The organism is Anoxybacillus ayderensis (genome assembly GCF_013761015.1).
GTDB classification, from domain to species: domain Bacteria; phylum Bacillota; class Bacilli; order Bacillales; family Anoxybacillaceae; genus Anoxybacillus; species Anoxybacillus ayderensis.
The window spans coordinates 171,618-226,734 of the sequence record NZ_JACDUV010000002.1 but is presented as its reverse complement, the minus strand read 5'-3'; the positions used below and the strand labels follow the sequence as shown (position 1 = coordinate 226,734).

The window sequence follows — 55,117 nt, the reverse complement described above, 5'->3', positions numbered from 1 at the left end:
AGAGCCATCCGTCACGCGTCTTTCAAACGTCAATTCGTTTTTCTTTTTGCCTATCCGCACAATCCCTTCTCCTTGTTCAATACGTAAAAATTGATCCACGCCCGGATGCATTTCTAAACCGATATCCTCCCCGACACGAAGGCTCATCAATGTCACTTGCAAATGAGGTCCCGTCCATAACGTCGTACGGAACATGTTGTTTCGTTTCGTCGCTTCTTCGATTTGTACGACAAACGGGTTCGGTCCGTAATCTTTCCTATGTTCTCGTGGAAACGGATAAGGCATCATTGGATATGGATACATCGGCATATACACAACATTCGGATAGTAATACATGGTCTCACCTCTTTTTTTCATATTCATCGCCATGTTATGCACAACTGCCCGGCCATGCGCCTCACATGCAAAAATCGACAAATAGAAACGATGTATGGTAAAGTGGGGACAAAAGGAGGAATGCCGATGTGGAACGAGTTTAAGAAATTTGCTGTGCGGGGCAACGTCATCGACTTAGCTGTCGGGGTCATCATCGGTGGAGCATTTGGAAAAATTGTTTCTTCCCTCGTCAACGACATCATTATGCCGCTTGTCGGTCTCGTTTTAGGAGGGATTGATTTTAGCAGTTTATCTTGGAAAGTCGGTGAAGCAGAAGTAAAATACGGGGCTTTTATTCAAACCGTCGTTGACTTTTTAGTCATTGCCTTTTCTATCTTTCTATTCGTCAAACTGCTGAACAACTTATCCGAACGAATCAAAAAACAAGAAGAGAAGAAAGAAACGGCACCAACGATCACAAAAGAACAACAGCTGCTCACAGAAATTCGCGATTTATTAAAACAACAAAAAGAAACGACATAGCCCCCAAAGCTTTTTGGGGGCTTCCCACTCATTCTTTCTCTACGAACTGCTTTACTTCTTCTTCCGAAAGATCCGTGACGTTCGCAATGTCTTTTACGCTCATCCCTTTTTTCGCCATCGTTCGTACAAGACGTTTCATTCCTTGTTTTATTCCTTGTTGTTCATATGAAATAATTAACTCCATCACTTTGTCTTTTTCTTTCGTCTCCATTTCATTCACCTCGCTTCGTAGTCTTCGTTCTTCTTCGTCTGATAGTTTTACATATGTTTCAAAAAAGCCAAACAATAATCGTTGTTTCGCTTCATCTAATTCCAATCGGACAAGCATGCGTAAAAATTGTTTTTTCAGTTCTACTCGTTCACTTTCAGTATATCCCATTTTGCTTAGCAGTGCAGCAGCGATTGGATTGTCTTGACGAATGTAGTTTCGCCAGTTTTGTTTGCGCAATTCGACAGTGAAAAAACGAAAATCAAGCACGTGGCCAAAAGGAAATTGGAGGGTAAATGTCGATGGTTCGTCGCGGATCGTATCGTAGCTAAATACATCAATAGGTACAATGTTTTTACGGTATTTTTCAAACAATCGGCTAAAATAAATAAACATGCGTTCAGGAAATGATGGTTGCACATAGCTTTGATTTTCGATATGCACAATCACAAGCCCGTCTTCGCCTTTTAACTTCGTTTCGACAAGCAAATCGACGCGGTACTTCTCCCCTGCCGTCACATCGGTGAACAGTTCCTCGGATAAAAACGAGACGTGGCGAAAATCAATATGCTCGTGCATGGCTGGGAAAAAGAGAACAATAAACTCCTCAAAAAACGTTTGGATCAACTCTTTAAACAGACGATCGTGGTCAATGGACATATAGTCACCTCGCATACAATCGTTTCGATGTTTTTATTCGACAACATCGACTATTTTCCTGCATGTGATGTTCACATCTCTTCAAAAAAGCCGTAAACCCATACGGATTTACGGCTTTTTTTACGCATTTAATGCGGCTTCTTCTTCATCGCGCAAGTTGTGTGCAAGGCGACCGGAGGCGCTTGCGGCAACGCTTGCGACTAAGTCGTCTAAAAACGTATGCACACCTTTGCCCCGTTTTGTATCAAGCTGTTTAATGATTCCTACTTTATTTTTGTCCAAATGTCCAAACGTTGTCACTGCGATGCTTCCGTATCCGAGCACCGCCCCTAACGCCAACGTTTCATCGACGCCAAACAGCCCTTCATCCGTTTCGACAATCGTTTGCAGCGGCTCTGACAACATGCCGTTTTCTGCAAGTTTATCAAGCTCAATCCCAACTAAAATCGCATGTTGTACTTCGCGTTTTTGCAACACTTTTTCTACGCTTTCAATACATTCTGCCATCGTTAAATTTTTATTGTACGGGCTTTGCATTTCATATACAATCTCAGCAATCGCTGGAATCGTCACACCACGTTCCGTTAATAGTTGCAACGTTCTTTCATACACTTCTTGACTAGATACGCGCTTCATTCCTCATCCTCCTCTCGTTCTCTCATTATATCACGCAACGACAAAAAATGCAGAAATGTGGTACGATAAGAACGAACAACGTCGAAAAAGGATGGGAGAACATGCAAGAGTTAAAACTTCACAGCCAACATTTAGACGAGGAGCTATCGTTACCTGTATATTGCTCCAAACCTATCACACCGCTTTATAAACATCTCGTCATTATCGCACAAGATGGACAAGATTATTTTATGTTTGGAAAAATTGGACGCGTTATCGACGAGCTTGGCATACGCGCTGTCGTCATCGGCGTGCCGTATCGCAACGTGTCAGATCGCTATGAGAAATATCATCCGAACGGAAAAAAACGCGAAGCGTACATGCGCTTTCTTGCGAACGAACTGGCGCCGCTCGTTGATGAACATTTTTCAACATATCAAATGGGGACAACGCGCATTCTCGTTGGCGATTCGCTCGCAGGCACCGTTTCGCTTCTTACTGCGATGACATATCCGCATACGTTCGGCAAAGTCGTCATGCAGTCGCCATACGTGAACGACGATGTGATGGCGCACGTGCAATCATTTACGGACTGGCATTTGCTTGCGCTCTATCATTCCGTCGGCAAACAAGAAACGGACGTAAAAACGACAGACGGAATGGTGCGCAACTTCATTGAGCCGAATCGCGCCCTTTCGCACGTTCTCCAAACGAAACAAAGTCGCTATCATTATGACGAGTTTGACGGCGACCATTCTTGGACATACTGGCAACCAAATTTGCCGATCGGATTAAAAAAAGTGATTGAAATGTAACAGTATTTTCCGAAAATTTGTTATAATATATAAGTATAATGACGAAAGGAGGAAGGTCGCATGAAATGTGGTATCGCGATTTTTCCATCAAAAAAAATTCAAGATTTTGCGAATTCGTATCGCAAACGGTACGACTCTCATTACGCCCTCATTCCGCCACATATTACGCTAAAATATGCGTTTGACGTGGAGGAAGACAAGCTTGATGAGCTCGTTCAACAGCTTCGCGACGTCGCCCGCGAAACAGAGCCGTTTCCGTTGCGCGTCACAAAATTTAGTTCGTTTTATCCGGTCAATAACGTCATTTATTTAAAAGTGGAAAAAACAGAGCCACTCGCTCAGCTGCATGAAAAATTGCATCGTCCACCGTTCGTTGAACAGACAGACTATGCGTTCGTGCCGCACATTACGATCGCACGCGACTTGTCAAACGACGAATATTCGGACGTATTCGGCCGCTTCAACATGCAGTCCGTCTACTTTGAAGAACAAGTCGACCGCTTCCATCTTTTATATCAACTTGAAAACGGATCGTGGTCAGCGTACGAAACATTTCATCTTGGAAAGGAATAACAACATGTACGTCAAACGAGGACAAGACGAAGCGCTTTGGCGCGATGCCCTTTTTGTTCGCCGCGCCGTCTTTATTGACGAACAAGGGGTATCGGAAGAAGAAGAAATTGACGCATTCGAGCGTGAATCTGTTCATTTCGTCATATACGATGACGATCAACCGATTGCCGCAGGACGTTTTCGCACAATTGATGGCGTTGGCAAAGTGGAACGCATTTGCGTCCTTCCGGCATATCGCGGACGCGGCATCGGCAAACGGATCATGGAAGCGATCGAACAATATGCTTCACAACACGTCACAAAGGTGAAACTAAACGCCCAAACGCATGCCGAACCGTTTTACAAACAGCTCGGCTACGAAACGGTATCCGACGTCTTTTTGGACGCAGGCATTCCACATGTAACGATGATAAAAACGATCAACATGCGATCATAACGGTCGCATGTTTTCTTTTTCACTCGGCATACTAAACAAAAAAAGCTACATACGGAAGGATATCGTTATGAGCGAATTTGGACAAATCGCAATTGAATTAGTTGTCGGTTATATCGCCTTATTTATAATGGCAAAAATACTTGGACGGACACAAATTACGCAAATTACACCGTTTGACTTTATTTCCGCCCTCGTTCTCGGGGAACTTGTCGGCAACGGTTTATACGATCCGAAAGTCGGACTCTCGAAAGTATTGTTTGCGATTGCGCTATGGGGACTGCTTATTTACGCAACAGAAATGATTACACAAAAGAAAAAAGAACTTCGCGAATTGTTAGAAGGAAAACCGGTCATCGTCATTTCGAAAGGAAAAATTTTGTATGAAGCGTTAAAACAAACGAAGCTCGACTTAAACCAACTGCAACATTTGCTGCGCGCGCGCAACGTCTTTTCCGTTCGCGAAGTGGAATACGCCATTTTAGAAACAGACGGCACAGTAAGCGTCATGAAAAAAGCCCCGTTCGAACAGCCGACGCGGCAAGACCAAAACATTTCTGCATCTGAAGCGACATTGCCTGTGACGGTCATTATCGACGGGGAAGTCATTTGGGACAATTTACAAGAGAACGGTTGGGACGAACAATGGCTAAAAAAACATATTCGCCACGCTGGTTTTGAAAACTATAAAGATATTTTATACGCCGAATGGCAAGACGGAAAAGGCATGCACGTGCAGGCATATTAACGTTTTTTCATTGAACGATCTTGAGGTCGTTTTTTCTTTTGTGCCGTTTGTTCTTTTTTCTCATTTGTCGTTCGCTGTATGTTTGTCACGCGGGAAACATGAAGCGGGTTTGGACGAATCGGTGGGATGTTCATATAAGTCGCCTCCTTTTTTTATTTATTCGCCAACCATAAAAAAACTCCTTTTCTCTTATTGTATGATTTGTTAACATAGACGTTGACGTTAGACGAAGGAGTTTGACCGATGAATAAAGCACGATATAACGGCAAGCTATTTGATATTCATACGTTAGCGCGCGAAAAATATGAGCTCGTGTATGAACAAAGTTTACGAAACAAATGGACGTGTCCGATGTGCGGTGGAATCGTTCGCTTTCATTTAGCGATTGAACATGCCCCGCACTTTTATCATGTTTCCGACCCTTGTATCCGAGAAGAACGAAAACGAGCGAATATCATCGCCATTCAGCCAAAACAACCGTTTCAAGCGAAAGAAAAAAAACAAATGACCGTATGCGGCGTGTCGCTCGATGCCGAGCAATATGAAGCCGTTCGCCGCATTGAAGGTCCGCTTCTTGTGCTTGCGGGAGCTGGCAGCGGAAAGACGCGCACGTTAACGACGCGCGCGGCTGCAATGATCACTAACCATCACATCAAAGCGGCAAACATGATGATCGTCACCTTTACGACAAAAGCCGCGAAAGAACTCGCTGAAAGACTTCATGCATACAACCTTGATGCACTGCCTACAATCGGAACGTTTCACAGCTTATTTTATCGCATGTTACAACATGCCGATCCGTTTCGTTGGCGGCATGAGCGGCTCATTCGCGACTGGCAAAAAGAACGGATGATGAAAGAAATCGGTCGCGACACCGGCATTGATGAACGCGATTTTCCGTATGATGAAGCGATGCAGCGCATCTCGTATTGGAAAAATACGCTCACCTCGCTCGATGACATCGCCATTGAAAACGAATGGGACGAGCGCGTCGTACAGTTGTACGTGCAATATGAGGAAAAAAAGCGGCAACACGATTTATTTGATTTTGATGATATGTTATATGCGTGCTATGACATGTTGCGAACAGATGAAAAGCGACTGAAACAATATCACGAACGGTTTCATTATTTTCTTATCGATGAATTTCAAGACATTAACAACGTGCAATATGAAACGATGAAACTGCTCGCCTCTCATACGTATCACATTTGCGCAGTTGGCGATGACGACCAAGCCATTTATGCGTTTCGCGGCTCGGATTCATCGTTTATTCATCAATTTCAACGAGATTTTCCAAACACAACGATTGTGAAGCTAACGGAAAACTATCGTTCGCCACATCCGATCGTCTCGCTTGCCAACGATATCATCTCGAAAAGTCGCACGCGCATTCCGAAACAAATGAACGCCCAAACAGATAGCAGCCATATGCCGATCTGTTTTTTTCCGTACGATGAAGAAGAAGAAGCGACGATGATCGCATGCGACATTGTCGAGCGAATACAAAAAGGCGCCAAACCGAGCGATATCGCGATTTTATGTCGCACGAACGCTTCAGGGCGCGCCGTCTTTGAACGGCTTTCGCAACTTCGTTTGCCTGTCACAACAGATGGCGACTCGTTTTACAATCGTCGCATCGTGCGCTACTTATTAAGCTTTTTTCGCTTAAGCATCGATCCGAACGACGAACAGGCGCTTGCTGATGTTGTCACCGTATTGTTTTTAAAACAGACCGTCCTAAACGATTTAAAAGCGATCTCGATTTTACAAGACTGTTCGCTCGTTGAAGCGCTCACCAAACTCGACGGCATTCAGCCATTTCAGCAACAAAAATTGCGCACGATCGCCCCGCTCTTTGCGAAAGTAAAAGAAATGAAGCCGCTGGAAGCGATCGACTTCATCGAAAAAGACATGGGCTTTGGCGACTTTTTAAAAAAGCGCGGCAACGAAGGAAATGCGATCGAAAAAGGATCAGATGATGTGCGCGACATCAAAGTCGTCGCGCGGAAATTTAAAACGATTCAAGCGTTTCTTTCTCACGTCGAGCGGGCAAAATCATATACAACGTGCGACGACGGCATTCAACTCATGACGATTCATCGCTCGAAAGGGTTAGAGTTTCCGATCGTATATATCATCGGAGCCGTGGACGGACTGTTGCCGCACGATTATGCGCTTGAGGCGTATCGAAACGGAGATGTCGCTCCGCTTGAAGAAGAGCGCCGCCTTCTGTACGTTGCGGTGACACGCGCAAAAGAGCGTCTCTTTATTTCCGTTCCGTCCATGCGCCGCTTAAAAAAAGCAAACGCCTCCCGCTTGCTTTCTTTTAAGAAAAGCGAAAAGCGCCCCCATTTCGCCTAAAGGCAGCCCGCGTCCTGCGGGCAACGGCGAAATGTCGCCATCCTCGGCTCCGCGAAGGGCGCACAAGCCCCACCGAGGAGGCTGTCGCCGCCGCAGTGTGGGGCGGAGCGACTCGAGCCGATGGCGCTTGGAGCTAGACAGCTCTTAGGACCCAAATGTGCATGCTTTCTTCTCTCGAAACAAAAGCGAAAAGCCTCGTATAAGACTTTTCGCTTTTTCGTTATTTTTTATTTAACATGTTCGCAATCGTATTAAAATCGATTTGTTTTCCGTTGTTGACGATCGATTGCACAATTTTATCTTCCAATTCTTTTGGCACGTTGCGATTCGCAATTTGTGCGACGCGTTTGACGATGCCGCGCACCGTTTTTTCGTCTTTAAAGTTTGCGTTTTGTAATGAATTGGCGAGCGCAAAAATATCTTGCATATTGACGCCCGTTTTCTTTTCGATATTTTTAAAAAAATGTTGATCCATCTTTCTCCGCCTCCTTCATTTTTCTTTTTCAGCATATGAAAAACAAAAAAAAAACGTTCCAAAGGTGTGACCCTTTGGAACGCCTCTTCTTAGTGAACGAACGCTGCACCAACGATAATCAATAAGATGAACAACACAACGATTAACACGAATGTTGAACCGTATCCGCCGCCGTAGCCGTAGCCACCGTAACCATATCCGCAATATCCGAAGCCCATGAGACTCCACCTCCTTCAACGTTGTCGCTTACATCATATGCATCGAAATGAATTTGGTATGGGCGCTTTAGCGAAAATGATGAAACATGCGTGCAAACTGCTTTTCTTTTTTCGCAAAAAACGCCTCAGCATCGCTCATGTTCGCTTGAAACTGTTGAAGTAGGGCATCGTTTATTTTTTCTAGTTTGTTTAACGTCGCTTCCATTTCTTTTCCCCACGTTTCAAACGCCTTCATAAACGCATCGTGCTTTTCATGTTTTGCCCGTGCATATGATTGCAGTTCTTTTTCCAATTTGTTCATCGCCTCTCCCCCCTTACTTTTTCATACGTAAAAAACAGAAACGTGTGCTAAAATAAAAGCGAAAGAAAAAGAAAGGACGTGTCATATGGAACGATTACAAAACGCACAACAATTTGAACAGGCGATCGCCTCCAGCACGCCGGTTGTCGTTAAATTTTTTACAACATGGTGCCCAGATTGCGTACGCATGGATCAATTTATCGATGAAGTCGTTGCGGCGTACCCGCAATTTATGTGGTATGACATCGATCGCGACGATGTGCCAGACATTGCGGAAACGTACAACGTCATGGGCATTCCAAGCTTACTCGTATTCCAAAACGGGGAAAAAATCGCCCACTTACATAGCGCCAATGCAAAAACACGCGAACAAGTCGAGGAGTTTCTTCAAACAATCAGCTAATTTGGCTGATTGTTTGAATATATTCCCCCACATGAAAAAGCCACGTGCATGCCGTGGCTTATGTTAAAAACGGTTGCAAGTTTTGAATAAGCTGCTGCATTTGTTTCGCTTGTTGTTCATACATTTGTTTTGCCTCGGTGTCATTTGTTTGCAAGGCGAATAGTTCAAAGTCGGCTTCTGCTTTTTTCATCGATGCAAGCAATAGTTGTTTTTGTTGCGGCTCTGGCACTTGAATGCGGTCGTCATATAAATCGACGGTCAGTTGACCGTACGAATCGACTTGCGCTAAAAAGACGTTTTCGACAGCAACGCCCATTTGATCGAGCTGCTCTTTTAACCATCCACGGTTTAGGCGGGCTGTCGCAAGCGGTTCGTCTAAAATTTCGCCGTCCATAATGACCGTTTGCGGCTCTTTTTCCTCTGGAACGTACTTTTGCACATCCCCAATCGTGAGCGGCTGTTTGTCGCGCTTTAGTAAAATGCTTAAATCTCCGTTTGCCTCAAGCGTCGCAAATTCGACATCCGCAACGCGAAACACATCTTTTTTCCGCAGTTGCTCAAGCAATTCATCTGCTGTATATTTTTCTTTTTTCAAATTGTCTTCTAAAATTTTTCCGTCTTTAATAAACACAGTCGAGTTGCCTTCGACGAAGTCGCGAAATTTTTTACTTCGCAACGAAATGATCGAAATGGCAACAGGGAAAAGCGACCAAATTAAAATGCTTGTGATTCCTTCCGTTAACCGAATATCTAAATCCATCGACATCGATCCGGCAATATCTCCGATCGTAATGCCGACGATATATTCAAAAAACGACAACTTCGATAATTGCTTTTTTCCTAATAATTTTGTAATGACAAATAAACCGATTAAAATGCAAATCGAACGAATCGCCACTTCTAACCATGCTGGCATGTTTACATCCCCTTATATTGCGGCTCCTCGCGCTCAAGCGTCGAAATGCGCCCTTTGAGCGCCGCAATCATTTGTTCCGTCTGTAACATCGCTTCATGAAACGCACGCTGCGCCTCGTCGTTCGTTGAAGTAAGCGCAAGCTGTTGCAACGTCGCATGAATCGCTTTCATATTCGCCAAACTTTGTTTCACTTGTGAACCGATCGTCATCTCCATCTATCCTTTCGGTTTAAATAATAATGCTCCGATAAAACCGAATACAATCGCTGCGGAAATGCCGGCGCTCGTCACTTCAAACATGCCCGTCAACACCCCGATGATGCCGTGCTTTTCCGCCTCTTGCATCGCCCCGTGTACGAGCGCATTGCCGAAACTTGTAATCGGAATCGTTGCCCCAGCGCCTGCAAAATCGATAAGCGGCTCGTACAACCCGAACCCGTCTAAAATCGCTCCAGCAACAACGAGCGCGCTTAACGTATGGGCAGGCGTCAACTTAAACACATCAAACATCACTTGTCCGATCACGCAAATAAGCCCGCCAACGACAAACGCCCAAAAAAACATCGCCATCATCGCTCATCACCTCCATACTCAATCGCTACCGCATGCGCGATGCACGGAATCGTTTCGCCTTGTTGAAACGTCAGCGGTGATAAAAGTGCTCCTGTCGCAACGACAAGCATGCGTTTTATTTCTCCGCGCTTCATGCGATTTAACAAATGACCGTACACGACCGTTGCAGAACACCCTGCTCCGCTTCCTCCCGACAACACCGGTTGCCCTTCGCGATAAATGAGTAATCCGCAATCTTGATACCGCTCGTCTTCAAGTTCCATCCCGTTTTTTCGCAACAAATCAAGCGAGACGGTGCGCCCGATTTTTCCTAAATCGCCTGTAACGATGAGATCGTAATGCGACGCATCGATCTCCATATCGCGTAAATGCGCCTCAATTGTATCGACCGCCGCTGGCGCCATCGCCCCGCCCATATTAAACGGGTCGGTTAATCCCATGTCGACGACTCTCCCAATTGTTGCCGACGTAACACGCGGTCCATCTCCTTCTTTTCCAACGAGCGCCACCCCTGCCCCTGTCACCGTCCATTGCGCGGTCGGCGGCTTTTGTCCACCGTATTCGGTCGGATAGCGAAACTGTTTTTCAACCGCAGCGTTATGGCTAGCGGCGCCCGTTAATATGTACTTCGCCCCGCCGTAATTGACGATAAACGCGCTTAAAGCGAGCGCTTCCATCGACGTTGAGCAGGCGCCAAATACGCCTAAGTATGGAGTGCTAAGCGTGCGCGCGGCAAAGCTTGAAGGGGTCATTTGATTAATTAAATCGCCAGAAATAACAAACTGCACTTGTTCTTTTTCAATGCGCGCTTTTTTCATCGCTTGAAAAAACGCTTCTTCAAACAGCACTTTATGCGCTTTTTCATACGAATCTTCTCCAAGCCAAAGATCTTCATGCAATAAGTCAAAATCATCAGCGATCTTTCCGTTCGCTTCAAACGGTCCGCCGACCGTTGCGGTGGCGACGATGACGGGACGGTTTTCAAACACCCATGTACGATGCCCTTTCATCATCCGAGCCCACCCCATTTCACCGCAATCGTTTTAATAAGCGCCACGACAAACGCCGAAAACGTGCCGAACAAGATGACAGAACCAGCTAGTTTAAACATATTGCCTCCAACGCCAAGCACGAACCCTTCCGTCCGATGTTCAATGGCCGCTGAAATGACGGCGTTGCCAAATCCGGTGACAGGCACAGCGCTTCCTGCCCCTGCAAATTGCGCCAATCGGTCGTACACACCAAACCCTGTCAATAGCATCGCAATAAATACCATTGTCGCCACCGTCGGATTGCCGGCCGTTTTTTCCGTAAAGTCGAAAAAGTACATGTAAAAATAAGAAATCGCTTGTCCGATGGCACAAATCAAACCTCCCACAAAAAAGGCGCGCACGCAATTTTTCAACACCGGACGCTTCGTTTCACGGTCTTGTTCAAATTGATGATACTCTTGTTGAACGGGCGTTAAATTTTTCCGTTTTTCGTTCGCCATCCTCTCACCTCGCTACGTTTGTTCTTCACTTAATTTTTGAATGACTGTCATTTCTTTTTCGATTTCTTTTTCACTTATGTTTTTCGTATCAATTTTTTCTTTCAACGCTTTCGTTTTCCAAAAAATTTTTAAATCGTGCGACGCGATTACTTTTTTGCCAAATGCCTCGTTCAGCGCTTTTCCCACCTCTTTTTCAATTTGTTTCATGCGAAAGCGATGCAAATGTTTCACTTGATACGCAACAAGCAACCGTCCGTTCGCTTCGACTGCGACCGCATCTTTTACATCTTTTCTCCCCTTTAACATATTAACCACTCGTTTTGCCTGTTGTTGGTCGCTTCGTTTCGCGCTTCCGTCATGGCTCACGTTTGTGATGTTTTCTTGTTGAAGCGATTGTTGTTGTTCTTTTTGTTCATGCGCACAACTCATAAGAAAAAACATACTTATAAGTACAAACCATTTTTTCATGGCGTTCACCTTTCTGTTCATGTAACGAAAGGGCGTCCCGATTGGACACCCAAATGACTTATTGTTTATATTGTGGCTCTTCTTGTTCAATTTCTTGCACGCGCGGAGCAATTAAATCGACGATCGCTTGCGTTTGTTGCGCGGCTTGTTGATACAATTGTTTCGCTTTTTCATTTTCTGTTTGCAAGGCAAACGTTTCAAAACTTGCCTGCGCTGATTTCAATCCCGCTAATGTTTGCTTTACAGAACTTGCGACAGTCATATGAAAACCTCCTTCGTTTTTTCATCACATAGCTTGCGCGGATACGACAAAGTTATACAAAAAAAATAGCCCCCGAAGGAGCTAACGTTTATCACGAAATCCGTTTCCAAGCGACGGATTATTTAAAATGCCTGCCATGACTAAAATGCTTAAAAACGCATTCCATAATTGCTCGTATTTCCCTAAATCTAAATCGATGCCAAACGTCTGTAATAAAAGCGGAATAAATGAACCGATCGCTAACCATAGCCCGTAATTTTTAAAGCGCTCCATCTTTTTCCCCTCCCCGCTATTGTTTCAATTTCTTCCCGCATCCGCAACCGCCTGTTTTTTTCACAGGAGCAGGTGATGATGTGTATACTTTCGTTGTTTGTGTTCCACCAAGAACAACCGGTTTTTTCTTTTCCATAGCAAACCCTCCACACATGTAAGATACAATAGCATATGAAAAAGATGGAGCGAACGACTATGCGTTTTCCCTATTTCTTTTTTCTGCAAATGAAAACGGCGTCGAAAGCGGCGGTTGCATCCCTTGCTTTAACGCTTGTTGGCGTTTGACCGTATGCATAAACCATGAATCCGTCTCTTGTCCAAATAGCTGTTTCGTTAATTGCTCCAGCTGCTTTTTTAGTTCCTCGTTTTCTTTTCTTAATCGTTTAATTTCTTCATAACGTTGTTCGCTTAACGCCGCCAATTCTTTTAACAACACGTTTTCCGCCCGCAATACGTCTATTTCTTGCATATCCCTCCTCCTTTCTACTACATAACAATTCGAAAACGCGCCGATTTATGACAAAAAAATTCCGCACATATCCCTGCACACTTACCTACCTTTCTCATACTATACAGTAGTCCCGATACATGCGACGGGAAAAAATTGAAATAGGAGGAACGAGGCATGACGCATCATAAAGAGCGTAAAGAAAAAGTGTGTATTAAAACACGCAAAGTGTATGACTGGGTTACTCGTCAAGTCGATGTGCCGTTGCGTAGTTTTTCAAATGGGGATTTGGAAACGATCTTTCCTGAAAGCAAATGTCCGCGCCACGGGCAAACGGTTTGTGACTTTTTCGCGTCTAACGGCTTAAGCGCTGGCGACTTCTCGATTCGCTGCTTTTTAACAGACGATGAAGGAAACCGTATTGACCAAACGGTTGACAACAACGCGCTCATTTGCCAAGAAATTTTACAACCAAACGGCCGTCAACCGGTGCACGTCACACTTCCTTCCGGAGATACAGTCACATTGCAAAAAGTAAAAGCGCTTGTGAAAGGTCACGTCGTCGTGCAAGTCGTCAATGCGAACGGCCACGTCGTTTGCGAGTCAAACCCAATTCCATTTGCGACGGCACAAACATTTATTTTATGCGCACCAGAAGGAACGACGCTCGATTGCCACATTTCGTTTTTCGAATGTGACGCAAGCTTAATTTGCACTGACAACTTCTCGCAGCTTGATGTATCGATTACATTATGCTTAGAAGTGCAAATGGAAGCAGACGTAAAAATCGAAGTCGAAGCACGCTTCTGCCAACCGCGCGAAGAAATTTTAGAAGCAACACTTTGCCCAACAGACAAATTCCCACCGCAATGCCCAGAAGTATTCCCAGCACATTAATGAATGAAAGGCTGTTGTCGTTCAGCAGCCTTTTTTTATTGATGTTTCCTTTCATGGCTACATATATATGAAATAAAGAAAGGAGGCACAAAATGAACAGCCAACATATTCAACTCCAACAAAAAATTATTCATTACCGGTCGGAAGTGGCAAAATATAAACAGCTATTGCAGCTTGTCGAAACGGAGTTAAAGCGCGAGCAATTGCGCAATCAATATGTGCAAAAAAAACTTGAGCAACTAGACGAATATGAACAAACGATTGAACAGTTAAAACAACAACTTCTTTTTTACGAAGTGGCGCTGGAGGAAGAAAAACGGCGGAAAAAAGAAATCAAACAAGATGTTGTGCGCGCCTATGCTTATTTCACGTACGCTGTCATGATGCCAGAACAAAAAGAGGAAGAGGCGACAATTATCGGTGATTTCGTTATCGAAAATAGCGGCAATACACCGCTTAACGATCCGATCATTTGCCTTCGCCTTCGCCCTCCCGATCACGCGCAACTAAGCGGAAAATTTTCATTTCGCCAAATGCAAGAAGAAGGCGGCTGGACATTTGCGGTCGAAGATTGGCGCAAAAAAATGAAAGAAGGGGAATATTGGCTAAAGCCAATCGATGAAACAACGCTTTTGCCGAACGAACAACTGCGCTTTCCGTCATTTGAATTGCGCATCGTCCAAACCGTTGTCGTTGAAGCATTCGTCTATTTTCGCCAACTGAAACAAGGGGTATCATCTTCTAATTATATTGTTGTAAATAAATAAGCAGGCGTTCGCCCGCTTTTTTATTCGCTCCATTTTTGGACAACCATTTCCATCAAAGCAGCAATCCCTGCAATTGCTAACACCGACACAAGCGGCATAAAGATGCTTGGCGCATAAACCATTCCGACATACAGCCCAGCTGCGCACCATATCCCTGTACACCAATGGCAACTGAGCAACTCCCCGATCCATCTTCTTATTCCTGTCCCTTTTATGACAATATACGTTTCCCCATCTTGTTCAAACTCGTCATGAAACGGGGCACGCAAAAACGACGTAATGCGGTCATATACGATTAAGCGCGTGAAACGAAACGATGCCGCACATAAAAGAAAAAAGTGAAAAACGTCCATCTTCTCTCCTCCTTGCTTTACTTTATGCTTCACCCCTCTTTGTTGTTTCACATATAATGCAATGAGTCAGTTAACGAAAAAGGATGTGAAAACGTGTATAACATTTTTTTCAGCAAACATTTTTTAGCTAAACATCGTCATATGCAACAGTTGTGTGACGCGCTAGCAAATATAAGCGAAGGAACAGAACTACATGTGCACACAAACAAAGAGACGTACTACAACGCCCAATTCGTCCAACTAGACACCGCCGCAAAAACATTGACCGTCGTCGTCGATCCATTTTATGAAAATGGCGGAAAATTCATGACAATCCGCTGCCGTGACGTCGTTGCAGTTGAGTTTCCAGCAGATGCGCTCGTTGCCGCAACACAACAACAAAAGACGACAATCGGAATGACGAAAACAGACGACGAAGACGAATAAAGGAAGTGAAAAGATGAACGTTTGTATCATTGGTGCCGGCTATGTCGGATTAACGACGGCAGCTGTTCTCGCAAAACTTGGGCATACCGTTCATTGCGTAGATGAAAATGAACAAAAAATGGCCGCCTTAAAGCGCGGAGACGTTCCCATTTACGAGCCAGGCTTAGCTGAGCTGTTAACCGACTATGCGAGTCGGCTTTTTTTTCATCACGATAAGCAAACATATGTACAAGAGGCAGAAGTTATTTTTATTTGTGTAGGTACCCCTTCTGATTCGAAAGGGAAACCAGACGTTTCATACGTCAACCGTGCCATTGCCGACCTCACCCCACACGTAAACGATAAGCAAACACTTGTCATAAAAAGCACCGTCCCGATCGGAACGAACGAACGCATATACAACCATTTAAAAAACGAAGGAAAACATATACGTGTCGTATCAAATCCTGAGTTTTTACGCGAAGGCTCCGCCATTTACGACTCTTTGCATCCCGATCGTATCGTCATCGGTTTACGTCACGATGATGATCGCTCACTTTCCGTTATGCAAACGTTATATGCGGGCATTCACGCGCCATATGTCGTGACGAGTTTAAGCGGTGCCGAAATGATTAAATATGCTGCCAACGCCTTTTTAGCAACAAAAATTTCATTTATTAACGAAATCGCCCGCCTTTGTGACGCGTACGGCGTCGACGTTGTCGATGTCGCAAAAGGCATCGGACTTGACGGAAGAATCGGTCCACACTTTTTGCAAGCGGGAATCGGGTACGGTGGTTCTTGTTTCCCGAAAGACGTCGCCGCCCTACAACAAATGGCGTATGAACAAAACGTGCGCCCGTATATGTTAGAAGCGACAAAAACAATTAACGATACCCAGCTCAACTGGTACGTACAAAAAATAAAACGTACGTTAGGACATATGTCTACAAAACGGATTGCGGTGCTCGGCATTGCCTTTAAGCCAAATACAGACGATATTCGCGAATCGCCCGCCATTTCACTCATTAAAAAATTGCACGCGCATGGGGCAAATGTCATCGCTCATGATCCGAAAGCTGTGCTACCAAATGTCGATGTAAAGCAAGCAAAAACGATAGAAGAAGCGATCGCACAAGCAGATGCGCTCGTCGTGGCGACCGATTGGGATGAGTATAAACAGTTAAACTGGGCATATGTGAAACAAATGATGAACGGAAACGTCGTCATCGATGGACGAAATAGCTTGCCTCGTGAGGCGATCATGAACGCAGGACTAAACTATATAGGGGTGGGACGCGGATGAACATACTCGTCACAGGAGCAGCTGGATTTATCGGTTCGCACGTATGTGAAGCATTGTTACCACATCATCACGTCATTGGCATAGATTCTTTGATCGGTCCGACGCCAAAAGCAATGAAACAAAAAACGATTGAAACGTTAAACACGTATGACCGTTTCACATGGATCGAAGGGGATTTGTTGTCGTTGCCTCTTGACGATATCGTCCAACAAGTGGATGTCATTTATCATTTTGCCGGCATGCCGGGCGTGCGCACAAGCTGGGGAACATCGTTTGATTTATATACGACAAACAACATACTAGCGACGCAACGGTTGCTTGAAGCATGTAAACAACATCGGCCAAAACAGTTCATTTATACGTCAACGTCATCTGTATACGGTGAAACGAACGGGCGCGTGCATGAAAACACGCCTCCAGCCCCTCTGTCACCATACGGCATGACGAAGCTTGCTGGGGAACATTTATGCCGCATATATGAATCAGCATTTCATGTACCGATCACCATTTTGCGCTATTTCACCGTGTACGGTCCACGCCAACGGCCCGATATGGCGTTTCACCGCTTCATTCGGCAAATGTTGTTTGACGAGCCGATCACGATTTTCGGTGACGGCACACAAACGCGCGACTTTACGTACATTTCCGATTGCGTCAACGGCACGCTCGCCGTTCTTGGCAATGAAAAAGCGATTGGCGAAACGTTCAATATCGGCGGAAAAGAGCGCGCATCCGTCAACGACGTCATCGCGATGCTTGAAACGTTTATTGGAAAACAAGCAAAAAAACAATATGTTAATCAAGCGATCGGCGAGCCGAAACATACGTGGGCGGACATTTCGAAAGCAGAAAACATGCTTGCCTACGCCCCGAACGTGCCGTTACGGGAAGGATTGCGTCGTGAAGTCGAATATATTCGTTCGCTTTACGGGAGGTCATGATGCGCATCGCATTTATTTGTACTGAAAAATTGCCGTCTCCAGCAATAAAAGGGGGCGCCATTCAACTGATGATTGATGGCATCACCCCGTTTTTTGCCGAAACTCATTCGCTCACCATTTTTTCGATTGCCGATCCATCGCTTCCGATGTACGAAATACGTGATGGCATCGAATACGTACGTGTACCAAAAGAACGATACGAACAACATATTGCAAATGAATTAAAAAAACGAACATTTCATGTCATTCACGTCTTTAACCGTCCCGCAAACGTACTGTTTTACAAACAAGCCGCACCAAACAGCCGCTTCGTCACCAGTTTGCATAACGATATGTTTTCACCGATGAAAATGCCGCCAGACGTTGCAAAACAAGTCATTGAGGAAGTGGACGCAATCACAACGGTCAGTGAATATATGAAACGCACCGTCACAAAACGATACGATGTGCCTGACGATCGTATTCAAGTCGTCTACTCTGGCGTCGATGCAACGCGCTACATGCCGCCATGGACAGACGAAGGAAAACAACTGCGCACCAATATGCGCCAACGGTTTTTTGTTGAAGAAGATGACGTTATTTTATTTATCGGGCGGTTAAGTAAAACAAAAGGGGTACACGTGTTAATCGAAAGCATGAATCACGTATTAGCTAAACATCGAAACGCAAAGCTCGTCATCGTCGGCGGGAAATGGTTTAGCGACAACCGTTTAAACGATTACGTGCGCTTTCTTCATCAACTAGCCAAACCTTACAAAGATCGCATTCAATTTACAAACTACATCCCGTCTGAACATATTCCACACATATTCACGATGGGCGATGTGTTCGTTTGCAGTTCGCAATGGCACGAGCCGCTCGCTCGCGTGCATTACGAAGCGATGGCGGCAGGCGTGCCAATCATTACGACAAACCGCGGCGGAAATCGCGAAGTGATCGAACATAACAAAAACGGGCTCGTCATTGACGACTATTCGTCACCAAAAGCATTCGCCCAGGCGATATGCGAATTGCTGAGGAATAAAGAAAAAGCGCTCGCACTTGCTTACGAAGGACGAAAACGGGCGGAAACGATGTTTTCCTTCGCTAACACAGCCGAGCAACTAGAACGTGTGTATATTAAGATTTGCCAATAAGCGATACCGATACGATATGTTCGAGCGGGATCGTGATCGTTTTTTCTTCATCGCTTACGATAAAGACGACTTTTTTCTTATCGCACGTTTGAACAATGCCTTCATACGTGCGATTTTTCGTTTTCAATTCACACGTCACCGGCCGAAGTTCATTCGGAAGCGTCGCTAAAAATTCAAGGCGCTCAGCCGTATTCATGTCACGAAAATTCGCAAATGACGGCGGCGGATACGACGGCTTTTCTTTTTTCGTTCGAAACGTCTGTTGCATATAACACGTTTTCGGTCCTAAATTCGGCTGAACAATATACAACAACGGTGCATTTTCCACACGCTTTTTCATTCCCACACCCCTCCTTTTTTACGAATATATGCGCAAAAAGAGAGGGGCATGCCATAATAAAAGCTGTTCGGCAAATGCCAAACAGCTTTTTGATTAGCGCGCTAAAATATGGTAGCCAGAGTCAACGTGGATAATTTCGCCTGTCACGCCGCGCGATAAGTCGCTAAATAAAAACAGTGCCGTATCGCCCACTTCTTCTTGTGTCGTCGTGCGGCGCAGTGGTGCGCGCTCTTCAATTTCTTTTAAAATCGAGTTGAAGTCGCCGACACCTTTGGCAGATAACGTGCGAATTGGCCCTGCCGAAATGGCGTTGACGCGAATGCCGTATTTTCCTAAGTCGTTCGCTAAATATTTCACGCTCGCTTCTAACGACGCTTTTGCGACACCCATGACGTTATAGTTTTGCACGACGCGCTCGCCGCCTAAATATGTTAACGTGACGATGCTGCCACCTTCTGTCATTAGCTCTTTCGCCGCTTTTGCCACAGCTGTTAACGAATAAGCGCTAATGTTGTGCGCAAGTAAAAATCCTTCGCGATCGACGTTCATATACTCGCCTTCTAAATGCTCTTTATTCGCAAATGCGATACAATGTGCCACACCGTGAATGACGCCCACTTGCTCTTTGATTTGCGCAAAGCATGAGGCAATTTCTTCATCTTTCGTCACATCGCAAGGCAACACAAGCGCCGTGTCATCTTCTAACGTCGCGACTAATTTTTTTACTTCATTTTCAAATCGCTCGCCAGCATATGTAAAAATTAATCGCGCCCCTGCCGCATGAAGCGAACGGGCAATGCCCCAAGCGATGCTTCGTTTATTTGCCACACCCATAATGACGTACGTTTTCCCTTGTAACGATAATTGCATATTCGTTCATCCCCTTAAATTATGATTTGTTATTAGAACCTAGTATTAATATGATTATAACAAAAAATTCCCTACTTTCAAATAGGGAATTTATAATAAATAGTCCATAAACATTGTCGCTAAGCCAAAATAAATAAGAATGCTAATTAAATCGTTAATTGTCGTAATAAACGGACCAGAAGCAACAGCCGGGTCGATGCGCAGCTTATGCATCGCAAGCGGAATGAGCGCACCAGCGACTGTCGCCACGGTTAATGTCGCAAACAACGCCAATCCGACGAGCACACCTAAGAAAAACTGCTGCTTCCATACGTACACAACAATTGTAATGACGACGCCGCAAGACAAGCCAATTAAAAGCCCCGTTAGCGCCTCGCGCGCAAGCATACGCCATTTCCCTTCTTTTTCTAAATCCCCCATCGCTAAGCGACGCACCGCTACCGCCAATGATTGCGTTCCTGTATTTCCAGACATTCCTGCAATAAGCGGAATAAACACAGCTAAAATGGCCACTTTTTGCAATGTGTCTTCAAAACGGCTAATTAAATTAGCGGTCATCATCCCTAAAAACAACAAAATAATCAGCCATGGCAACCGCTTTTTCGCCGCTTCGAACGGAGTGTATTGAATATCGACATCAGGAACCCCTGCCAATTTCGAATAGTCGTCTGTCGCTTCTTCAGAAATGACGTCGACAATGTCGTCAACGGTAATAATCCCAAGCAAATGATTGTTCGCATCGACGACAGGAAGCGCTAAAAAATCGTAGTTTTGCATTTTACGCGCCACATCTTCTTGGTCTTCATCAACGAGCACAGAAACGACTTGATCGTTCATGACATCATGAATCATCGCATCGTCATCCGATGTTAACAATTCCCGCAGCGACAATACCCCAACGAGCTGCCGTTGTTCGTTGACGACGTACAAATAATAAATCGTCTCCGCATTCGCTGCTTCTCTTTTTAAAATTTGCATTGCCGAACGCACCGTTTGATTCGCATGAATGGCGATATATTCCGTTGTCATAATGCTTCCGGCCGTATATTCTTTATAATGAAGCAACCCTTGAATATCTTTTGCCGCTTCATCATCCATAATCGTTAAATAATTCGCTACTTCGTTTTTATCTAATTCATTCAATACGTCCGCCGCATTGTCAGCATACATGTGCGCAAGCATTTGCGCGACAAACATCGGATCCATTTCCGATAAATAAATTTTATACTCATCTTCTTCAATGTCGAGATGGTCAAAAATTTCCGCCATTTCTGCTGGCGACAAATATTCGTACATGCGGTTTCTAACTTCGGGACTTTGTTCGACGTAAAACTTCGCCCGATCGTACGGATGAAGTTTTAAAAACTGTTTTCGAAACTCTTCCATTTTTTCATCTCGTAATGCTTGTACTAACATAACTTCCCTCCTCTCGACAAAAATCGCTTTTTTTATTATGCGCGAATCTTTGCCAACTTGCAAGCGACGATGTAAAATGATAATGCACGAAAAAAGCAGGGGGAACTGTGATGGAAAACGAAAAAACCGTTCAATCAAAAATAGATTATCATTTACTGTTTATTTTATTTTTAATTGCGATCGTGAGCGCCATCGCCATTGAAAGTGCGCGCGAGACGCTCCCTGCCAAGCTGCAACATATTAACTTTGCGCAAAAACAGCTCATGTGGTACGGCGTCGGTGCCGTCGTCATTGCGGTGACGATGCTTGTCGATTATGACCGTCTATTTAAAATCGCTTGGTATTTATATGGTTTCGGGATGATTCTTTTGCTTGGATTAGAATTAAACGTCCCGGGTACATTAACGATTAAAGGGGCAACGAGCTGGTACAACCTACCCGGTGGAAACTTTCAGCCATCTGAACTAATGAAAATTTTTATGATTATCGTCATGAGCCGCATCATCGTCAACCATCGGGAAAAATATCATGACCCGACGTTGCAAGACGACTTGAAATTGCTCGGAAAAATCGCGCTGTCGCTATTGCCACCGCTTTTTTTACTTGCTCGTCAGCCTGATATGGGCATGTCGATGGTGTTTATGGCGATTGCAGGGTCGCTCATTCTCGTCTCCGGCATTCGCTTGCGCATTATCGCAGCTATTGCTGGTCTCGCCGTCCTCGGAGCGACATCGTTTATCGTGGCGTTTTTATATTTCCCGGATGTGTTAAAAATTCAACAATACCAATTAAACCGTTTTTACGGCTGGCTGAATCCGTACGAATATTCAAGCGACCAAGGATTCCAGCTCATTAAATCGTTGCTCGCGATCGGCTCAGGGGAATTATACGGAAAAGGATATAAAAATTTGGACGTCTATTTACCAGAGTCGCATACCGACTTTATTTTTAGCATTATCGGAGAGCAATTTGGCTTTATCGGGGCAAGCATCGTCGTTTCGCTCTTTTTCTTATTAATTTACCGCATGATTCAAATTGCGTTAGAGTGCCACGATCCGTTTGGCAGCTACTTATGCGCGGGCGTCATCGGCATGATTACGTTCCAAGTATTTCAAAACGTCGGCATGACGATCGGCTTACTACCGATTACCGGTCTTCCGCTTCCGTTCGTCAGCTACGGAGGAAGCTCGCTTGCGACGTACATGCTCGCCATTGGACTTGTCTTAAACGTCCGTTCGCGCACACAAAAATTTATGTTTTCTGCAGAACAATCATAGCCGCTTGCATGCGGCTATTTTTGTAGAAAGGAGAAACAATGTACGACATTATTGGCGATATTCACGGTTGTTTTCATGAATTGACGTTACTAACAAAAAAGCTTGGCTACGTTTGGGAACAAGATATACCGATTCATCCGAACGGGCGAAAGCTTGCATTTGTCGGCGATTTAGCCGATCGCGGTCCCGAGTCATTGCAAGTCATTCATACGGTCGTTGCGCTCGTTCAACAAAACAAAGCGGTGTACGTGCCGGGCAATCATTGCGACAAACTGTATCGCTTTTTTCTCGGTCGAAACGTGCAAATTACACATGGGCTTGAAACGACAGTTGCCGAATGGGAACAAGCCGATGAACAAACGAAAACGCGCATTCGTACACAATTTATGAAACTGTACGAAAACGCCCCGCTTTATGCCGTCTTAGACGATGGAAAACTGATCATCGCCCATGCCGGCATTCGCGCCGACTACATTGGGCAATTCCATCAAAAAGTAAAAACGTTCGTCTTATACGGCGACATTACAGGCGAAAAACATCCAGACGGTTCCCCCGTTCGTCGAGATTGGGCAAAACATTATCGAGGAGATGCGCTCATCGTATATGGACATACGCCAGTAAAAGAGCCGCGCTGGTTAAATAACACAGTCAACATCGACACCGGCTGCGTATTCGGTGGACAATTAACGGCGCTTCGCTATCCGGAAATGGAAACCGTCTCCGTCCCATCAACGATGCCATATGTCGCAGAAAAATTTCGCCCGTTTGACTAAAGCAAACGGGCGATGTCGTCAGGAAGCGGCGAATGAAACGTCATCATGCGTTCAACAAACGGATGAAAAAACGTCAGCTCACAGCTATGCAACGCTTGGCGATCGATTCGGGCGCGCGAACCGCCATATAAATCATCGCCAACGAGCGGATGACCGATATGAGAAAAATGGACGCGGATTTGATGCGTTCGCCCCGTTTCTAATTGAATCGACACGTGCGTCATCTCATTTTTCTGTTGCAATACTTCATAATGCGTCACCGCCCGCTGACCGTCTGGCCGCACTTGCCGCTCGATGATGCTATCGCCTTTTCGTCCAATCGGCGCATCAATCGTTCCAACGAGCGGGGTGACATAGCCGTGACAAACGGCTTCGTAGCGCCGTTTCACTTTTCCTTGTTTTTGTTGTTCACTTAGTAAATGATGCACATGGCGATGCTTCGCCACAAGCACAAGCCCTGATGTGTCGCGGTCAAGCCTTGTGACGATATGAACGGTCGTTTGTAACTGTTGCTTTTCGTAATGAAACAATAGCGCATTCGCGATCGTTCCATGCGGATGTTCACGCGACGGAATCGTCGACATATGCGGCGGCTTGTCAATGACGATGACGTAATCGTCTTCATACACAATTGAAAGCGGAATCGACTGTGCCATCATTTCCGCACTTTTTTGTTCTGGGGGAAACGACACGCACACTTCATCGCCTTCTTTTAATACGTAGCGAACGGTGACCGGGGCACCGTTCACTTCGATGTTCCCACCTTTAAATTTAATATCCGTTAACGCTGTTTTTGAAATATGCTTTTCTTTTAAAAATTCACGAACGAGCATCCCATCTTGTTGTGGGGTGACGATCCAACGAAGTTGAAACATACAAATCCCTTTCTACTGAATAAATGATTCGCGCACGCGCTTCCAAAACGGAAACGGACGGAAGCGGGCGAAACGAATTTTTTCATCGGCGACGCGGCATTGAATCGATTTCACATCTTTATGCAATAGCGATAAATGATCGATCGTAATTTGAAAATCGACGTCATTGACCGGCTTTAACATACACGTATGATGCGCGGGCAAAATAAGCGGCGAGCCGATCGTGCGAAACACGCGGTTGTTAATGGACGCCATTTCCGCCACTTGAATCGCCTCTAACGACGGATGTAAAATCGCGCCCCCAAGCGCTTTATTGTATGCCGTGCTTCCCGATGGCGTCGAAATACATAACCCATCCCCTCGAAACGTTTCAAATAAATCGCCACGAATTTCGACGTCCATGACAAGCGTGCCGCTCACGCTTTTGACGGTACATTCATTGAGCGCTAAATATTTTGCCTCGCGCCCGCCACCGACATATCGAATCGTCACTTCTAAAAGCGGATATTCAACGACTTGATATGGCGTTTTCGCAATCGCAATGACGAGCTTTTCAATTTCATCTGGCACCCAATCGGCATAAAATCCTAAATGTCCTGTATGCACGCCGACAAACGCTGTCTGTTCCAGTCGGCTTCGATAGCGATGAAACGCATACAATAACGTCCCATCTCCCCCGACAGAAATGACGATATCTGGCTCATCTTCATCATACGTGAAACGAAAATCCGTTAAATATGTACGAATTTTATACATACATTCGTTTGATATCGCATCCCCTTTTGATATGACCGCAAATTTCACGCGCCCTCACTCCTCGTTATCTTTTACCTCTTGCTTGCGCGAAAACACAGCTTGCGCCTCTTGAATTTCAAAACGAATTTTCGACATTTCTTCGTCTAACAAATACGCGGCTTCCGCTGCCCGCTGCAATCGTTGTTTAATATCTTCCGGAAATTTGCCACTATACTTATAGTTTAACGAATGTTCAATCGTCGCCCAAAAGTTCATCGCAAGCGTGCGAATTTGAATTTCGACTAAAATGTTTTTCTCGCCATAAATCATTTGCACCGGATAACGAATGACGACATGATACGAACGATAGCCGCTCTCTTTTTTTTGCGTAATATAATCCCGTTCTTCGACAATTGTAAAATCGTTCCGTTGCCGAAGCAGGTGAACGACCGTTTTAATGTCATCAACGAACTGACACATCATGCGCAAGCCTGCAATGTCTTGCATTTGTTGTTCTAGTTGATCGAGCGGAATATTTTTCTTTTGCGCTTTATCTAAAATGCTCGCAATCGGCTTTACTCTTCCTGTCACAAATTCAATCGGAGAGTGTACGCCTTGCATTTCAAATTGAGCGCGCATCCCTTTTAGCTTGACTTTTAACTCTTCGACCGCTTGTTTGTACGGAGCTAAAAAAAATTCCCAATGTTTCTCCACAAAACCACCTACTTATGCGAAAAATGCCGTTACCGCCTGTTCCATTTTTTCACCGTAGTTTGCATTCTCTTTAATATTGTCAATTAAGTATGCCACTTCTTCGTGAATGCCTTCTAATTCGATCGTCGCATCACGCCCAACGAGAAAGATCGGCTCATTTGTCGCGAGCGCTTCTTTTAACGCTCCCCACACCGCTTTTGGCATGACGACATAAACGAACGCATCGCTTGCCTCTAATATGTATACGAACGCACACGCATCGGAATCGACAAGCATATGCCGTTTTGGGTTCAAACCTTGAAGCGATTCGTCACACGACATAACCCAGCCGTTTTCTTTTTTCTCTGCTGAATGTACATATATTTTCATGTTCTTTCCTCCATCATCCATGATGTCCGCCTTTATTTTACCACATTTCGCCTACCGATGTTCACTAGTTGCACTTTTTCACGTATATGTCGATAATAAAAGTAGAATGACGTAAGGAGAAGAAAAAATGAGGCACGAATTAGAAATTGAATTTAAAAATATGTTGACCGCTGAAGAGTTTGCTCGTTTAACGACGGCGTTTGCGGTGCGCGATGATGAATGGAGCGTGCAACAAAATTATTATTTTGACACCCCAGACTTTCAATTAAAACGACAAAAAAGCGCATTGCGCATTCGCATGAAAAACGACACATATACATTAACATTAAAACAACCATATGAAGACGGGCTGTTAGAAACGCACGAACGATTAACAAAACAAACAGCCAACGCGCTCATTTCAGGCACGCAACGACTTGGAGGCGAGATGGCAAACACGTTGCAGTCGCTTCATATTGACCCGACAGCTGTCGTTTGCTTCGGGGCGCTGACGACACGCCGCGTCGAACGCCCGTATAAAAACGGCACGCTCGTTTTCGACTTTAGCGAATATATGAACGTGTCGGACTATGAAGTCGAATACGAAGCAACAGATCGAACAGAAGGCGAAAAAACGTTTACGGAGCTATTGCAGTCGTTTCATATTCCAAAACGAAAAACGAAAAATAAAATTGAACGATTTTACGAAGCAAAATACGAAACGGAGCGATCGTCATGAACGTGCAACAGTTAAAATTGCTTTTTGAACTGAAAGCGTTACAAAATTTACAAGGGAAAAAAGAAGCGCCGACAACATCGTTTCACGACTTATTTCATGAGCTGCTAACAACGGAAACGAACGAAGAAACAGAAACGATACGCCCATCACTTCCGCTCATGACGACGGAAGAAACGCATGTGCCAACATATGAGAAAGGAAATGCACCGCTTTCTTCAAACAGCATGCAGCAATGGATTGACGAAGCCGCTACAAAATATGATGTCGATCCGAAGCTCATTTATGCGGTCATTCGTCACGAATCAAACTTTAACCCGCAAGCAAAAAGCCGCGCAGGCGCGATGGGGCTTATGCAGTTAATGCCGAGCACGGCGCGCATGCTAGGGGTACAAGACGCATTCGATCCGAAACAAAACATTGAAGGCGGGACAAAATATTTACGCCAACTTCTCGATCGGTATGACGGGAACATGGCGCTTGCGCTCGCCGCATACAATGCTGGACCGGGAAATGTCGATAAGCACGGAGGCATTCCACCTTTTCGCGAAACGATGAACTATGTGAAAAAAGTAATGCAAACGTACTATGCTACAAGTCGCATCGTTTGAGATTCAACAAAGTCGTTGTTACAATATTGATATATTTCGGCAAAGGAGTTTTCTGTATGTTTCAATCCCCTTACGAAGCGCTTGGAGGCGAACAAGTTGTCGCAAAGCTCGTCGATGCCTTTTATGAACGAGTCGCAAAACATCCTGACTTGGCGCCTATTTTTCCGAAAGACTTAACAGAAACAGCGCGAAAACAAAAACAATTTTTAACGCAATATTTAGGCGGTCCTTCGCTATATACAGCGGAACATGGACATCCGATGTTGCGCGCTCGCCATTTGCCGTTTCCGATTACGCCTACGCGCGCGAAAGCATGGCTTGCGTGTATGCATGAAGCGATGGATGCGATCGGACTAAAAGGACCGGTGCGTGATGAATTGTATCAACGGCTTATTTTAACTGCCCAACATATGATTAACACCCCAGAGGATGAGCGAAAGGAGCATGAAGGTGAATGAAAAACGAATCGATAAGCAAGAAGGAACGACAAAACAATTAGAAATTTACTTATTTGTCGATCCTCTTTGTCCGGACTGTTGGGCGCTCGAACCTGTTTTAAAAAAGCTTTGGATGGAATATGGGCAATATTTTACGTTGCGCCACGTCTTAACAGGGCAACTCGATCGGCTTAACGGCGTGACGTATAAACGAATTGATCGGCATGCGACGCGCACAGGCATCGCATGTGATGATCGGGTGCTACTTGAAGCACCGCTACCTATTCCGTATGTCGCCTCGCTCGTCGTCAAAGCAGCAGAATTGCAAGGACGGCAAGCAAGCATCCGTTTTTTACGTCAACTTCAAGAAATTGTATTTATTCAAGAAAAAACAATGACAGACACGAGCACGCTCATCCAATGCGCCATCGATGCCGGTTTAGACGTGCAAGAATTTATAAACGATTTATCTTCACCGATCGCTGTCAAAGCGTTTCAATGCGATTTAAAAATTAGTGCGGAAATGGACGTTCGCGACGTCCCTACGCTCGTCTTTTTCAATGAAAATATTGAAGAGGAAGGCATTAAAATTTCAGGCTGTTATCCGTACGACGTATATGTCGATGTAATCCATGAAATGCTCGGATTTCATCCTCAACCATCTCCGCTTCCACCAATCGAGCAGTTTTTACATCACGCTCAGTTCGTCACGATCGATGACATTGCGATGGTGTATAACATTCCGCGCTGCAAAGCGGAATGTGAACTAAAAAAGCTACGTTTAAAACAAAAAGTGGAACAAATCGGCTCGTTTTGGCGCTGGATTGACAAAGAAAAAAGACTCGGCTAACACCGAGTCTTTTTTCTTTGTCATAAAGACAACAAAGGGGATGGGAGAAATTTTTCACGGTCAAACAAAGGGGTATAAGTTTGTTTGATTGTGATTCACTTCACGTTTATATATTAACAAACTCCTTCATGTCTTGACAAGTGTTTTATTCATTTGTCACATATTTGTCATATTTCTTTTTCAACTTCCCTATTATAAATAAAGAAGAAGGAGGGATTCGATGTTCATTGTATATATCATCTGGATCGTCGTTGCGCTCATTATTCACTTTTTTGCATTAATGCGGTTATTTCCGCTGTTCATATCGATTCCGTTTTTATTCCTTTCTTTCTTTTCTTTTTTTACTTATCTCAACAATCGCCACCGCTTTCGTGGGTTTCGTTAATTGGAAAAAGGCGACCATTCCGTCGCCTTTTATAATAGTTGCTCCAGTTGTTGCAGTTTTTGTTCGAACACTTGGCATGCTTGTTCGATTGGCTCTGGAGATGTCATATCGACACCTGCTTTTTTCAACACTTCGATCGGATAATCGGAGCTTCCAGCTTTTAAAAACGCAATGTATCGCTCGACAGCTGGCGTGCCTTCTTCTAAAATTTGTTTGCTTAACGCTGTTGCGGCGCTAAACCCTGTCGCATATTGATATACATAATAGTTGTAATAAAAATGCGGAATGCGTGCCCATTCTAAGCCGATTTCTTCATCGATAACGATGCCGTCTCCAAAATATGTTTTATTTAATTCGTAATATTTTTCCGTTAACGTTTGTGCGGTGAGCGCCTCACCGTTTTGCGCCATTTGATGAATCATATGTTCAAACTCCGCAAACATCGTTTGACGGAACACCGTACCACGGAACGTTTCTAAATAATGATTTAATAAATATAACTTTTTCTTCTCATCATCGATCGTCTGTAATAAATAATCGTTGAGTATCGCCTCGTTGCACGTCGATGCCACTTCCGCTACGAAAATCGAATAGTTTCCGTACGGATACGGTTGATATTTGCGCGTATAATAGCTATGCACCGAATGGCCAAACTCGTGCGCAAGCGTAAATAAGTTATTGACATTATCTTGCCAGTTCATTAAAATGTACGGATTCGTGCCGTACGAACCAGACGAGTATGCGCCACTTCGTTTGCCGCGCGTTTCATGCACATCGACCCAACGATTGTCAAATCCTTCTTTCACGATCGCAATATATTGCTCGCCAAGCGGAGCGAGCCCTTTTAATAATAACTCTTTCGCTTCTTCGTACGTCACTTTCATATCGACTTGTTTTACAAGCGGCGTATATAAATCATACATATGTAACTCATCTAATCCGAGAACGCGCTTGCGCAGCTGAACGTAACGATGCAACAGCGGCAAATAGCGATGAATCGTTTCGATTAAATTATCGTACACCGTTTCCGGAATTTGATTTTTGCTTAATGCCGCCTCACGCGCCGAACGATAGTTGCGAACGCGCGCAAAAAAGTTGTTGCGCTTCACCGCTCCGTTTAACGTGCTAGCGAACGTATTTTCGTATTTACGATATGTATCGTATACCGCCTTAAACGCATCATGCCGCACGCGACGATCTTCGCTTTCAAGAAAACGAATGTAACGGCCGTGCGTAACTTCCACTTCTTCCCTGTTTTCATCTTGAATTGTCGGAAAACGCAAATCGGCATTGTTTAGCGCTCCAAACGTATTGCTCGACGCGTTCATCACATCCGCCGCTTGCGCAAGGATCGCTTCTTCTTTTTCCGATAACACGTGCGGACGTTGGCGATTCATTTCATCTAGTTCATGCTCATACAGTCGAAGCGGTTCGTATTGTTGTAAAAACGTGCGCACGACCGATTCATCGAGCGCTAAAATTTCGGGCACGATAAACGCCATCGCATTGCCCGCTTCCGCATACAATCCTTCCGCTCTCGACTCAAATCCTTGATACAGCGAATTTGTCGTATCTTCATCATGGCGCATATGAGCATACGCATATAACTTCCCTAATCGCAACAACACATGGTCGCGATATTGCAACGCTTCATATAACGTTTCTGCGCTTTCCCCTAGCTTTCCTTTATACTCCGAAAATTTCGGAAGAAGCGCGGCAATCGCCTGAAATTCCTCTTCCCATTGTTCATCAGTCGCAAAAATATCTTCAAGACGCCACGTATACTCTGTCGGAACGTCTTTACGTGTCGGCAACGATTTTGCCATATGGATCACCTCTTGTATCAAAATTGTTTACTTATATATTATTCTCGTTTTATAAAAAAATCCTCTTTTTTGCTTACAATTCGTCGCAACACTTGCTCATCCCCGCGAATCGCTTCTTCAACGTTGTGCGGAAGCGACCATGACCGAATGCGCTGAAACGAGCTTTTTCCGACTTTTTTTAAAAAGCGAAGCGAAACGAGCGCATGGAAATAGTCCATGAGCGCATATGAATAATGCGTCTTTGTGACGAGCGGAAGCGAGCGAATACGAATTACATTTTGACGAATGAAACGCTGCAGTCGATCATATAATTGATGAAACGAAAACGTTACATGAAGCGGAATATTCATCATTTCGATTAACATATACGTTTGCCAAATAAACGGTGGCGTCTCAAACCAATATGAATGGCGAAGGGGGATGCCTGCTTCATGCGGAAATAACGATGGAGTCATATGCGCTTCATACACAATGCGACAAAACGGGCGATTCGTTCGGTAGTAGAGAGGTGACATGCGCCACTGTTTCTTTTTTATGTTCCACGCATGAAAAAGGGCGTCTTGTTGTCCGTGAGGTGTTTTATGCAAAGAAGAAAACGACATCGTATGAAGCGGAACGGTCGTCCACTCCCCATACGCAATCGTTGCGGATAGCGGAATAAGATGATGAAGGAACGACATGGTGCGCTGCGTTGAGCAATAAAATGGAATCATCTCTTGGTCGTTGAAAAAAAGCCACGAAAACGAGGACAATTGAAAAAACAATCCGCGACGCTGCACGTGTGACGAATGAAGAAGCCAAATCGGGATCATGTTTGCGTGCATATACGCTTTCGTTCGCTTCATAAATAAAGAGGACGAAATCGTGGAGCATTGATACTCTAACGCATACATCTTTTCATGATGGACGACAAATATGTCTGGCCGTTGTTGAATGTGTGGTAAATATGTTTCCACTTTTACTTTCAGTCGTTCATTTGCCAACCATTCGTACAGCTGTTGTTTTCCTTGTAAATGGGCGAGCGTTTCTCGCTCTGTTTCAATAATACATTTTGCTTCATGGGCAAAATGCGGCATGCGTTTTTTTCCGATTTTCAACTGTACTCGCTGTCGACAAACGGGACAAAAAAACGACTCGTTCGCTCGCCATACATGCAGCTGTTCAACCGTCCAATCGTCTAATAACGAACATACTTCCCCATTTTTAAACAACGCAACAAACATATAACCTCCCCTTTCTCCATACATTTTTTCAACAAAGCGAACGATTCTCCTGCAAGAAATACAAAAAATAGGGGAACAACTAAATTTATTGAATTAGGCGTTTTTTATTTCCCTTCTTTCACATTTTATCATACAATAGAAGTACAAGATGTGGGAGGATGGGCGAATGCTCAAGGGTGAATTCCCTTCCTGAATGGATAATCGTAGAAGGGAGCTGAGGAACATGGAAATCGAACGCATCAATGAATATACGTTAAAGCTATATATGTCGTACGGAGACATTGAAGAACGCGGATTTGATCGCGAAGAAATTTGGTACAATCGCGAACGAAGTGAAGAATTATTTTGGGAAATGATTGATGAAATTCATCAAGAAGCGGAACTTTATTTAGAAGGTCCTCTTTGGATTCAAGTGCATGCGCTTGAAAAAGGCATTGAAGTGCTCGTCACAAAAGCGCAAATTTCAAAAGACGGAACGAAATTAGAACTGCCAATTAATGATGAACGATTTAGAGACTTACCTGTCGATGAAAAAATCGAACAAATATTAGATCAACATTTTAACATCATTAAAGCATCATCATCGGCAGCGCCTGAAAATCCGCTTCAGTTCGTCATCCGCTTTAAAAATATTGAAGACGTCATCGCCCTTGCTCATCGTCGCGATTTTTCAACATTAAACAATCGCCTATTCGCATTTGAAAACAACTATTATTTATACGTCGAATTTACAGAAGAAGATGCCGATCACGACATTGACAATATGTTAAGCATATTGCTTGAATACGGGCAAGATTCCGAAATGACGATTCATCGTCTTGAAGAATACGGAAAAATCGTCATCGCACAACAAGCGCTAACGATGATCGCAAAACATTTTCCAAACGCATAACGCCGATTTCAATTGCTTGAAATCGGCTTTTTTTCCGTAAGGTTAGGTGAACGATACATGAGAAATGCTTTAAAGGTTGCACTATTTATCCTTGTTTTCATCGGCTTTTTAACGATCACGAAAGATTATTGGGAAGGCTGGCTGCTCGGAACGTTCAGCTTACTTGTCACCTTGTCCGTCATTTTTATTTCATTCGTCATCTTTTTAGAAAACCGCCATCCGACAAAAACGCTCACATGGCTCGTTTTGTTCGGCAGTTTTCCGCTCATCGGCTTTATTTTTTATTTGTTCTTCGGGCAAAATTATCGCAAGAAACGACTTTTCCGAAAAAAGGCGCTACTCGATGAGCAAACGTTTCGCAAACTCGAAACAAATCGTGTTGATCATGAGCGAAAACTGTATATGAAACCTCATCAACAACCGTTGTTACAACTCGCGAAACGGTTGACGAAAGAGTCGATTTCAACGGCGACAAAAACACGCGTCTTAACGAATGGAGAAGAAACGTTTGCCGCCATTTTTGCAGAGTTAGAAAAAGCGGAACACCACATTCATCTTGAATATTACATCGTGCGCGATGACGACATCGGCCAGCGCTTGAAGCACATATTAATCCATAAAGCAAAAAAAGGGGTACACGTCCGCTTTTTGTACGATGCTGTCGGAAGTTGGAAACTATCAAAAACGTACATACAGGAAATGCGCGAAGCAGGCGTCGATATGATTCCTTTCTCTCCTGTTCGCTTGCCGTTTCTAAACAATACGATCAACTTCCGCAACCATCGCAAAATTATCGTCATTGATGGAAAAGTCGGTTTTGTCGGCGGGTTAAATATTGGCGATGAATATTTAGGGAAAAACGACTATTTCGGCTTTTGGCGCGATACGCATTTACTCGTCTATGGTGAAGCCGTTCGTACGTTACAACTCATTTTTTTGCAAGATTGGTATTACATGACGGGGCAACAATTGTTGACGATGAACTATTTAAGCGCTCCAACCGTTGATGAGGCAATCGGAGGCGTCCAACTTGTCGCTGGTGGACCAGATACAAAATGGGAAGTCATTAAACATTTATTTTTTGCGATGATTACATCGGCTCAGCGTTCCATTTGGATCGCCTCTCCGTATTTTATTCCAGATGAAGATATTTTCACGGCGCTCAAAGTCGCTGCATTAAGCGGCATCGACGTCCGGCTTCTTGTGCCGAAGCGACCCGATAAAAAAATTGTGTTTTACGCTTCCCGCTCTTATTTTCCAGAATTATTAGAGGCAGGAGCGACCATTTACGAATACGAAAAAGGGTTTATGCATAGCAAAATTATCGTCGTAGACGGGGAACTTGCTTCGATCGGCACAGCGAATATGGATATGCGCAGCTTTCATTTAAACTTTGAAGTGAACGCGTTTTTATATCAAACACCAAGCGTACAAAAGCTAGTCGATGACTTTATCGATGACTTCCATCACTCAACCAAAATAAATATGAAACAATTTCAGCAGCGCCCGCTTTGGATGCGCATTGCGGAGTCAACTGCCCGTCTTCTTTCTCCATTACTATAAAAGGCTTAGCGTGTATGTTACGCTAAGCCTTTGCTGTTGACGAGCTGTTGTGCTTGACGCAATTGATACGTCCGCACTTTTCTCGGTAAAAAGCGGCGAATTTCATCTTCGTTGTAGCCAACTTGCAGACGCTTTTCGTCCATAATAATCGGACGACGCAACAATCCTGGATGTTGGCGAATAATTTCATACAAATCTTGTAACGGCAACGAGTCGACTTGAATGTTTAGCTTTTGAAAAATTTTTGATCTTGTTGAAATAATTTCGTCCGTCCCGTTTTCTGTCATGCGCAAAATGCCTTTAATTTCTTCAATCGTTAACGGCTCCGCGAAAATGTTGCGCTCTTTATACGGAATGTGATGCTCTTCTAACCATGCTTTCGCTTTTCGGCAAGACGTACAACTTGGCGATGAATACACGATAACCATATATATCACTCCCTTAAAAATGGGTTGCTGGAATACATTTCTGTATTAAAACACATCTTATTTTAAAATGACTTTAAAAAACTCTACAACGTACATTATACAACAAAAAAGTTTAGAAAGATACACCTTTTTTAACTTCTGCACATATTTATACGGTTGTCCAATACGAACGGTTTCATTTTTCGTTGCTTTCATTTGAAATTTTCTCTACAATAAAAATAGACATGGCAAACAAAGGGGGAAATGACATGGCGCAATTTTTTATCGACTTTACGATTGTTGCCATTTTAGTCATCGGTATCACCGCGCTTATGGGCGTCATTTTAAACGGAATCGGTGAAAACATATTTGGCCGACAAAAAAAGCGGCTACATACAGCGATGAGCGAACATATTCAAACCGGCTGGAAAACAGTTGGCGGAAAAAAAGCTTCGAGATAATCTCGGAGCTTTTTTTAAAAACAAAATAGTCAAACGAATCAAAATATTGTATAATACTTTAGTACAGCAAACGAAAAAAGCTAATCTCTCGAACGAGAGATTAGCTGTACATCGCTTTATATTTTTCATACTCTGCTTCTGAGCAGTAGACGAAATGACCTGGCGTAATTTCGCGCATGCGCACGTCTTCGCCTTCTTTATAGTTATGTTGCGACGGATCGTAAATAATACGTTTACGCGTCCGCTCTGTTTCTGGATCTGGATGCGGGATCGCAGATAAAAGCGACTTCGTATACGGATGAATCGGGTTGCGATACAGTTCTTCCGCATCGGCAAGCTCAACCATTTTCCCGAAATACATGACGCCAATTCGGTCGCTAATGTATTTTACCATCGACAAGTCGTGGGCGATAAATAAATACGTCAATCCTTTTTCGCGTTGCAACTTTTTCATTAAGTTGACAACTTGCGCTTGAATCGATACGTCTAACGCCGAAATAGGCTCATCGGCAATAATAAACTCTGGTTCAACCGCAAGCGCGCGCGCAATGCCGATCCGCTGACGCTGACCGCCTGAAAACTCATGCGGATAACGGTTCGCATGTTCACGGTTTAATCCGACCGTCTCAAGCAGTTCATATACGCGGTTCATGCGCTCTTCTTTCGATGACGCTAAGCCGTGAATATCGATTCCTTCCGCAATAATATCCGCAACGGTCATCCGCGGGTTTAATGACGCATACGGGTCTTGGAAAATCATTTGCATTTTCCGTTTTAATTCTTTCGCTTCTTTCGCTGATTTTTTCCGATGTACGCTTAACCCGTTAAACAACACTTCGCCATCTGTTGCCTCATATAATCCAATAATCGTGCGTCCTGTCGTTGACTTTCCGCAACCCGACTCACCGACGAGACCGAGCGTTTCTCCTTTATAAATATCGAACGTGACATCGTCAACAGCTTTAACGACTTGACCTTTCCCGACTTTAAAATATTGTTTTAAGTTTTTCACTTCAACGAGTTTTTGTTTTTGTTGTGCCATTTTTTACTCACTCTCCTTTACAATAATCGGTTTATCGTAGTTTGAGGAGAGTTTACGCAACCGTTTTTTTACTGCTTCAGGCGGCTCCACTTTCGGTGCATCCGGATGTAGCAACCATGTTGCCGCATAGTGTGTATCAGAAATTTTAAACAACGGTGGCTCTTGTTCAAAATCGATGCGCATTGCATACGGATTGCGTGGCGCAAAAGCGTCCCCTTTCGGTGGATTTGTTAAATCCGGTGGCGAACCTGGAATGGCAGCTAACTCCTTTTTATCATCGCTATCTAAGCTTGGCATCGATGCAAGTAGACCCCATGTGTACGGATGGCGTGGGTCATAGAAAATTTCATCGACTGTTCCCATTTCGACAATTTTTCCTGCATACATAACAGCGACGCGATCTGCCATATTTGCAACAACGCCTAAGTCATGTGTAATAAAAATAATGGACGTACCCATCTTCTTTTGCAAGTCTTTCATTAACTCTAAAATTTGCGCTTGGATCGTCACGTCTAGCGCTGTCGTCGGCTCATCAGCAATGAGCAACTTCGGATTAGATGCCAGCGCTACGGCAATCATTGCACGTTGTCTCATTCCACCAGAAAACTCGTGTGGGTATTGGTTCACACGTTTTTCAGGCATCGGAATACCAACAAGTTTTAATAACTCAATCGCACGTTCTTTCGCTTGCGCTGGTGACATATTTTGGTGTTTGATGAGAACTTCCATAATTTGCTTACCGACTTTCATTGTCGGGTTTAATGATGTCATCGGATCTTGGAAAATCATCCCGATATCTTTTCCGCGGATTTGTTCCATTTCTTTATCGGTCTTTTTCACGAGGTCTTCCCCATTAAATAAAATTTGACCGTTTTTGATTTTTCCAGGTGGCATCGGAATGAGGCGCATAATCGTTTGCGATGTCACACTTTTTCCTGATCCCGATTCACCTACAATCGCAAGCGTTTCACCTTTATTAACGTGAAAGCTTACGCCGCGAACCGCTTGTACTTCTCCACCGTACGTTTGAAAGGATACTTCTAAGTTTTTTACTTCAAGCAATTTCTCCATGTCCTCACCCCTCTTTACTTACGCAATCTTGGATCTAATGCATCGCGCAATCCATCACCAACAACGTTAAACGCAAAAATCGTTAAGCAGATCATCGTTGCTGGGAAGAATAAGCGCCATGGATAATATTGTAACGCTGATACACCGTCAGAAGCCATCGTTCCCCAACTTGCAAGCGGCTGCGGAACACCAAGACCGAGATAGCTTAAAAAAGCCTCAGTAAAAATAGCGGAAGGAATCGTCAACGTCATCGTTACAAGAATTGGACCCATGGTATTTGGAATTAAATGTCTAAACATAATACGTGACGTGCTTGCTCCTAATGTTTGTGCTGCAAGAACGTATTCTTGATTTTTCAACTGAAGTACTTGTCCACGCACAATGCGCGCCATGTTAATCCAACCTGTAATCGTCATGGCCAAAATCATCGTTCCTAATCCTTGCTCCAATACAACCATTAACAAAATAACTAAAAGCAAGTACGGAACACCCCATAAAATATCGGCAATACGCATCATAATTTCGTCTGTACGTCCACCACGAAAGCCAGCAATTCCCCCCCATAACACACCGATAAACAAATCAATAAGCGCTGCAGCAACACCGATAAACAGTGAAATGCGTGCACCGTACCATGTGCGTGCAAAAATATCGCGTCCAAGCTCATCTGTACCAAACCAATGTTCAGCAGATGGAGGCTGATTTGTATTCATTAAATCGTTTGTTCGATAGTCATGCGGTGTCATCATCGGTCCAAAAATCGCCATAAATATAAGGAGAAAAAGCAAAACAAGACCGAACATCGCTAATTTATTTTTACGGAAACGGATCGATACGTCTTTCCAAAACGAAAGGCTTGGCTTCGAAATTTTTTCCGCTTCACTTAAATCAACCGATGCAGGCTGAAACATTTCTTTTGGAATTTGCTGCATAGTTACTCTCCTTTCTTCCCACCGGCTAATTTAATGCGAGGATCAATTAATCCATAAGCAATATCTACAAGTAAAATCGCTGCTAATAAAATGATGCTGTAAAACACAGTTACACCCATAATGACCGTATAGTCGCGGTTAGAAATGCTTAATACGAAGTGACTTCCTAACCCTGGGATACCGAAAATTTTCTCAATGACGAAACTACCTGTAATAACTCCAGCAGATAATGGACCGAGATATGAAACAACAGGCAATAACGCATTTCGAATCGCATGACGCACTGTAATTTGCGTGCGAGACAATCCTTTTGCTTTCGCTGTTCGAATATAGTCGTTGCTCAACACTTCAAGCATGCTTGAGCGAGTTAAACGTGCGATAAACGCTGTCGGTCCTGTAGCTAAAGCAACCGCTGGCAAAATCGTGTGCATAAACGACTCCCAACGAGCAACAGGGAAAACACCAAGTTTAATCGCTAACACATATTGGAGTAACGAAGCCATAATAAAGCTCGGTACAGAAATTCCCATTACAGCAAAAATCATTGCTGCATAATCTTGCCATTTATTATGATTCAATGCAGCAATAATTCCGAGCAATACGCCCATACCAACCGCAATAAATAATGCTTCCATTCCTAAAAAGAAAGACACAGGGAAACCGCTATTAATTAAATCGTTAACTGTTTGCCCTTTATACTTAAAGGAAGGCCCGAAATCCCATTGAGCAATTGATGTTAAATAATCAATATATTGCTCATACCATGGTCGATCTAATCCATAAAACTCATTTAAATTCTTTTCAATTTCTGGCGGAAGCTTTTTCTCACCTGAAAATGGTCCGCCCGGTGCGGCTCTCATTAAGAAAAATGTAGCTGTAATAATTAAAAATAGGGATAGCAACATATAAAGCAAACGTCTGCCTATATACCGCAACATATTGAAACACCTCCATTTTTTACAAATGTTCTATATCGTGAAATGAAGGTATATGGGACACCCCATATACCTTCATCATTCACCTTTTTATTCAAAGTATGCCCATTTGAATTGGACTTCTCCAAGACCTGATAATTGAACGCCTTTTAAGTTTTCTTTTTGCACCCAAGTATTCGTATAGAAGTAAATTGGTGCAATTGGAAGCTCATCCATTAAGATCGCTTCTGCTTCTTTTAACATTTGAAGACGTTTTTCAGCATCTTTTTCTTTTTGAGAATCAATTAACAACTGCTTATACTTTGGATTTTCCCAGTTTGTATCGTTGTTTCCACCTTTTTTGTCACGATACAACTCTAGGAAGTTGATCGGATCGTTAAAGTCGCCTAACCACCCCATGCGACCGATTTGATAGTCTCCAGAATGTAACTTGTCAATGTAAACGTTCCATTCTGCGTTTTCAAGTTTGACTTCAATACCTAAATTTTTCTTCCACATATCTTGAATCGCTTGAGCGATTTTCGCATGCGCTTCAGATGTATTGAATGACAATGTGATTGGTGGTAATTGCTTCACATCTTTCAAGCCAAGCTCTTGAAGACCTTTTTGTAAATGCTCTTTTGCTTTTTCAACATCGTTATCTTTGAAGTACCCTTTTGTGTTCTCAGGGAACATCGTTGGTGGTACGGCTGCCATTGCTGGCACTTGCTCACCTTTTGTAATGTTTTCAACGATTGCTTTACGGTCAATCGCATATGTGAGCGCCTTACGAATGTTGACGTTGTTTAACGGTGGTTTTTCTGTGTTAAATTTGTACCAATACGTACCCGCAATCGGTTGCACCTTTAGCTTTCCTTCTTGTTTTAATTGAGGAAGCGCATCAGTTGGTAAGCTACCAGTTGGCGAACCAGCCCAATCCAACTCACCGTTATTGAACATCGAAAGTTCTGTGTTCGGATCGTTAACCATAACCATTTCAATTTTTGTTAATTTTACATTATCTGCATCCCAGTAGTTTTCGTTCTTTTCAAGAACGATTTTGCTGTTATGCTCCCATGATACCATTTTGAATGGACCATTGGAAGTGTATTGGTCACCGGCATTTTTATACCAGTCTGGATTTTGTTTTGCAATTTTGCTGTTTACTGGATAATACGTATAGAACGCTGTTAATTCTAAGAAATAAGGTGTTGGGTTTTCAAGTGTCACTTGTAATGTTTTGTCGTCAAGTGCTTTGACGCCAACATCTTCAGCTTTCGCTTTTCTTTCGTTAAACGCTTGACCGTTTTTAATGTAGTAAAGTTGGTAAGCGTATTGGGATTGATTTTGCGGATCAAGTGCCCATTTCCACGCATATTCAAAGTCATGCGCTGTCACAGGATCACCGTTTGTCCATTTTGCATCGCGTAATTTGAATGTGTATGTTGTTAAATCATCAGAAACTTCATATTTCTCTGCAGCTGCCAATTCTGGTTTACCGTCTTTAATGACTGTTAAACCTTCGAATGTTTGGCGCAATACTGTACCAGACGTAGAGTCATTCGCTAAACCTGGATGCAAAGAGAATGGCTCTGTATTAATGTTGATGCGTAGTTCTTGCGGAACTTCCGCTTTTTTGTCTCCTCCTTCTTTCGTGTCGGTAGATTCCTTTTTATCAAATCCACCACACGCTGCAAGGAAAAGACTCAACACTAACATGAGGCTAAATAAAAGTGAAAGTCTTTTCTTCAATGGATTTCCCCCCTAAATATATTTTTTCCCAAGCTCCATTTTAACAAACTTGCACATTTACTCGTCAATGCTCCAATTTGTAGAAAAGAATATTTTTACTAAATAGTCTGACTTTTTATGTTGTACATCATGTGAATTTTTCCAAAAAAATTCATACAAAAAACCCGCCCTTATGTAATGAGCGTTGCCCTCTCTCGTACAAATTAGGAGCAATTGTTAAGTAAATGTTACAAATTTGTTAAACGCTTTGCTTGTTAAGCCTATTATAAATAGTTTAAAAATTTATTGCAAGAAAACTTTGATGATTATTTTTAAAAATAGTTTCCTGTTTCTTTTTTATATTAATAAATTAAAGCGTTCACGTTTGAAAATTTTATTTCATTTTTTCTAAACATGCAATAAAAATTTAATAAAAATTGCACGTTTATTTTATAAAAACGGTTTCAATTTGTAAAGACTTTGTCACAAATGCCGCTCCCTTGCCAAGCAAACGATAAATATTGTAAGATAAAAGAAAACCGATGCGATGACAAAGAATAGTACATATAACGAGGCGTTCAGAGAGCTTGTGGACGGTGCGAACAAGCCGCTAGTTGTATGGAATGGGCTTTCGAGCATTCAAGTTGAAAAAAAGTAGGCTTGAACGTTTGCCTTACGTTACAAAGGCGCCATGCATACCGCATGGGCAAAGTGATTGTCGCAATGACAATAACTAGGGTGGCACCACGGTTCTATCGTCCCTAAAGATGATAGGACTTTTTTTATTGTTAAAAAATGAAAAGGAGTGATTCGATGAAGACAATTTTTTCAGGTATTCAACCAAGCGGCGTCATTACGCTCGGCAACTATATTGGAGCGATGAAACAGTTTGTTGAACTACAAGACGATTACAACTGCTATTTTTGTATCGTCGATCAACATGCGATTACCGTCCCGCAAGATCGGCTAGCGCTCCGGAAAAACATTCGCAGCTTAGCTGCCTTTTATTTAGCGGTCGGCATTGATCCGAACAAATCGACGTTATTTATTCAGTCCGAAGTGCCTGCGCATGCGCAAGCGGGCTGGATTTTACAATGCATCGCCTACATTGGCGAATTAGAGCGCATGACGCAATTTAAAGATAAATCGGCTGGAAAAGAAGCGGTAAGCGCTGGATTATTAACGTATCCGCCGCTTATGGCAGCCGACATTTTGCTTTACTCGACAGACATCGTTCCTGTCGGTGAAGATCAAAAACAACATATTGAGCTGACGCGCGATTTAGCGGAGCGATTTAATAAACGATACGGGGACATTTTCACGATCCCAGAAGCGCGCATTCCGAAAATCGGCGCCCGCATTATGTCGCTTACTGATCCGACGAAAAAAATGAGCAAATCCGATCCGAACCAAAAATCGTACATTACGTTGCTTGATGATGCGAAAACGATCGAGAAAAAAGTAAAAAGCGCCGTCACAGACTCAGAAGGCATCATTCGCTATGATAAAGAAAATAAACCGGGCGTATCGAACTTATTAACGATTTACTCCATTTTAGCGAACGAGCCGATCGAGCAATTAGAAGAGCGATATGCTGGAAAAGGGTACGGGGAGTTTAAAGCCGATGTCGCTCAAGTCATTATTGACGCATTAACGCCAATTCAAGAAAAATATTACGAGCTCATGGAAAGCTCGAAACTAGACGACATTTTAGACGAAGGAGCGGAAAAAGCAAACCGTGTCGCAAGTAAAATGTTAAAGAAAATGGAAAACGCCATTGGTCTAGGAAGAAAAAGACGATAAAAAACTCAGCTCCACGCGGGCTGAGTTTTTTAATTCACTTTCGGTTCTTGTTCCATTTCCCATAGTTTTTCAAAAAACGGTTGTCCTTTGACGAGCCGTTCGCATAAATGAGCGTGCCGCTCTGACCATCCGTATTTCGCTTCTTCGTACAAGCCGTTCCACGCTTCTTCAAACGACATTTGTTGAATGTATGCATACTTTTCTGGCGCCCATTCCGTGTACCAATAGCGCACTTCTGCGACATTTTTCGTTCCGTATAGTTGGTCAAGCGCCATAAATAATAGTTGTTTCAATTGCCGCTCTTTGCGCGTCAATCCGCTCATCAGCGCAGGATGCGGCGATAAAATATGGTATTCTTTTTCGCTTTGTTGAAATGGATACGTGCGCACATCTTGTTCTTTAACCATCTCATAAACGAGCTGTTCTTGGCGTGGAATGAGCCGGCTTTTTCGAATCGGAATATGATAGCCAATCGTATCAATTGCGACAATGCCACAACCATCTGTCGCGATAAAACAATAATCAAGCTGGATGCGCTCATGATTTTTGCGCACGTACGCTTTTTGATATACATCTTCAAGCAGCGGCTTCGGAATTTCCGACAAACTATTTTCTAAGTAATAAAACAGTTGTGGGCTCACTTTTAAGACTGGCACTTGATCTAACAGCTCAATCGCATCATCTTTTCTCCACTCGTAAAAGTGGCAAACGTTATACCCGTTTTCTTCTCCTTCAAACCAATTCACCCAAACATCGTGAAGATATAACATGCATAACCCCTCACTTCGAACGATTTGTTCACAGTATGGTCAGAGGCTGTTCATTTTATTCCATTTCAACCTAAATTTAACCATCATCATGGGACGGAAAAAAAATGCTTAACCACGTCATAAACAAACCGATCGGCAAGAAGTAGCATTCCACTTTTGTGCTAATAAACAACAAATATTCTTTCCAATCTGAACGTGATGCCATAATGTTTAAATACGCAATCATCGTCGTCCCACCAATGACCGACATCCCAAACCCAAGCAAATAAAAAAAGAAACGCATTCGTCAGTCCCCCTTGTCCACTACTATATGTATGAACAAGCATGCAAACGATGCGTTACGTAAAAAAAATTTCTTCAGCTTTCATCGAAAGTAGCTCTATCATCGTCTTTTTTTCTAGCGCCTGCTTCACAACCGCATATCCGACCGCATAGCCGAGCATGCGCGGATAAAAGGCAGAACCGTACAAAAGCGAACGATAACGAGCATCGTCTGGCCGAGTAGAGAGGTTTGGGATTATCCATTTTTTCATCCATTGCTTTAGTTGTTCTTCTGTATAATATGTCGTCCATGTTGCGACATATTCACTTCCGAGCCGCTCGTACACCGCATGTTCTGCTAATCCTTCCATCACGATGCGATCAAGAAGCGTATAGTCGCGCTCATCTTTCGGATCAGCATGCAAACGACAAACGTGGTTATATTCGTGAATGAGGAGGGCATAAATATGTTCGTTCGATACGTGAGGAAGCAAAAATAAAAATAGTTGATCGCGAAAAGCGACGCCTGATTTTCCACCAAATTCACGTTGCAGCGAACGGTTTGTAGCATCAGCAGGGAAAATAAATATAGGCACATCTGGGCCATCCCACTCTTTTTGGAGTTCTGTAAACTTTTTTGCGACAAACGCCCATACGTTTTTTTCTGCGAGCTGTTTCATCGTATCATGTTGGTTGCGCCGCGCCATGCCGTGCGCAAATAAATGACGTTGCACATCTTCTTTTATTTTTTTTCGCCATCGATCATCTATGAACCAATCTTTCGTATTTATTACTCCCATGACATTCCCTCCTTTCGTTATCGCATTGTACGATAAACGAAAGGAAAATGTGAAAAAGGATGAGGCGAACCTCATCCTTCATATTTTTTGAAAATAATCGTTGCATTATGTCCACCGAAGCCGAGCGAGTTGCTTAATACCGCACGCACATTTTGTTTCCGTGCCACATTCGGCACGTAATCTAAGTCGCATTCTGGGTCTGGTGTTTCGTAATTAATCGTTGGCGGAATGACGCCATCGTGAATCGATAAAACGGAGAAAATGGCTTCGATTGCCCCCGCTGCGCCAAGCAAATGTCCCGTCATCGATTTCGTCGAGCTGACAGCTAATTTATATGCGTGCTCACCAAATACTTCTTTAATCGCCATCGTTTCATATTTATCGTTATACTCTGTGCTCGTGCCGTGCGCGTTAATGTAGTCGATTTCCTCAGGCTGCATATTTGCATCATGGAGCGCTTGACGCATCGCACGCACGCCGCCTTCCCCACCCGGCGCTGGAGCGGTAATATGATACGCATCGCCTGTCGCACCGTAGCCAACGATTTCCGCATAAATGCGCGCACCGCGTTTTAACGCATGTTCTAGTTCTTCTAAAATAATAATGCCAGCTCCTTCGCCCATAATAAATCCGTCGCGATGTTGATCAAATGGACGGCACGCTGCTTTTGGGTCTGGGTTAAACGAGAGCGCTTTCGCTGCGCTAAATCCCGCAAACGCCATATGTGTAATTGGCGCTTCTGTTCCACCTGTAATCATCACATCGGCATCGCCACGTTCAATGACTTTAAACGCATCGCCAATCGAGTTCGTTCCTGTCGCACAAGCGGTAACCGTACATGAGTTGATTCCTTTTGCTCCAAGCATAATCGACACTTGCCCTGCCGCCATATCTGGAATCATCATCGGAACGAAAAACGGGCTGACGCGACGATATCCTTTTTCTAAAAACGTCTTCAGCTGTTCTTCGTACGTTTCCATCCCGCCGATGCCTGAACCGATCCAGACGCCAATGCGTGGCGCGTTTTCCTCTGTAATTTGTAAATTCGCATCTTTGACTGCCATCATGGAAGCGGCGACCGCATATTGGGTAAATCGGTCCATTTTGCGCGCTTCTTTTTTATCGATAAATTGTTCCACTTGAAAATCTTTCACTTCCGCTGCTACTTTCGCAGGAAAATCGTCCGCATTTAACCGTGTGAGCGGACCGATGCCGGATTGTCCAGCAACGATGTTTTTCCATGTCGTTTCAACATCATTTCCTACCGGTGTGACAGCCCCTAATCCCGTGACGACGACTCGTCTTTTGTTCACCACTCATCACTCCTTTGTTTCATCATACCATCGTTATTTGCCCCAGCGCAATGCAATAGCGCCCCACGTTAATCCACCGCCAAAGCCAACCATAATAATAAGATCATCATCTTGAATGCGCCCGGCTTCCACTTCTTCTACAAGTGAAATCGGAATGGATGCAGCGGATGTATTTCCGTATTTATTTACTGTAATCGACATGCGCTCAACAGGCAGTTCGAGCCGTTCGCGCGCCGCCTCCATAATGCGAATGTTGGCTTGATGCGGAATTAAAAAGTCGACGTCCGCTTTCGTCAATCCTGCTTTTTCTAATACGCGAATGCATGACTCGCCCATTTGGCGCACCGCAAACTTAAACACTTCCCGTCCGTTCATGACAATATGGTCGTCTTGATATAAATATTTTCCCCCCGTACCGTCTGCCCCAAGTTCAAACGATACGATGCCGCGCCCTTCTGCAACTTTCCCCATGACAACCGCTCCTGCGCCGTCTCCAAACAACACCGCTGTATTTCGATCGCTCCAATCGACGATTTTTGATAACTTTTCTACACCAACGACAAGCACGTATTTGTACGTATTCGTTTCAATAAATTGTTTCGCGGTTACCATCGCATACATAAATCCTGCACATGCCGCGCTTACGTCAAGTGCCGCTGCATGCACCGCCCCGAGCTTTTCTTGCAACATACATGCGACGGACGGAAAAGGGCGATCAGGCGTCACCGTCGCTACTAAAATGAGATCAATTTGTTCAGGAGAAATGCCCGCATTATCAAGGGCGCGCTTCGCTGCGATATAACCCATATCGGACGTATCTATATCGTCTGAAGCAATACGACGTTCTTCAATCCCTGTGCGCGTCCGAATCCATTCATCTGACGTATCCATTCGTTGTTCTAATTCTTTATTCGTCACAATACGTTCCGGCAAATATCGTCCAATTCCAATAATTCCTGCACTCACGGAAATATCGTCTCCTTTTATTATCAAACTTTATTACTTGGTACTAATTTTACTTTCTTTTTTCGTTTCATGCAATAAAAAAATGAGGCGCTTACTCGACACCTCATTTACTCATTCGGCAATTTTCCTGTTGCTTTATATCGTTCAATCGCTTTTGTTATTTTTTGTCGGAACGGTTTGTCGACAAGCGGGCTAAACGTGCCGAGTTCGACGACGCCGTCTTGAAAATCGACATATGTCGTTCCAGACGTTAATTCTCCATCGATGAACTTTTTCGCCACAAGTTCATATAGCGCATCGACATGTTGGACGGTGCTCGTTAGCACCGTTCGTTCTCCTAAATCTGCTTGATCCGTTACGTAACCAATCGCATAAAGACCGTGTTCTTTCATTTTTTCAATCACTGGTACGCTAAATTTATCGCCGGCTGGATATATGACATCCACCCCTTCAGCAATCATTCGTTCGGCAATGGCTATGGCTGTATCGACGTCGTCCCAATGTTGTACATATTCCACGTCGACATTCGCATTTTCGTTCTCATGTAAAGCCCCTTCAAAAAAACCGTCCACTTCCGGCTGCCATTCAAATGCGGCAATGACGCCAATTTTGTTCGTCTTCGTCATATGCCCCGCCACCATGCCGCCAAAAAAGCCCATCGCATGCCCTGCGAAATTAAAACTTGTCACATTTTTCTTTTTCGCTTCTCCGTTAAAAAATACAAAATGAATGTTCGGATATTGCTCTGCGATGTCATCAAAATACTCCCCATACTCACTTCCATGACCAAAAATTAAATGGACTCCTTTTTGGTGAAATTGTTTTATCGCTTGTGCCGTCGCTGCTTTTGAGTTTACCCCTTCGCGATAAAACACTTCCGCATCAAATTTCGCTTGAATGCGAAGCAATCCTTTATACCCTTTCGTTCCCCACACTTGATCATCAATTGTATCTGAAACGAGCAAACCAACTTTTTGTACATTTCCCGATGATAATTTTGCAGGAGCGCAAGAAGATAAAATAAAAAGTAGTGCAAAAATAAAATACGTATATCGCCTCATCAACATGCAACACTCCTTTTTCGGTCTCATTTTTTATTTTACTTGCTTCCTTTCCTATCGGTAAAGAAAAAATCCCCATGGGTATGGGGACTATACATCGCTATATTGTTCATAAAACGCATGAATGGCTTGCGCAAACGTATATGTTTTTTCAGGCAAATGATATGAAACAGGCACGCCAAACGCTTGCGCATACGCTCTTGCATGAATCGTTGGAGGATATGGATTCACTCCTGACACTTGCCAAATTTTCATTGGTACAGTCGGAGCATAAAGCGGAGGGAGATCCAATTCCTCTTCCGTTGTTCCGTACGCTTGCTTTAATTGACGTAACATCCGCTTATAAAAAAATTTATGCTCTTTTTCATGTTGGAGTTGCGCCTGTAAATGCAAACAAGGATTTAATAGCGCAACCGCCCGTATTTGATCACGTAAATCGTTCATCAACTGCAAGGCGACAAGCGCCCCCATTCCTTCTGCGAATACGTAAATGCGCTCATTTAAAATTTCCGTTTTCAGCACATAATAAATGAGCTGTTTCGCTAGTTTGACCGCTTTTGGACTTCCCCAATTCGCCCCGTACAAATGCGAGTAGAAAATCGTATAGCCATGTTGTAACAAATCGTTTAACAGCTTGTTTTTCCCAACATGTTGCATCCATAAACTCGTTTTGTCATCGACGAAGTGAGAGACGTCTCCTAAAAGGAGTAAACCAAATCCGTTTGGCCGATCTGGAACATGAATCGCACACCATTGCTCGCTAAATTGGAAAAATCGTTGCTTCTCTGTCATCATCGTCCACCTTACGCACATCATTGTACAATATATCGTATGCGATTTTCTTTTGCGTGTACTAGGCGTTGCAATTTTTCATTTTCGTCTATTCACCATTTATGTTAAGATAAAAAAGAGTGTAAAGGAGGGAATGGCATGCGTATTTTTTGGACGTTTTTCTGGACGTTTTTATTAGTAAACATGGTGACATACGTCGTCAGCTCGATGATCGGCTCGGCGTACCATTTCGAAACAGGCACAACGTTGGCAGTCATTGCAACCGTTCTCATTTTATTGATTGCACAACTCATTCCGAACGACCCTGTGCATCATTAAAAAAGGATAAACGGCATACGTCCGTTTATCCTTTTTTTACGACGAATTCGTCGCCTTCGATATCAATCGTGACGGTGTCGTAGTCTCCAATACGTCCGGCAATAATTTCACGGGCAAGCTTCGTTTCAATATGTTTTTGAATAAACCGTTTGAGCGGACGAGCGCCGTACACATGGTCAAACCCATGTGTCGCAATGTACGTCTTCGCTTCTTCCGTTAACGTAATCGTCATATGGCGCTCTGCTAGTCGCTCCTCTAATTGTTTCATAAACTTATCCACAATGCTTTTCACTTCGCGGGCGGTTAACGGTTTAAATAGTACAATGTCGTCCACTCGGTTTAAAAACTCTGGTCTAAAATGCGCTCGCAATTGTTTCAACACTTGTTCACGTGCTTCTTCGTTTATGTCTCCGTGCGCATCGACCGCTTCTAACAACGTATGCGAGCCAATATTTGACGTCATAATGACGACCGTATTTTTAAAATCGACCGTTCTTCCTTGCGAATCCGTCATCCGACCGTCATCTAACATTTGTAGTAAAATGTTAAACACTTCCGGATGCGCTTTTTCGATTTCATCAAGCAAAATGACCGCATACGGCTTTCTGCGCACCGCTTCCGTCAGCTGCCCACCTTCTTCGTAGCCAACATATCCTGGAGGCGCCCCGATTAAACGAGAAACTGCGTGTTTCTCCATATATTCCGACATATCGATGCGAATGATCTGTTCTTCGCTATCGAAAAGCGCTTCCGCTAACGCCTTCGCCAATTCTGTTTTTCCGACACCTGTCGGACCGAGGAAAAGAAATGAACCGATCGGGCGATTCGGATCTTTCATGCCTGCGCGTGCGCGCAACACTGCATCGCTCACGAATTGTACCGCCTCGTCTTGCCCGATGACGCGCTCATGTAAAATGTCGGTTAACCGCAACAACTTTTCGCGTTCACCTTCAACAAGTTTTGTCACCGGAATGCCCGTCCATTTTGACACGATTGTCGCGATTTCTTCCTCCGTTACTTCCTCGCGCAACAACCGTCTCTCTTTTTCCGTTTCTTCTAGCTGTTTTAATTGTTTTTCGAGTTGCGGAATGCGTCCGTGGCGCAATTCTGCCGCTTTATTTAAATCGTAATTGTTTTCCGCTTCTTCTAACTCGCGCTTCGCTTTTTCTAACTGCTCACGCAACGCGCGCACATGTTGAATCGCTTCTTTTTCTTTTTCCCATTGCGCTTTCATCGCATTTGCTTTTTCGCGCAAATTCGCAAGCTCTTGCGACAACGCTTGCAAGCGCTGTTTGCTCGCTTCATCTTGCTCTTTTTTCAACGCCGCTTCTTCAATTTCAAGCTGCATCATTTTTCGCATCACTTCATCTAACTCTGTCGGCATTGAATCGATTTCCGTTCGAATCATCGCGCATGCTTCATCAACAAGGTCAATCGCTTTATCAGGCAAAAAGCGATCAGAAATGTAACGATCGGACAACGTCGCCGCCGCAACGAGCGCGCCGTCATGAATGTTCACGCCGTGATGAATTTCGAATCGCTCTTTTAAGCCGCGCAAAATCGAAATCGTATCTTCGACCGTCGGCTCTTCTACGAGCACTTGTTGGAAACGGCGTTCGAGCGCAGGGTCTTTTTCAATATATTGTCGATATTCATCAAGCGTCGTTGCCCCAATGCAATGCAATTCTCCGCGCGCAAGCATCGGCTTTAGCATATTCCCTGCATCAAGCGCCCCATCCGTCCGTCCCGCACCGACGATCGTATGCAGTTCATCAATAAATAAAATGATGCGCCCTTCGCTTTTCTTTACCTCATTTAATACCGCTTTTAACCGTTCCTCAAACTCTCCGCGAAACTTTGCCCCTGCAATAAGCGCACTCATATCTAGCGCAAAAATCGTTTTATCTTTTAACCCTTCTGGCACGTCTTTGCGCACGATACGTTGGGCGAGCCCTTCAACGATCGCTGTTTTTCCAACGCCCGGCTCTCCAATTAAAACAGGATTGTTTTTCGTTTTACGCGATAAAATGCGAATGACGCGGCGAATTTCGCTATCGCGGCCGATGACTGGATCAATTTTTCCAGCTTTCACTTCCGCCACTAAATCGCGACCGTATTTTTGCAGTGCTTCATATGTTGCTTCCGGATTTGGACTAACCACGCGTTGATTCCCCCTTATGTCCATAATCGTTTGCAATAGCTTTTCTCGCTCGATTCCATAGCGTGACAATATATGTTTCGCTTCTTTGTCGTCAACGAGCGCAAGCAACAAGTGCTCAACGGATATATATTCATCTTTCATTTGTTTCGCTTCTTGTTCCGCCCGAACAAGCCATTGTTGCAAACGGCTTGTGACATATATTTTTCCGGCTTCCGAACTAGAAATGACTTGCGGTTTTTTGTTGAGTTGTTTGTTCCACTCATCTAACAAACTTGAAACAGAAACAGACATTTTTTCATAAATGCGTCGTGCAAGCCCATCTTCTTGTTCGAGAAGCGCCACACAAACGTGTTCAACGTCCACTTCTTGATGTTGTTTTTCTATGGCCAACGATTGTGCTCGCATGAACGCCTCTTGCACTTTTTCCGTCATTTGTTGCATATTCATCGCACTCACCCCTTTGACTTTGACTTTTTTTGACCTTTATCTATTACGTATTATAACGAGAAAGCCACCCTTATGCAAGGATGGCTTACGGTTTTGGAAAGTACGTCCATATACGATTATGATTCGACGTTTCTGGGAAACGGTCACCTGCTTTTAGTTTTAATTTTTTCGGATTTTTCACTTGGTCGCCTGTCTCGCCAATTTCAATATATATCCCGTTGTTTGGCGCTTTTTGTCCGGGGCGAAAATGTCGGCTTTGTCCCATCCGTATCCCTCCTCATCGTCTGATCATTTCATAATATGTCCGTTTTGTTTCAAAACGATGATGAGAAATAACGGATCGATATCCAAATGCTACAGCAACGAAACGAGCAATGCTTTTTGTGCATGAAGGCGGTTGCCGGCTTGTTGGAAAATGTATGAACGCACTCCATCAATCACCCCTTCTGTCACTTCTTCGCCGCGGTGAGCGGGCAAGCAATGTAAAAACATAAAATCGCTTTTCGCTTGTTGAACGAGCGTTTCATTGACTTGAAACGGCGCAAAGACGTGCATCCGTTCGTTCGCTTCCGACTCTTGCCCCATGCTTGCCCATACGTCTGTGTATACAACGTCTGCATCGACAATCGCTTCATACGGATCGTTTGTTACAACGATCGTTGCACCGCTTTCGTTTGCGATGCTTTTCGCTTCTTTGACAACCGCTTCTTTCGGTTCATATCCTTTCGGTGAAGCGACTGCACAATGCATGCCGACTTTTGCCGCCGCAAGCATTAACGCATGCGCCATATTGTTTCCGTCACCGATGTAGGCAAGCTTTAGCCCTTGAAGTTTTCCTTTCACTTCGTAAATCGTTAATAAATCGGCAAGCGCTTGACACGGATGATCGTCATCGGTCAACCCATTAATGACAGGAATCGTCGCATAATGGGCAAGCTCCTCTACTTTTTCATGCTCGAATGTGCGAATCATAATCGCATCAACATATTCCGATAATACGCGCGCCGTATCTGCAATCGTTTCTCCACGTCCAATTTGCAAATCGCGGCTACTTAAATGAAGTGCATGACCGCCTAATTGAACCATGCCGACTTCAAATGAGACGCGTGTTCTCGTTGACGGCTTTTCAAAAATCATCGCGAGCGTTTTGCCGCTTAGCGGCGTGTACCGTTCGCCGTTTTGTTGCTTCTCCTTTAATTCAAGCGCCAAATGAAGCAAATATTCGATTTCTTCCTTCGAATAGTCCGCTAACGTTAAAAAATCTTTTCCTTTTAACTGAATCGTTGCTGTCATATTCATTTTCTCACCACTTCACGTAAATTTTTTAACCAATCTTGAATCGAACAAACGGAAAAATGTTTTGTCGACCACGCTTGGACAAACAAATGCGCGGTTTCTTCTTCCGTCAATACGAGCACATGGCGAGCGAGCGCCTGTTTTCTTCGCCATGCACTTTGTTCATCACGCATGAAACTAACAAATGCGAGCGCTTCTTTTTTCTCAACCCATCGTTCGAACGGCTCATCTGTCACAATCGTTAACCCTTGTTGTTTTGCATGCTCGATTAACACCTTCGCCTCAGCTGGTGCATCGACATATATTTCATACGCTTCTTTTTTCTTTACGAGATATGGATAAAATGCTTTATATGCCGCTTCTTGCACCGTTTTTGCAATGCTAATTCCTTCCCCTGTCGACTTCATTTCCGGACCGACAAGCGGATCGACACCCGGCAACTTATATGTCGAAAACACCGGATACTTTAAGACAACATACGGAATAGAAACCGATTGTTTGACGTCTTCCGACAAATATTTCCCAAGCAATACGTTTGTCGCGAGTTGAACCATCGGCACACCTGTCACTTTACTGACGATCGGAACGGTGCGGCTTGCCCGCGGATTGACTTCTAAGACGTACACTTCCCCATCCCGTACGATAAACTGCACGTTCATTAACCCTTTGAAATGAAGTTTATTTGTGATCCGCTTCGTATAATCGATCATTTTCGCTTTTTCTTCTTCCGTAAACGATTGAGCAGGCAATAACGCATAACTATCGCCAGAATGGACGCCTGTTTTTTCGACATGTTCAATAATTGTCGGAACGAACACGTCATATCCGTCACAAATCGCATCAATCTCTCCTTCTTTTGCGCGTACATATTCATCAATTAACACCGGATATACCATTTCTTGTTGGATTATTGAAGCAAGCTGTTGTTCATCATAAACGATATGCATTCCACGTCCGCCAATGACGTACGATGGGCGAAGCAAAAGCGGATAACCGATACGTTCCACTTTTTCCATTAATTCCGCTTTGTCGTTTGCCATCGTTCCTTTCACATGTGGAATGTCAAGCGACTGGAGGAGCGCATAAAAACGTTCCCGATCTTCTAGTTGGTCAATGATCTCACTATTCATGCCGATGATTGACACGCCGTACGATTCAAGCTTGTTCGCTAAGTTAATGGCCGTTTGACCGCCAAACTGCACGATGACCGCTTCGACGTTTTCCGCTTCCACGACATTTAACACATCTTCTACCGTCAGCGGCTCAAAATATAAACGATCGGCAACGGTAAAGTCGGTGCTGACTGTTTCAGGGTTATTGTTCATTAAAATCGCTTCATATCCCGCTTGCTGCAAAGCGTACACGCAATGAACAGAGCTATAATCAAATTCAACCCCTTGCCCAATGCGAATCGGACCTGAGCCAAGAATAAGCATTTTCGGCTGATCGCTCGTTTGTATTTCACTTTCGCCAAAATATGTCGAATAATAATACGATGTTTCAGCCGAAAATTCAGCAGCACACGTATCGACCATTTTATAAGATGGAACGATGCCATATGCTTTTCTTTTTTCTCGCACATCTTTTTCATCCACGTTCCATATATAAGCTAAATACGCATCGGAAAATCCTTTTTCTTTTAGCATGCGAAACGTTTGTTCATCAATCGAATGAAGCGTCGTTTCTTTCGCTTGTTGTTCAAGCGCAATAAGCTGAGCAAAACGAGTTAAAAAATATAAGTCGATTTTCGTCCATTCGTGTATTTGTTCTGTCGCTATACCGCGGCGAAGCAG

67 protein-coding genes, 1 pseudogene and 1 other annotated feature (2 of these 69 only partly in view) are annotated in these 55,117 nt (G+C 43.8%); of the genes and pseudogenes, 25 read left to right on the top strand and 43 right to left on the bottom strand.

Annotated features, from left to right (window positions below; genetic code table 11):
- On the bottom strand, positions 1-336 hold the 5' portion of the coding sequence (locus HNR63_RS03505) for a cupin domain-containing protein (protein ID WP_181519791.1). 144 nt of this gene lie to the left of the window's left edge; only the first 336 of its 480 coding nucleotides appear in the window; it begins with the start codon at positions 334-336; its stop codon lies beyond the left edge, outside the window.
- Positions 337-462: 126 nt separating this feature from the next.
- Here HNR63_RS03505 and mscL point away from each other — a divergent pair, with 126 nt between their 5' ends.
- Complete coding sequence (mscL, locus tag HNR63_RS03500; protein ID WP_181519790.1) at positions 463-858, top strand: large conductance mechanosensitive channel protein MscL; 396 nt, start codon at positions 463-465, stop codon at positions 856-858.
- A 28-nt stretch (positions 859-886) separates the two neighbouring features.
- Here mscL and HNR63_RS03495 read toward each other — a convergent pair whose 3' ends face one another.
- Positions 887-1,726: an Rpn family recombination-promoting nuclease/putative transposase gene (locus HNR63_RS03495; protein ID WP_181519789.1), complete on the bottom strand. Its 840-nt coding sequence runs from the start codon at positions 1,724-1,726 to the stop codon at positions 887-889.
- A 120-nt stretch (positions 1,727-1,846) separates the two neighbouring features.
- Positions 1,847-2,362, bottom strand: coding sequence for a phosphatidylglycerophosphatase A family protein (locus tag HNR63_RS03490; protein WP_181519788.1), 516 nt, complete (start codon positions 2,360-2,362; stop codon positions 1,847-1,849).
- Between the two features lie 101 nt (positions 2,363-2,463).
- Between HNR63_RS03490 and HNR63_RS03485 the strand changes: the two genes are divergently transcribed.
- From HNR63_RS03485 to HNR63_RS03470, 4 genes are all read left to right on the top strand, one after another.
- Positions 2,464-3,156 carry an alpha/beta hydrolase gene (locus HNR63_RS03485; protein WP_181519787.1) on the top strand — a complete coding sequence of 231 codons (693 nt, stop codon included), beginning with the start codon at positions 2,464-2,466 and terminating at the stop codon, positions 3,154-3,156.
- 60 nt (positions 3,157-3,216) lie between these two features.
- Entirely contained in the window at positions 3,217-3,729 is a 513-nt protein-coding gene (locus HNR63_RS03480; protein ID WP_085789372.1) for a YjcG family protein, read from the top strand.
- Positions 3,730-3,733: 4 nt separating this feature from the next.
- Positions 3,734-4,165, top strand: coding sequence for a GNAT family N-acetyltransferase (locus HNR63_RS03475; RefSeq protein WP_085789371.1), 432 nt, complete (start codon positions 3,734-3,736; stop codon positions 4,163-4,165).
- 67 nt (positions 4,166-4,232) lie between these two features.
- Entirely contained in the window at positions 4,233-4,910 is a 678-nt protein-coding gene (locus HNR63_RS03470) for a DUF421 domain-containing protein (protein WP_181519786.1), read from the top strand.
- Here the strand turns inward: HNR63_RS03470 and HNR63_RS03465 are convergent.
- Complete coding sequence (locus HNR63_RS03465; protein WP_181519785.1) at positions 4,907-5,044, bottom strand: hypothetical protein; 138 nt, start codon at positions 5,042-5,044, stop codon at positions 4,907-4,909. The genes HNR63_RS03470 and HNR63_RS03465 overlap by 4 nt on opposite strands.
- A 109-nt stretch (positions 5,045-5,153) precedes the next feature.
- On the opposite strand from HNR63_RS03465, the gene HNR63_RS03460 reads away from it, so the two are divergent.
- Positions 5,154-7,274 carry an ATP-dependent helicase gene (locus HNR63_RS03460; RefSeq protein WP_181519784.1) on the top strand — a complete coding sequence of 707 codons (2,121 nt, stop codon included), beginning with the start codon at positions 5,154-5,156 and terminating at the stop codon, positions 7,272-7,274.
- Between the two features lie 220 nt (positions 7,275-7,494).
- On the opposite strand, the gene spoVIF is transcribed toward HNR63_RS03460, so the two are convergent.
- From spoVIF to HNR63_RS03445, 3 genes are all read right to left on the bottom strand, one after another.
- Positions 7,495-7,749, bottom strand: coding sequence for a sporulation-specific transcription regulator SpoVIF (spoVIF, locus tag HNR63_RS03455; RefSeq protein WP_009362139.1), 255 nt, complete (start codon positions 7,747-7,749; stop codon positions 7,495-7,497).
- A gap of 89 nt (positions 7,750-7,838) precedes the next feature.
- Positions 7,839-7,967 (bottom strand): YjcZ family sporulation protein, encoded by a 129-nt coding sequence (locus tag HNR63_RS03450; RefSeq protein ID WP_009362140.1) that lies wholly within the window; start codon positions 7,965-7,967, stop codon positions 7,839-7,841.
- A 67-nt stretch (positions 7,968-8,034) separates the two neighbouring features.
- On the bottom strand, positions 8,035-8,268 hold the full coding sequence (locus HNR63_RS03445) for a hypothetical protein (protein ID WP_085789368.1): 234 nt from the start codon (positions 8,266-8,268) through the stop codon (positions 8,035-8,037).
- Positions 8,269-8,353: 85 nt separating this feature from the next.
- On the opposite strand from HNR63_RS03445, the gene HNR63_RS03440 reads away from it, so the two are divergent.
- Positions 8,354-8,671: a thioredoxin family protein gene (locus HNR63_RS03440; RefSeq protein ID WP_181519783.1), complete on the top strand. Its 318-nt coding sequence runs from the start codon at positions 8,354-8,356 to the stop codon at positions 8,669-8,671.
- Positions 8,672-8,729: 58 nt separating this feature from the next.
- Here the strand turns inward: HNR63_RS03440 and HNR63_RS03435 are convergent, their stop codons facing one another.
- From HNR63_RS03435 to HNR63_RS03395, 9 genes are all read right to left on the bottom strand, one after another.
- Positions 8,730-9,587 (bottom strand): DUF421 domain-containing protein, encoded by an 858-nt coding sequence (locus HNR63_RS03435; protein WP_181519782.1) that lies wholly within the window; start codon positions 9,585-9,587, stop codon positions 8,730-8,732.
- 2 nt (positions 9,588-9,589) lie between these two features.
- Entirely contained in the window at positions 9,590-9,796 is a 207-nt protein-coding gene (locus tag HNR63_RS03430) for a DUF1657 domain-containing protein (RefSeq protein WP_085789365.1), read from the bottom strand.
- Positions 9,797-9,802: 6 nt separating this feature from the next.
- Complete coding sequence (spoVAE, locus tag HNR63_RS03425; RefSeq protein ID WP_075039687.1) at positions 9,803-10,159, bottom strand: stage V sporulation protein AE; 357 nt, start codon at positions 10,157-10,159, stop codon at positions 9,803-9,805.
- The gene (spoVAD, locus tag HNR63_RS03420; protein WP_085789364.1) at positions 10,156-11,172 is read right to left on the bottom strand and encodes a stage V sporulation protein AD; all 1,017 of its coding nucleotides are present in this window, start codon (positions 11,170-11,172) and stop codon (positions 10,156-10,158) included. The genes spoVAE and spoVAD overlap by 4 nt, the downstream gene beginning before the upstream one ends.
- A complete protein-coding gene (spoVAC, locus tag HNR63_RS03415; protein ID WP_085789363.1) occupies positions 11,169-11,651 on the bottom strand; it encodes a stage V sporulation protein AC in 483 nt (160 codons plus the stop codon). Before spoVAC ends, spoVAD begins: the two co-directional genes overlap by 4 nt.
- 12 nt (positions 11,652-11,663) lie before the next feature.
- Positions 11,664-12,119, bottom strand: a complete 456-nt coding sequence (locus HNR63_RS03410) for a YhcN/YlaJ family sporulation lipoprotein (protein WP_181519781.1) — start codon at positions 12,117-12,119, stop codon at positions 11,664-11,666.
- A gap of 58 nt (positions 12,120-12,177) precedes the next feature.
- A complete protein-coding gene (locus HNR63_RS03405) occupies positions 12,178-12,381 on the bottom strand; it encodes a DUF1657 domain-containing protein (protein ID WP_042534447.1) in 204 nt (67 codons plus the stop codon).
- 81 nt (positions 12,382-12,462) lie between these two features.
- Positions 12,463-12,654 carry a phage holin family protein gene (locus HNR63_RS03400; RefSeq protein ID WP_009362151.1) on the bottom strand — a complete coding sequence of 64 codons (192 nt, stop codon included), beginning with the start codon at positions 12,652-12,654 and terminating at the stop codon, positions 12,463-12,465.
- A gap of 193 nt (positions 12,655-12,847) precedes the next feature.
- Positions 12,848-13,123 carry a spore coat protein regulator protein YlbO gene (locus HNR63_RS03395; RefSeq protein ID WP_181519780.1) on the bottom strand — a complete coding sequence of 92 codons (276 nt, stop codon included), beginning with the start codon at positions 13,121-13,123 and terminating at the stop codon, positions 12,848-12,850.
- A 156-nt stretch (positions 13,124-13,279) separates the two neighbouring features.
- Here HNR63_RS03395 and HNR63_RS03390 point away from each other — a divergent pair, with 156 nt between their 5' ends.
- Positions 13,280-13,999: a BMQ_0737 family morphogenetic spore coat protein gene (locus HNR63_RS03390; RefSeq protein WP_009362154.1), complete on the top strand. Its 720-nt coding sequence runs from the start codon at positions 13,280-13,282 to the stop codon at positions 13,997-13,999.
- Positions 14,000-14,091: 92 nt separating this feature from the next.
- A complete protein-coding gene (locus tag HNR63_RS03385; RefSeq protein ID WP_085789642.1) occupies positions 14,092-14,766 on the top strand; it encodes a hypothetical protein in 675 nt (224 codons plus the stop codon).
- A gap of 20 nt (positions 14,767-14,786) precedes the next feature.
- On the opposite strand, the gene HNR63_RS03380 is transcribed toward HNR63_RS03385, so the two are convergent.
- On the bottom strand, positions 14,787-15,119 hold the full coding sequence (locus HNR63_RS03380; protein ID WP_181519779.1) for a DUF1360 domain-containing protein: 333 nt from the start codon (positions 15,117-15,119) through the stop codon (positions 14,787-14,789).
- Between the two features lie 93 nt (positions 15,120-15,212).
- Here HNR63_RS03380 and HNR63_RS03375 point away from each other — a divergent pair, with 93 nt between their 5' ends.
- The 4 genes and pseudogenes from HNR63_RS03375 to HNR63_RS03360 all read left to right on the top strand — a co-directional run bounded on the left by HNR63_RS03375 (position 15,213) and on the right by HNR63_RS03360 (position 18,907).
- On the top strand, positions 15,213-15,545 hold the full coding sequence (locus HNR63_RS03375) for a hypothetical protein (protein ID WP_181519778.1): 333 nt from the start codon (positions 15,213-15,215) through the stop codon (positions 15,543-15,545).
- 10 nt (positions 15,546-15,555) lie between these two features.
- A pseudogene (locus HNR63_RS03370) lies at positions 15,556-16,830 on the top strand (UDP-glucose dehydrogenase family protein); the annotation flags it as partial.
- Complete coding sequence (locus HNR63_RS03365) at positions 16,827-17,771, top strand: NAD-dependent epimerase/dehydratase family protein (protein ID WP_181519776.1); 945 nt, start codon at positions 16,827-16,829, stop codon at positions 17,769-17,771. The pseudogene HNR63_RS03370 and the gene HNR63_RS03365, both read left to right, overlap by 4 nt.
- Positions 17,771-18,907 carry a glycosyltransferase family 4 protein gene (locus HNR63_RS03360; protein WP_181519910.1) on the top strand — a complete coding sequence of 379 codons (1,137 nt, stop codon included), beginning with the start codon at positions 17,771-17,773 and terminating at the stop codon, positions 18,905-18,907. Before HNR63_RS03365 ends, HNR63_RS03360 begins: the two co-directional genes overlap by 1 nt.
- Here HNR63_RS03360 and HNR63_RS03355 read toward each other — a convergent pair.
- The 3 genes from HNR63_RS03355 to mgtE all read right to left on the bottom strand — a co-directional run bounded on the left by HNR63_RS03355 (position 18,891) and on the right by mgtE (position 21,533).
- Positions 18,891-19,247 (bottom strand): CotO family spore coat protein, encoded by a 357-nt coding sequence (locus tag HNR63_RS03355; RefSeq protein ID WP_181519775.1) that lies wholly within the window; start codon positions 19,245-19,247, stop codon positions 18,891-18,893. The genes HNR63_RS03360 and HNR63_RS03355 overlap by 17 nt on opposite strands.
- Positions 19,248-19,340: 93 nt before the next feature.
- A complete protein-coding gene (gene fabI, locus HNR63_RS03350) occupies positions 19,341-20,117 on the bottom strand; it encodes an enoyl-ACP reductase FabI (protein WP_085789587.1) in 777 nt (258 codons plus the stop codon).
- Positions 20,118-20,207: 90 nt separating this feature from the next.
- Positions 20,208-21,533 (bottom strand): magnesium transporter, encoded by a 1,326-nt coding sequence (gene mgtE, locus HNR63_RS03345; RefSeq protein ID WP_181519774.1) that lies wholly within the window; start codon positions 21,531-21,533, stop codon positions 20,208-20,210.
- 110 nt (positions 21,534-21,643) lie between these two features.
- On the opposite strand from mgtE, the gene HNR63_RS03340 reads away from it, so the two are divergent.
- Both HNR63_RS03340 and prpE read left to right on the top strand, forming a co-directional pair.
- Positions 21,644-22,810: an FtsW/RodA/SpoVE family cell cycle protein gene (locus tag HNR63_RS03340; RefSeq protein WP_181519773.1), complete on the top strand. Its 1,167-nt coding sequence runs from the start codon at positions 21,644-21,646 to the stop codon at positions 22,808-22,810.
- Between the two features lie 38 nt (positions 22,811-22,848).
- The gene (gene prpE / locus HNR63_RS03335) at positions 22,849-23,583 is read left to right on the top strand and encodes a bis(5'-nucleosyl)-tetraphosphatase PrpE (RefSeq protein WP_181519772.1); all 735 of its coding nucleotides are present in this window, start codon (positions 22,849-22,851) and stop codon (positions 23,581-23,583) included.
- Here prpE and HNR63_RS03330 read toward each other — a convergent pair.
- From HNR63_RS03330 to HNR63_RS03315, 4 genes are read right to left on the bottom strand one after another with little or no spacing between them, the layout of a single operon-like run.
- Positions 23,580-24,458, bottom strand: a complete 879-nt coding sequence (locus HNR63_RS03330) for an RluA family pseudouridine synthase (protein WP_181519771.1) — start codon at positions 24,456-24,458, stop codon at positions 23,580-23,582. The two genes, prpE and HNR63_RS03330, sit on opposite strands and share 4 nt — an antisense overlap.
- Before the next feature lie 12 nt (positions 24,459-24,470).
- The gene (locus HNR63_RS03325) at positions 24,471-25,262 is read right to left on the bottom strand and encodes an NAD kinase (protein ID WP_085789491.1); all 792 of its coding nucleotides are present in this window, start codon (positions 25,260-25,262) and stop codon (positions 24,471-24,473) included.
- 6 nt (positions 25,263-25,268) lie between these two features.
- Positions 25,269-25,907, bottom strand: a complete 639-nt coding sequence (yjbM, locus tag HNR63_RS03320; protein ID WP_042534466.1) for a GTP diphosphokinase — start codon at positions 25,905-25,907, stop codon at positions 25,269-25,271.
- A 12-nt stretch (positions 25,908-25,919) separates the two neighbouring features.
- The gene (locus HNR63_RS03315) at positions 25,920-26,276 is read right to left on the bottom strand and encodes a UPF0738 family protein (RefSeq protein WP_281363152.1); all 357 of its coding nucleotides are present in this window, start codon (positions 26,274-26,276) and stop codon (positions 25,920-25,922) included.
- 127 nt (positions 26,277-26,403) lie between these two features.
- Here HNR63_RS03315 and HNR63_RS03310 point away from each other — a divergent pair, with 127 nt between their 5' ends.
- The 5 genes from HNR63_RS03310 (at position 26,404) to HNR63_RS03290 (ending at position 29,274) form a co-directional block, all read left to right on the top strand.
- The gene (locus tag HNR63_RS03310; RefSeq protein WP_075039700.1) at positions 26,404-26,994 is read left to right on the top strand and encodes a CYTH domain-containing protein; all 591 of its coding nucleotides are present in this window, start codon (positions 26,404-26,406) and stop codon (positions 26,992-26,994) included.
- Positions 26,991-27,602 carry a lytic transglycosylase domain-containing protein gene (locus HNR63_RS03305; protein ID WP_181519769.1) on the top strand — a complete coding sequence of 204 codons (612 nt, stop codon included), beginning with the start codon at positions 26,991-26,993 and terminating at the stop codon, positions 27,600-27,602. The genes HNR63_RS03310 and HNR63_RS03305 overlap by 4 nt, the downstream gene beginning before the upstream one ends.
- Positions 27,603-27,658: 56 nt before the next feature.
- Positions 27,659-28,060 carry a globin domain-containing protein gene (locus HNR63_RS03300; RefSeq protein ID WP_181519768.1) on the top strand — a complete coding sequence of 134 codons (402 nt, stop codon included), beginning with the start codon at positions 27,659-27,661 and terminating at the stop codon, positions 28,058-28,060.
- Positions 28,047-28,889, top strand: a complete 843-nt coding sequence (locus HNR63_RS03295) for a ClpXP adapter SpxH family protein (protein WP_181519767.1) — start codon at positions 28,047-28,049, stop codon at positions 28,887-28,889. The genes HNR63_RS03300 and HNR63_RS03295 overlap by 14 nt, the downstream gene beginning before the upstream one ends.
- A gap of 220 nt (positions 28,890-29,109) precedes the next feature.
- A complete protein-coding gene (locus tag HNR63_RS03290; RefSeq protein WP_181519766.1) occupies positions 29,110-29,274 on the top strand; it encodes a hypothetical protein in 165 nt (54 codons plus the stop codon).
- A gap of 29 nt (positions 29,275-29,303) precedes the next feature.
- Here the strand turns inward: HNR63_RS03290 and pepF are convergent, their stop codons facing one another.
- Both pepF and HNR63_RS03280 read right to left on the bottom strand, forming a co-directional pair.
- On the bottom strand, positions 29,304-31,100 hold the full coding sequence (pepF, locus tag HNR63_RS03285) for an oligoendopeptidase F (protein ID WP_181519765.1): 1,797 nt from the start codon (positions 31,098-31,100) through the stop codon (positions 29,304-29,306).
- A gap of 38 nt (positions 31,101-31,138) precedes the next feature.
- Entirely contained in the window at positions 31,139-32,323 is a 1,185-nt protein-coding gene (locus tag HNR63_RS03280; protein WP_181519764.1) for a competence protein CoiA, read from the bottom strand.
- A gap of 223 nt (positions 32,324-32,546) precedes the next feature.
- On the opposite strand from HNR63_RS03280, the gene mecA reads away from it, so the two are divergent.
- On the top strand, positions 32,547-33,215 hold the full coding sequence (mecA, locus tag HNR63_RS03275) for an adaptor protein MecA (protein ID WP_181519763.1): 669 nt from the start codon (positions 32,547-32,549) through the stop codon (positions 33,213-33,215).
- A gap of 57 nt (positions 33,216-33,272) precedes the next feature.
- Complete coding sequence (gene cls, locus HNR63_RS03270) at positions 33,273-34,778, top strand: cardiolipin synthase (RefSeq protein WP_181519762.1); 1,506 nt, start codon at positions 33,273-33,275, stop codon at positions 34,776-34,778.
- A 17-nt stretch (positions 34,779-34,795) separates the two neighbouring features.
- Here the strand turns inward: cls and spxA are convergent, their stop codons facing one another.
- Positions 34,796-35,206, bottom strand: a complete 411-nt coding sequence (spxA, locus tag HNR63_RS03265) for a transcriptional regulator SpxA (RefSeq protein ID WP_021094738.1) — start codon at positions 35,204-35,206, stop codon at positions 34,796-34,798.
- Positions 35,207-35,454: 248 nt separating this feature from the next.
- On the opposite strand from spxA, the gene HNR63_RS03260 reads away from it, so the two are divergent.
- On the top strand, positions 35,455-35,646 hold the full coding sequence (locus HNR63_RS03260) for a hypothetical protein (RefSeq protein WP_085789500.1): 192 nt from the start codon (positions 35,455-35,457) through the stop codon (positions 35,644-35,646).
- A 100-nt stretch (positions 35,647-35,746) separates the two neighbouring features.
- Here the strand turns inward: HNR63_RS03260 and HNR63_RS03255 are convergent, their stop codons facing one another.
- From HNR63_RS03255 to HNR63_RS03235, 5 genes are all read right to left on the bottom strand, one after another.
- Entirely contained in the window at positions 35,747-36,688 is a 942-nt protein-coding gene (locus HNR63_RS03255; protein ID WP_085789501.1) for an ABC transporter ATP-binding protein, read from the bottom strand.
- 3 nt (positions 36,689-36,691) lie between these two features.
- The gene (locus HNR63_RS03250) at positions 36,692-37,759 is read right to left on the bottom strand and encodes an ABC transporter ATP-binding protein (RefSeq protein ID WP_085789502.1); all 1,068 of its coding nucleotides are present in this window, start codon (positions 37,757-37,759) and stop codon (positions 36,692-36,694) included.
- Between the two features lie 14 nt (positions 37,760-37,773).
- Positions 37,774-38,691, bottom strand: a complete 918-nt coding sequence (locus tag HNR63_RS03245; protein ID WP_085789503.1) for an ABC transporter permease — start codon at positions 38,689-38,691, stop codon at positions 37,774-37,776.
- A 2-nt stretch (positions 38,692-38,693) separates the two neighbouring features.
- Positions 38,694-39,629 (bottom strand): ABC transporter permease, encoded by a 936-nt coding sequence (locus HNR63_RS03240; RefSeq protein ID WP_085789504.1) that lies wholly within the window; start codon positions 39,627-39,629, stop codon positions 38,694-38,696.
- A gap of 87 nt (positions 39,630-39,716) precedes the next feature.
- Positions 39,717-41,357, bottom strand: a complete 1,641-nt coding sequence (locus HNR63_RS03235) for a peptide ABC transporter substrate-binding protein (RefSeq protein ID WP_181519761.1) — start codon at positions 41,355-41,357, stop codon at positions 39,717-39,719.
- 517 nt (positions 41,358-41,874) lie between these two features.
- Positions 41,875-42,102, top strand: a binding site (T-box leader).
- 47 nt (positions 42,103-42,149) lie between these two features.
- On the opposite strand from HNR63_RS03235, the gene trpS reads away from it, so the two are divergent.
- A complete protein-coding gene (trpS, locus tag HNR63_RS03230; RefSeq protein WP_181519760.1) occupies positions 42,150-43,139 on the top strand; it encodes a tryptophan--tRNA ligase in 990 nt (329 codons plus the stop codon).
- 29 nt (positions 43,140-43,168) lie between these two features.
- Here trpS and HNR63_RS03225 read toward each other — a convergent pair whose 3' ends face one another.
- The 7 genes from HNR63_RS03225 to HNR63_RS03195 all read right to left on the bottom strand — a co-directional run bounded on the left by HNR63_RS03225 (position 43,169) and on the right by HNR63_RS03195 (position 49,102).
- A complete protein-coding gene (locus tag HNR63_RS03225) occupies positions 43,169-43,909 on the bottom strand; it encodes a YjbA family protein (RefSeq protein ID WP_021094747.1) in 741 nt (246 codons plus the stop codon).
- A 76-nt stretch (positions 43,910-43,985) separates the two neighbouring features.
- Positions 43,986-44,192: a YuzI family membrane protein gene (locus HNR63_RS03220; protein WP_021094748.1), complete on the bottom strand. Its 207-nt coding sequence runs from the start codon at positions 44,190-44,192 to the stop codon at positions 43,986-43,988.
- A gap of 55 nt (positions 44,193-44,247) precedes the next feature.
- The gene (locus HNR63_RS03215; protein ID WP_181519759.1) at positions 44,248-44,970 is read right to left on the bottom strand and encodes a DUF2268 domain-containing putative Zn-dependent protease; all 723 of its coding nucleotides are present in this window, start codon (positions 44,968-44,970) and stop codon (positions 44,248-44,250) included.
- Between the two features lie 71 nt (positions 44,971-45,041).
- Positions 45,042-46,283, bottom strand: coding sequence for a beta-ketoacyl-ACP synthase II (gene fabF / locus HNR63_RS03210; RefSeq protein ID WP_181519758.1), 1,242 nt, complete (start codon positions 46,281-46,283; stop codon positions 45,042-45,044).
- Between the two features lie 33 nt (positions 46,284-46,316).
- Complete coding sequence (locus HNR63_RS03205) at positions 46,317-47,249, bottom strand: beta-ketoacyl-ACP synthase III (RefSeq protein ID WP_085788323.1); 933 nt, start codon at positions 47,247-47,249, stop codon at positions 46,317-46,319.
- A 107-nt stretch (positions 47,250-47,356) separates the two neighbouring features.
- Positions 47,357-48,316, bottom strand: a complete 960-nt coding sequence (locus HNR63_RS03200; RefSeq protein ID WP_085788324.1) for a BMP family ABC transporter substrate-binding protein — start codon at positions 48,314-48,316, stop codon at positions 47,357-47,359.
- Between the two features lie 84 nt (positions 48,317-48,400).
- Positions 48,401-49,102, bottom strand: a complete 702-nt coding sequence (locus HNR63_RS03195) for an alpha/beta fold hydrolase (protein WP_181519908.1) — start codon at positions 49,100-49,102, stop codon at positions 48,401-48,403.
- Between the two features lie 138 nt (positions 49,103-49,240).
- On the opposite strand from HNR63_RS03195, the gene HNR63_RS03190 reads away from it, so the two are divergent.
- Positions 49,241-49,420 carry a YjzD family protein gene (locus HNR63_RS03190; protein WP_021094754.1) on the top strand — a complete coding sequence of 60 codons (180 nt, stop codon included), beginning with the start codon at positions 49,241-49,243 and terminating at the stop codon, positions 49,418-49,420.
- Positions 49,421-49,445: 25 nt separating this feature from the next.
- Here HNR63_RS03190 and clpB read toward each other — a convergent pair whose 3' ends face one another.
- The 4 genes from clpB to carB form a co-directional block, all read right to left on the bottom strand.
- Positions 49,446-52,028, bottom strand: coding sequence for an ATP-dependent chaperone ClpB (gene clpB / locus HNR63_RS03185; RefSeq protein ID WP_181519757.1), 2,583 nt, complete (start codon positions 52,026-52,028; stop codon positions 49,446-49,448).
- A gap of 85 nt (positions 52,029-52,113) precedes the next feature.
- Positions 52,114-52,293 (bottom strand): YjzC family protein, encoded by a 180-nt coding sequence (locus HNR63_RS03180; protein ID WP_003395421.1) that lies wholly within the window; start codon positions 52,291-52,293, stop codon positions 52,114-52,116.
- A gap of 89 nt (positions 52,294-52,382) precedes the next feature.
- Entirely contained in the window at positions 52,383-53,327 is a 945-nt protein-coding gene (argF, locus tag HNR63_RS03175) for an ornithine carbamoyltransferase (RefSeq protein ID WP_181519756.1), read from the bottom strand.
- Positions 53,324-55,117: the 3' portion of a carbamoyl-phosphate synthase (glutamine-hydrolyzing) large subunit gene (gene carB, locus HNR63_RS03170; RefSeq protein WP_181519755.1), read on the bottom strand. It continues 1,311 nt past the right edge of the window; only the last 1,794 of its 3,105 coding nucleotides appear in the window; its start codon lies beyond the right edge, outside the window — the gene reads right to left on this strand; its stop codon occupies positions 53,324-53,326. The genes argF and carB overlap by 4 nt, the downstream gene beginning before the upstream one ends.

Bases quoted from the DNA above. Each gene is read 5' to 3' on its own strand.
- spoVAC (WP_085789363.1), bottom strand. From the start codon at position 11,651: ATGGCGAACGAAAAACGGAAAAATTTAACGCCCGTTCAACAAGAGTAT.
- HNR63_RS03405 (WP_042534447.1), bottom strand. From the start codon at position 12,381: ATGACTGTCGCAAGTTCTGTAAAGCAAACATTAGCGGGATTGAAATCA.
- HNR63_RS03300 (WP_181519768.1), top strand. From the start codon at position 27,659: ATGTTTCAATCCCCTTACGAAGCGCTTGGAGGCGAACAAGTTGTCGCA.
- clpB (WP_181519757.1), bottom strand. From the start codon at position 52,028: ATGAATATGCAACAAATGACGGAAAAAGTGCAAGAGGCGTTCATGCGA.
- HNR63_RS03480 (WP_085789372.1), top strand. From the start codon at position 3,217: ATGAAATGTGGTATCGCGATTTTTCCATCAAAAAAAATTCAAGATTTT.
- HNR63_RS03250 (WP_085789502.1), bottom strand. From the start codon at position 37,759: ATGGAGAAATTGCTTGAAGTAAAAAACTTAGAAGTATCCTTTCAAACG.
- HNR63_RS03385 (WP_085789642.1), top strand. From the start codon at position 14,092: ATGAACAGCCAACATATTCAACTCCAACAAAAAATTATTCATTACCGG.
- HNR63_RS03290 (WP_181519766.1), top strand. From the start codon at position 29,110: ATGTTCATTGTATATATCATCTGGATCGTCGTTGCGCTCATTATTCAC.
- HNR63_RS03330 (WP_181519771.1), bottom strand. From the start codon at position 24,458: ATGTTTCAACTTCGTTGGATCGTCACCCCACAACAAGATGGGATGCTC.
- HNR63_RS03365 (WP_181519776.1), top strand. From the start codon at position 16,827: ATGAACATACTCGTCACAGGAGCAGCTGGATTTATCGGTTCGCACGTA.
- cls (WP_181519762.1), top strand. From the start codon at position 33,273: ATGAGAAATGCTTTAAAGGTTGCACTATTTATCCTTGTTTTCATCGGC.
- HNR63_RS03490 (WP_181519788.1), bottom strand. From the start codon at position 2,362: ATGAAGCGCGTATCTAGTCAAGAAGTGTATGAAAGAACGTTGCAACTA.
- HNR63_RS03440 (WP_181519783.1), top strand. From the start codon at position 8,354: ATGGAACGATTACAAAACGCACAACAATTTGAACAGGCGATCGCCTCC.
- HNR63_RS03195 (WP_181519908.1), bottom strand. From the start codon at position 49,102: ATGACAGAGAAGCAACGATTTTTCCAATTTAGCGAGCAATGGTGTGCG.
- HNR63_RS03255 (WP_085789501.1), bottom strand. From the start codon at position 36,688: ATGGCACAACAAAAACAAAAACTCGTTGAAGTGAAAAACTTAAAACAA.
- HNR63_RS03380 (WP_181519779.1), bottom strand. From the start codon at position 15,119: ATGGACGTTTTTCACTTTTTTCTTTTATGTGCGGCATCGTTTCGTTTC.
- HNR63_RS03315 (WP_281363152.1), bottom strand. From the start codon at position 26,276: ATGAAAATATATGTACATTCAGCAGAGAAAAAAGAAAACGGCTGGGTT.
- HNR63_RS03445 (WP_085789368.1), bottom strand. From the start codon at position 8,268: ATGAACAAATTGGAAAAAGAACTGCAATCATATGCACGGGCAAAACAT.
- HNR63_RS03355 (WP_181519775.1), bottom strand. From the start codon at position 19,247: ATGAAAAAGCGTGTGGAAAATGCACCGTTGTTGTATATTGTTCAGCCG.
- prpE (WP_181519772.1), top strand. From the start codon at position 22,849: ATGTACGACATTATTGGCGATATTCACGGTTGTTTTCATGAATTGACG.
- HNR63_RS03495 (WP_181519789.1), bottom strand. From the start codon at position 1,726: ATGTCCATTGACCACGATCGTCTGTTTAAAGAGTTGATCCAAACGTTT.
- trpS (WP_181519760.1), top strand. From the start codon at position 42,150: ATGAAGACAATTTTTTCAGGTATTCAACCAAGCGGCGTCATTACGCTC.
- HNR63_RS03465 (WP_181519785.1), bottom strand. From the start codon at position 5,044: ATGAACATCCCACCGATTCGTCCAAACCCGCTTCATGTTTCCCGCGTG.
- spoVIF (WP_009362139.1), bottom strand. From the start codon at position 7,749: ATGGATCAACATTTTTTTAAAAATATCGAAAAGAAAACGGGCGTCAAT.
- spxA (WP_021094738.1), bottom strand. From the start codon at position 35,206: ATGGTTATCGTGTATTCATCGCCAAGTTGTACGTCTTGCCGAAAAGCG.
- HNR63_RS03435 (WP_181519782.1), bottom strand. From the start codon at position 9,587: ATGCCAGCATGGTTAGAAGTGGCGATTCGTTCGATTTGCATTTTAATC.
- HNR63_RS03225 (WP_021094747.1), bottom strand. From the start codon at position 43,909: ATGTTATATCTTCACGATGTTTGGGTGAATTGGTTTGAAGGAGAAGAA.
- HNR63_RS03180 (WP_003395421.1), bottom strand. From the start codon at position 52,293: ATGGGACAAAGCCGACATTTTCGCCCCGGACAAAAAGCGCCAAACAAC.
- HNR63_RS03220 (WP_021094748.1), bottom strand. From the start codon at position 44,192: ATGCGTTTCTTTTTTTATTTGCTTGGGTTTGGGATGTCGGTCATTGGT.
- HNR63_RS03215 (WP_181519759.1), bottom strand. From the start codon at position 44,970: ATGGGAGTAATAAATACGAAAGATTGGTTCATAGATGATCGATGGCGA.
- HNR63_RS03190 (WP_021094754.1), top strand. From the start codon at position 49,241: ATGCGTATTTTTTGGACGTTTTTCTGGACGTTTTTATTAGTAAACATG.
- pepF (WP_181519765.1), bottom strand. From the start codon at position 31,100: ATGGCAAAATCGTTGCCGACACGTAAAGACGTTCCGACAGAGTATACG.
- HNR63_RS03340 (WP_181519773.1), top strand. From the start codon at position 21,644: ATGGAAAACGAAAAAACCGTTCAATCAAAAATAGATTATCATTTACTG.
- HNR63_RS03460 (WP_181519784.1), top strand. From the start codon at position 5,154: ATGAATAAAGCACGATATAACGGCAAGCTATTTGATATTCATACGTTA.
- HNR63_RS03430 (WP_085789365.1), bottom strand. From the start codon at position 9,796: ATGACGATCGGTTCACAAGTGAAACAAAGTTTGGCGAATATGAAAGCG.
- HNR63_RS03410 (WP_181519781.1), bottom strand. From the start codon at position 12,119: ATGAAAAAATGGTTTGTACTTATAAGTATGTTTTTTCTTATGAGTTGT.
- HNR63_RS03295 (WP_181519767.1), top strand. From the start codon at position 28,047: ATGAAGGTGAATGAAAAACGAATCGATAAGCAAGAAGGAACGACAAAA.
- HNR63_RS03395 (WP_181519780.1), bottom strand. From the start codon at position 13,123: ATGCAAGAAATAGACGTATTGCGGGCGGAAAACGTGTTGTTAAAAGAA.
- HNR63_RS03470 (WP_181519786.1), top strand. From the start codon at position 4,233: ATGAGCGAATTTGGACAAATCGCAATTGAATTAGTTGTCGGTTATATC.
- HNR63_RS03280 (WP_181519764.1), bottom strand. From the start codon at position 32,323: ATGTTTGTTGCGTTGTTTAAAAATGGGGAAGTATGTTCGTTATTAGAC.
- HNR63_RS03305 (WP_181519769.1), top strand. From the start codon at position 26,991: ATGAACGTGCAACAGTTAAAATTGCTTTTTGAACTGAAAGCGTTACAA.
- HNR63_RS03475 (WP_085789371.1), top strand. From the start codon at position 3,734: ATGTACGTCAAACGAGGACAAGACGAAGCGCTTTGGCGCGATGCCCTT.
- HNR63_RS03310 (WP_075039700.1), top strand. From the start codon at position 26,404: ATGAGGCACGAATTAGAAATTGAATTTAAAAATATGTTGACCGCTGAA.
- mgtE (WP_181519774.1), bottom strand. From the start codon at position 21,533: ATGTTAGTACAAGCATTACGAGATGAAAAAATGGAAGAGTTTCGAAAA.
- HNR63_RS03245 (WP_085789503.1), bottom strand. From the start codon at position 38,691: ATGCAGCAAATTCCAAAAGAAATGTTTCAGCCTGCATCGGTTGATTTA.
- mscL (WP_181519790.1), top strand. From the start codon at position 463: ATGTGGAACGAGTTTAAGAAATTTGCTGTGCGGGGCAACGTCATCGAC.
- HNR63_RS03450 (WP_009362140.1), bottom strand. From the start codon at position 7,967: ATGGGCTTCGGATATTGCGGATATGGTTACGGTGGCTACGGCTACGGC.
- HNR63_RS03360 (WP_181519910.1), top strand. From the start codon at position 17,771: ATGCGCATCGCATTTATTTGTACTGAAAAATTGCCGTCTCCAGCAATA.
- HNR63_RS03240 (WP_085789504.1), bottom strand. From the start codon at position 39,629: ATGTTGCGGTATATAGGCAGACGTTTGCTTTATATGTTGCTATCCCTA.
- HNR63_RS03260 (WP_085789500.1), top strand. From the start codon at position 35,455: ATGGCGCAATTTTTTATCGACTTTACGATTGTTGCCATTTTAGTCATC.
- HNR63_RS03390 (WP_009362154.1), top strand. From the start codon at position 13,280: ATGACGCATCATAAAGAGCGTAAAGAAAAAGTGTGTATTAAAACACGC.
- spoVAD (WP_085789364.1), bottom strand. From the start codon at position 11,172: ATGATGAAAGGGCATCGTACATGGGTGTTTGAAAACCGTCCCGTCATC.
- mecA (WP_181519763.1), top strand. From the start codon at position 32,547: ATGGAAATCGAACGCATCAATGAATATACGTTAAAGCTATATATGTCG.
- argF (WP_181519756.1), bottom strand. From the start codon at position 53,327: ATGAATATGACAGCAACGATTCAGTTAAAAGGAAAAGATTTTTTAACG.
- HNR63_RS03200 (WP_085788324.1), bottom strand. From the start codon at position 48,316: ATGTTGATGAGGCGATATACGTATTTTATTTTTGCACTACTTTTTATT.
- HNR63_RS03400 (WP_009362151.1), bottom strand. From the start codon at position 12,654: ATGGAGCGCTTTAAAAATTACGGGCTATGGTTAGCGATCGGTTCATTT.
- HNR63_RS03485 (WP_181519787.1), top strand. From the start codon at position 2,464: ATGCAAGAGTTAAAACTTCACAGCCAACATTTAGACGAGGAGCTATCG.
- fabI (WP_085789587.1), bottom strand. From the start codon at position 20,117: ATGCAATTATCGTTACAAGGGAAAACGTACGTCATTATGGGTGTGGCA.
- spoVAE (WP_075039687.1), bottom strand. From the start codon at position 10,159: ATGATGGCGATGTTTTTTTGGGCGTTTGTCGTTGGCGGGCTTATTTGC.